Source organism: Castellaniella sp. S9 (genome assembly GCF_027257175.1).
Classification (GTDB): Bacteria; Pseudomonadota; Gammaproteobacteria; order Burkholderiales; family Burkholderiaceae_B; genus Castellaniella.
The window spans coordinates 166110-208768 of the sequence record NZ_JAPFGD010000003.1 but is presented as its reverse complement, the minus strand read 5'-3'; the positions used below and the strand labels follow the sequence as shown (position 1 = coordinate 208768).

Annotated in this window: 41 protein-coding genes (1 of these 41 only partly in view); 14 read left to right on the top strand and 27 right to left on the bottom strand. The window is 66.4% G+C overall.

What is annotated here, in order from left to right; genetic code table 11:
- Together OOZ48_RS06090 and OOZ48_RS06085 are read right to left on the bottom strand one after the other, a co-directional pair.
- Nucleotides 1-4606: GLUG motif-containing protein (locus OOZ48_RS06090; RefSeq protein ID WP_269496590.1), on the bottom strand; the 4606-nt coding region annotated here is incomplete at its 3' end.
- 41 nt (nucleotides 4607-4647) lie between these two features.
- A complete protein-coding gene (locus OOZ48_RS06085) occupies nucleotides 4648-6378 on the bottom strand; it encodes a ShlB/FhaC/HecB family hemolysin secretion/activation protein (protein ID WP_269496588.1) in 1731 nt (576 codons plus the stop codon).
- Between the two features lie 306 nt (nucleotides 6379-6684).
- On the opposite strand from OOZ48_RS06085, the gene OOZ48_RS06080 reads away from it, so the two are divergent.
- A complete protein-coding gene (locus OOZ48_RS06080; RefSeq protein ID WP_269496586.1) occupies nucleotides 6685-7305 on the top strand; it encodes a LuxR C-terminal-related transcriptional regulator in 621 nt (206 codons plus the stop codon).
- Between the two features lie 3 nt (nucleotides 7306-7308).
- Here OOZ48_RS06080 and OOZ48_RS06075 read toward each other — a convergent pair whose 3' ends face one another.
- The 3 genes from OOZ48_RS06075 to dprA all read right to left on the bottom strand — a co-directional run bounded on the left by OOZ48_RS06075 (nucleotide 7309) and on the right by dprA (nucleotide 11273).
- Nucleotides 7309-9075 (bottom strand): hybrid sensor histidine kinase/response regulator, encoded by a 1767-nt coding sequence (locus tag OOZ48_RS06075; protein WP_269496584.1) that lies wholly within the window; start codon nucleotides 9073-9075, stop codon nucleotides 7309-7311.
- 78 nt (nucleotides 9076-9153) lie between these two features.
- Nucleotides 9154-10056 (bottom strand): hydroxymethylglutaryl-CoA lyase, encoded by a 903-nt coding sequence (locus OOZ48_RS06070; protein WP_269496582.1) that lies wholly within the window; start codon nucleotides 10054-10056, stop codon nucleotides 9154-9156.
- Nucleotides 10057-10118: 62 nt separating this feature from the next.
- Complete coding sequence (gene dprA, locus OOZ48_RS06065) at nucleotides 10119-11273, bottom strand: DNA-processing protein DprA (RefSeq protein WP_269496580.1); 1155 nt, start codon at nucleotides 11271-11273, stop codon at nucleotides 10119-10121.
- 465 nt (nucleotides 11274-11738) lie between these two features.
- Here dprA and OOZ48_RS06060 point away from each other — a divergent pair, with 465 nt between their 5' ends.
- From OOZ48_RS06060 to fmt, 5 genes are read left to right on the top strand one after another with little or no spacing between them, the layout of a single operon-like run.
- Complete coding sequence (locus OOZ48_RS06060; RefSeq protein WP_269496578.1) at nucleotides 11739-12353, top strand: LysE family translocator; 615 nt, start codon at nucleotides 11739-11741, stop codon at nucleotides 12351-12353.
- Between the two features lie 60 nt (nucleotides 12354-12413).
- Entirely contained in the window at nucleotides 12414-13613 is a 1200-nt protein-coding gene (locus OOZ48_RS06055) for an MFS transporter (protein WP_442867550.1), read from the top strand.
- Nucleotides 13610-13765 (top strand): hypothetical protein, encoded by a 156-nt coding sequence (locus OOZ48_RS06050; RefSeq protein WP_269496575.1) that lies wholly within the window; start codon nucleotides 13610-13612, stop codon nucleotides 13763-13765. The genes OOZ48_RS06055 and OOZ48_RS06050 overlap by 4 nt, the downstream gene beginning before the upstream one ends.
- 56 nt (nucleotides 13766-13821) lie before the next feature.
- A complete protein-coding gene (gene def / locus OOZ48_RS06045) occupies nucleotides 13822-14346 on the top strand; it encodes a peptide deformylase (protein ID WP_269496574.1) in 525 nt (174 codons plus the stop codon).
- Nucleotides 14347-14353: 7 nt separating this feature from the next.
- Nucleotides 14354-15310, top strand: coding sequence for a methionyl-tRNA formyltransferase (gene fmt, locus OOZ48_RS06040; protein WP_269496573.1), 957 nt, complete (start codon nucleotides 14354-14356; stop codon nucleotides 15308-15310).
- Between the two features lie 15 nt (nucleotides 15311-15325).
- Here fmt and OOZ48_RS06035 read toward each other — a convergent pair whose 3' ends face one another.
- The 4 genes from OOZ48_RS06035 to rsmB are packed head-to-tail and all read right to left on the bottom strand — an operon-like array spanning nucleotide 15326 to nucleotide 20315.
- A complete protein-coding gene (locus tag OOZ48_RS06035) occupies nucleotides 15326-16033 on the bottom strand; it encodes a response regulator (protein ID WP_269496572.1) in 708 nt (235 codons plus the stop codon).
- A gap of 27 nt (nucleotides 16034-16060) precedes the next feature.
- Nucleotides 16061-18367 carry a sensor histidine kinase gene (locus OOZ48_RS06030; protein ID WP_269496814.1) on the bottom strand — a complete coding sequence of 769 codons (2307 nt, stop codon included), beginning with the start codon at nucleotides 18365-18367 and terminating at the stop codon, nucleotides 16061-16063.
- Nucleotides 18367-18996: a DUF4390 domain-containing protein gene (locus OOZ48_RS06025; protein ID WP_269496570.1), complete on the bottom strand. Its 630-nt coding sequence runs from the start codon at nucleotides 18994-18996 to the stop codon at nucleotides 18367-18369. The genes OOZ48_RS06030 and OOZ48_RS06025 overlap by 1 nt, the downstream gene beginning before the upstream one ends.
- Complete coding sequence (gene rsmB / locus OOZ48_RS06020; RefSeq protein ID WP_269496568.1) at nucleotides 18993-20315, bottom strand: 16S rRNA (cytosine(967)-C(5))-methyltransferase RsmB; 1323 nt, start codon at nucleotides 20313-20315, stop codon at nucleotides 18993-18995. Before rsmB ends, OOZ48_RS06025 begins: the two co-directional genes overlap by 4 nt.
- A 99-nt stretch (nucleotides 20316-20414) precedes the next feature.
- Between rsmB and rimO the strand changes: the two genes are divergently transcribed.
- Nucleotides 20415-21737, top strand: a complete 1323-nt coding sequence (rimO, locus tag OOZ48_RS06015) for a 30S ribosomal protein S12 methylthiotransferase RimO (RefSeq protein ID WP_269496567.1) — start codon at nucleotides 20415-20417, stop codon at nucleotides 21735-21737.
- Between the two features lie 25 nt (nucleotides 21738-21762).
- On the opposite strand, the gene OOZ48_RS06010 is transcribed toward rimO, so the two are convergent.
- From OOZ48_RS06010 to OOZ48_RS05990, 5 genes are read right to left on the bottom strand one after another with little or no spacing between them, the layout of a single operon-like run.
- The gene (locus OOZ48_RS06010) at nucleotides 21763-22848 is read right to left on the bottom strand and encodes a TRAP transporter substrate-binding protein (protein ID WP_269496565.1); all 1086 of its coding nucleotides are present in this window, start codon (nucleotides 22846-22848) and stop codon (nucleotides 21763-21765) included.
- 44 nt (nucleotides 22849-22892) lie between these two features.
- The gene (locus tag OOZ48_RS06005; RefSeq protein ID WP_442867543.1) at nucleotides 22893-24584 is read right to left on the bottom strand and encodes a TRAP transporter large permease; all 1692 of its coding nucleotides are present in this window, start codon (nucleotides 24582-24584) and stop codon (nucleotides 22893-22895) included.
- Entirely contained in the window at nucleotides 24581-25216 is a 636-nt protein-coding gene (locus OOZ48_RS06000) for a TRAP transporter small permease subunit (RefSeq protein WP_269496563.1), read from the bottom strand. The genes OOZ48_RS06005 and OOZ48_RS06000 overlap by 4 nt, the downstream gene beginning before the upstream one ends.
- 59 nt (nucleotides 25217-25275) lie before the next feature.
- Nucleotides 25276-26247, bottom strand: a complete 972-nt coding sequence (locus tag OOZ48_RS05995) for a C-terminal binding protein (protein ID WP_269496561.1) — start codon at nucleotides 26245-26247, stop codon at nucleotides 25276-25278.
- Between the two features lie 60 nt (nucleotides 26248-26307).
- On the bottom strand, nucleotides 26308-27498 hold the full coding sequence (locus tag OOZ48_RS05990; protein ID WP_269496558.1) for a mandelate racemase/muconate lactonizing enzyme family protein: 1191 nt from the start codon (nucleotides 27496-27498) through the stop codon (nucleotides 26308-26310).
- Nucleotides 27499-27668: 170 nt separating this feature from the next.
- Between OOZ48_RS05990 and OOZ48_RS05985 the strand changes: the two genes are divergently transcribed.
- Nucleotides 27669-28382 carry a GntR family transcriptional regulator gene (locus OOZ48_RS05985; protein ID WP_269496556.1) on the top strand — a complete coding sequence of 238 codons (714 nt, stop codon included), beginning with the start codon at nucleotides 27669-27671 and terminating at the stop codon, nucleotides 28380-28382.
- A 1-nt stretch (nucleotide 28383) separates the two neighbouring features.
- Here the strand turns inward: OOZ48_RS05985 and OOZ48_RS05980 are convergent, their stop codons facing one another.
- The 3 genes from OOZ48_RS05980 to OOZ48_RS05970 form a co-directional block, all read right to left on the bottom strand.
- Nucleotides 28384-29034, bottom strand: a complete 651-nt coding sequence (locus OOZ48_RS05980) for a TetR/AcrR family transcriptional regulator (protein ID WP_269496554.1) — start codon at nucleotides 29032-29034, stop codon at nucleotides 28384-28386.
- Nucleotides 29035-29102: 68 nt separating this feature from the next.
- Nucleotides 29103-29657 (bottom strand): OsmC family protein, encoded by a 555-nt coding sequence (locus OOZ48_RS05975; protein ID WP_269496552.1) that lies wholly within the window; start codon nucleotides 29655-29657, stop codon nucleotides 29103-29105.
- A 158-nt stretch (nucleotides 29658-29815) separates the two neighbouring features.
- Nucleotides 29816-30772, bottom strand: a complete 957-nt coding sequence (locus tag OOZ48_RS05970) for a methyltransferase domain-containing protein (RefSeq protein ID WP_269496550.1) — start codon at nucleotides 30770-30772, stop codon at nucleotides 29816-29818.
- Nucleotides 30773-30847: 75 nt separating this feature from the next.
- On the opposite strand from OOZ48_RS05970, the gene OOZ48_RS05965 reads away from it, so the two are divergent.
- Nucleotides 30848-31627 (top strand): ComF family protein, encoded by a 780-nt coding sequence (locus OOZ48_RS05965; protein WP_269496549.1) that lies wholly within the window; start codon nucleotides 30848-30850, stop codon nucleotides 31625-31627.
- A 24-nt stretch (nucleotides 31628-31651) separates the two neighbouring features.
- On the top strand, nucleotides 31652-32122 hold the full coding sequence (locus OOZ48_RS05960; protein ID WP_269496547.1) for a tRNA (cytidine(34)-2'-O)-methyltransferase: 471 nt from the start codon (nucleotides 31652-31654) through the stop codon (nucleotides 32120-32122).
- A 23-nt stretch (nucleotides 32123-32145) separates the two neighbouring features.
- Here the strand turns inward: OOZ48_RS05960 and OOZ48_RS05955 are convergent, their stop codons facing one another.
- Genes OOZ48_RS05955 through OOZ48_RS05940 form a run of 4 tightly spaced genes read right to left on the bottom strand, consistent with a single transcriptional unit; the run spans nucleotide 32146 to nucleotide 34418 of the window.
- A complete protein-coding gene (locus OOZ48_RS05955; RefSeq protein ID WP_442867542.1) occupies nucleotides 32146-33174 on the bottom strand; it encodes an NAD(P)H-dependent glycerol-3-phosphate dehydrogenase in 1029 nt (342 codons plus the stop codon).
- 13 nt (nucleotides 33175-33187) lie between these two features.
- On the bottom strand, nucleotides 33188-33706 hold the full coding sequence (secB, locus tag OOZ48_RS05950) for a protein-export chaperone SecB (protein WP_269496545.1): 519 nt from the start codon (nucleotides 33704-33706) through the stop codon (nucleotides 33188-33190).
- Nucleotides 33707-33728: 22 nt separating this feature from the next.
- Nucleotides 33729-33989, bottom strand: coding sequence for a glutaredoxin 3 (gene grxC / locus OOZ48_RS05945; RefSeq protein WP_269496543.1), 261 nt, complete (start codon nucleotides 33987-33989; stop codon nucleotides 33729-33731).
- Nucleotides 33990-34007: 18 nt separating this feature from the next.
- A complete protein-coding gene (locus OOZ48_RS05940) occupies nucleotides 34008-34418 on the bottom strand; it encodes a rhodanese-like domain-containing protein (RefSeq protein WP_269496541.1) in 411 nt (136 codons plus the stop codon).
- Between the two features lie 99 nt (nucleotides 34419-34517).
- Here OOZ48_RS05940 and gpmA point away from each other — a divergent pair, with 99 nt between their 5' ends.
- The 4 genes from gpmA to OOZ48_RS05920 all read left to right on the top strand — a co-directional run bounded on the left by gpmA (nucleotide 34518) and on the right by OOZ48_RS05920 (nucleotide 39186).
- A complete protein-coding gene (gpmA, locus tag OOZ48_RS05935) occupies nucleotides 34518-35270 on the top strand; it encodes a 2,3-diphosphoglycerate-dependent phosphoglycerate mutase (RefSeq protein WP_269496540.1) in 753 nt (250 codons plus the stop codon).
- Between the two features lies 1 nt (nucleotide 35271).
- Nucleotides 35272-36678: a murein hydrolase activator EnvC family protein gene (locus OOZ48_RS05930; RefSeq protein ID WP_269496539.1), complete on the top strand. Its 1407-nt coding sequence runs from the start codon at nucleotides 35272-35274 to the stop codon at nucleotides 36676-36678.
- A gap of 154 nt (nucleotides 36679-36832) precedes the next feature.
- Nucleotides 36833-38386, top strand: coding sequence for a S41 family peptidase (locus OOZ48_RS05925; RefSeq protein WP_269496538.1), 1554 nt, complete (start codon nucleotides 36833-36835; stop codon nucleotides 38384-38386).
- 20 nt (nucleotides 38387-38406) lie between these two features.
- Nucleotides 38407-39186 (top strand): HesA/MoeB/ThiF family protein, encoded by a 780-nt coding sequence (locus OOZ48_RS05920; protein WP_269496537.1) that lies wholly within the window; start codon nucleotides 38407-38409, stop codon nucleotides 39184-39186.
- On the opposite strand, the gene OOZ48_RS05915 is transcribed toward OOZ48_RS05920, so the two are convergent.
- The 6 genes from OOZ48_RS05915 to OOZ48_RS05890 form a co-directional block, all read right to left on the bottom strand.
- A complete protein-coding gene (locus tag OOZ48_RS05915) occupies nucleotides 39116-39868 on the bottom strand; it encodes a pyrimidine 5'-nucleotidase (RefSeq protein WP_269496536.1) in 753 nt (250 codons plus the stop codon). The genes OOZ48_RS05920 and OOZ48_RS05915 overlap by 71 nt on opposite strands.
- Nucleotides 39868-40767, bottom strand: coding sequence for an acetylglutamate kinase (gene argB, locus OOZ48_RS05910; protein ID WP_269496535.1), 900 nt, complete (start codon nucleotides 40765-40767; stop codon nucleotides 39868-39870). The genes OOZ48_RS05915 and argB overlap by 1 nt, the downstream gene beginning before the upstream one ends.
- The gene (locus OOZ48_RS05905) at nucleotides 40764-41261 is read right to left on the bottom strand and encodes a peroxiredoxin family protein (RefSeq protein ID WP_269496534.1); all 498 of its coding nucleotides are present in this window, start codon (nucleotides 41259-41261) and stop codon (nucleotides 40764-40766) included. The genes argB and OOZ48_RS05905 overlap by 4 nt, the downstream gene beginning before the upstream one ends.
- Nucleotides 41258-41965 (bottom strand): BON domain-containing protein, encoded by a 708-nt coding sequence (locus OOZ48_RS05900; RefSeq protein WP_269496533.1) that lies wholly within the window; start codon nucleotides 41963-41965, stop codon nucleotides 41258-41260. The genes OOZ48_RS05905 and OOZ48_RS05900 overlap by 4 nt, the downstream gene beginning before the upstream one ends.
- Nucleotides 41965-42558: a phosphoheptose isomerase gene (locus OOZ48_RS05895; protein ID WP_269496532.1), complete on the bottom strand. Its 594-nt coding sequence runs from the start codon at nucleotides 42556-42558 to the stop codon at nucleotides 41965-41967. The genes OOZ48_RS05900 and OOZ48_RS05895 overlap by 1 nt, the downstream gene beginning before the upstream one ends.
- A gap of 87 nt (nucleotides 42559-42645) precedes the next feature.
- A protein-coding gene (locus OOZ48_RS05890) for a YraN family protein (protein WP_269496531.1) crosses the window boundary here: on the bottom strand, nucleotides 42646-42659 show its 3' end. 463 nt of this gene lie beyond the right edge of the window; 14 of the gene's 477 nt are visible here — the last part of the coding sequence; its start codon lies off the right edge, out of view — the gene reads right to left on this strand; its stop codon occupies nucleotides 42646-42648.

Below are 42659 nucleotides of genomic sequence, written 5' to 3'. Positions count from 1 at the left end.
CGNCGCTGCCGATGGTTTCGCTGTTTTGCAGGCCGGTGACGTCCAGGTCGCTGGCGGCGAAGGCGTAGGTGTCGCCGTAGGTTTTGGTCAGGGTGGATTTGGCGGCGACGTTCAGGGCGGCCGGGGTGATGGTCAGGCTGCCGTCGCTGTAGGTAATGGTGTAGTTGGCGGCATTGAAGGTGCCGCCGCTGGCGTTGCTGACGGCGACGGAGTAGGGGGTGCCGCCGTTGACGGCGGCACTGGCGGCGGCGCCGCTGCTGGCGAAGTCGACGCTGCCGATGGTTTCGCTGTTTTGCAGGCCGGTGACGTCCAGGTCGCTGGCGGCGAAGGCGTAGGTGTCGCCGTAGGTTTTGGTCAGGGTGGATTTGGCGGCGACGTTCAGGGCGGCCGGGGTGATGTCGGCGCTGAGGGTCAGTGCATCCGGCCGGCCGAGTGTGTAGTTGTTCCGGTCCGCTCCACCGAGGGCGAGTCCCTGGACGACGACCGTTTTGCCCGTGCCGGTGTTAACGTCTTCGAAGAGCGCGCTGGTGACTGTGCCACCCAGCCAGACATTGTCGCCGTTGATCACACCCGAAAGCTGAGGCGTGCCGTCCAGCGTCGCCCCGGCCACACCGTCGTACACCTTATTGTTTGCCGTCAGACCTGTATCCAGGACCTTCGGTGTGATGGTGAGACCGGCATCCAGTTGTTCATAGCGGTTGGCGCCGCCGGTGATGGACAACACGTCGGCAGTCGTCCATGCATAGGTGCCTACCGGGGTTGTTCCTGTCATTGCGCTGCCCCAATCGACGCCGGCGCCCCCTACGGCGGTCGTGACGCTGGACAGATCGGGATTGGCTGCGCCGTAGGTGCGAGACAGCGCGCCGACGCGCAGGTAGCTGTCGTGAAAAGTGCCCGACTGTACAGATGACAGCATCATGTGGCCGTTGCTCTCGTTGACGGACGACTTGGCCCACACCGTATTGAAATCCCAGCCGGCGTCGATGAAGGTGAAGGGATCCTGCATCTGGGCGGTTGTCAGGCCGGTGCCGCCTGAGCTCGAGGATTTGCCTGAAGCCTGGACATCCCAGAACGAGTTGGAAATATTACTGGCCGAGTTGTTGTTGCTGCCGATCAGACCGCCGGTGCCGTTCACCTGGCCGGTGGAATAACTGGTGCTGACGTACGCGCCGGACCAATTCAGCCCGACCAGGCCGCCCACCGCGTAACTCCCGCCGACTGTGTTGCCCGTCGCGTAGCTGTCCTGAATGTGGCCATGCTGTAGATTGCTGCCCACCAGGCCGCCCACCCCCCAATTGCCAGTGACGGCGCCTGTGGCATATGAGCGTTCGATGATGCCACTGTTGTAGCCGGCCAGGCCCCCCACATCGTTCCACCAGCCCGGGTCCGACCAGCCATTATGCGCGGTGACCGTGGCGGTGGAGAAGCTTTCCACGACGCGGCCACCCTGGCCGATGGAACCGACCAGTCCGCCCGAAGCGCCGCCGATGTCCAGCGTGCCGCTTGTCCAGGCGCGGGCCACCGTACCTTCCAAGGCCCCCGCGAGTATGCCGGATGCGGATCTGCCCTCGATGGCCGCATTGGCAAGGCCAATATTGCGAATCGTCGCGTCGGCGGCGGCGTAGCCGAACAGGCCGACATAACCTTCCGTTTTGCGCTTGATGGTCAAGTGGTTGATGACGTGGCCCAGGCCATCGAAGGATCCTGAGAACTTGTCTATGTCATTGCCGATGGGGGCAAAGCCATGGTGGCCGCCGCTGCCGTCGCTGTTCCAAGTGGCGGTGGCGCTGGCATCGATGTGATTGCCTAGGGCGTAGCGGCCAGAGAGGTTATGGCCAACAGCCTGCAACTGTGCGACATTCTGAATGATGTCATAGAGTGATGCGGCACTAGGGTCGCTGGTGATGTAAGCCAGGCTGCGCGACGAATCCCGAAGGTAGGGAGTGCTCTGGTTCGTGGCGTTGGCCCAGATTGCCTGATCGAACCCGGCGGGCAGGGCCGCCTGCAATGCGGCCAGGGAATGGATGGCAGCGCCGCCCGAACTGTTTGTTTGTCCGGTGGTTTCCTGCACCCAATAGCTGTTCGTCACTGTAGAAGCATCGTTGTAACCCACCAGTCCGCCGACGCCGACGCCAGAGCCGCCTGTGACGAGACCCGTGGCATAGCTGTTCTCCAGCGACGCGTTGCGCATGATGCCTACCAGGCCGCCTACATAATAGGCACCCCTGACGCTGCCCGTAGCGTAAGTATTCAGGACGGTACTAGCATCGTTGTGTCCCACTAACCCGCCCGCAAGCATGTTGTTGCCTATGACGCTTCCTGTGGCATAGCTGTTGCTGATCGTGGCCACATCTCTGTTTTCCCCCACCAGCCCGCCGACGTTATTGTTGCCTGTGACGCTACCCGTAGCATAGCTGTTGCCGATCGTGGCCTCATCTCTGTTTTCCCCCACCAGCCCGCCGACGTCACTGTTGCCTGTGACGCTGCCTGTGGCATAACTGTTGCTGATCTTGGATGCAATGTTACCTCCCACCAGCCCGCCGACGTTATTGTTGCCTTTGACGCTACCCGTAGCATAGCTGTTCCCTACCGGGCTTTGGTAGTTGTACCCCACTAGCCCGCCGACAAAGTACTGGCTACCGGTGATGTCGCCCGTAGCGTAGCTGTTCTCTACCGAGCCTTGGCTGTTTTCCCCCACCAGCCCGCCGACGACATTGTTGCCTGTGACGCTGTCCGCCGCAAAGCTGTTCGCCACCGTGGAATCTTGGGTGAGGCCCGCCAGCCCCCCGACGTAGTTATTGCCTGTGATGGCTCCGCCGCCCGATAGACCGACGTTGCGCAACGTGGCCAGCAACGTGTGCCCGAATAGGGCGACATAATCAGTGTCGGGCCGCTCGATAGTCAAGCCGCTGATGACATGCCCTAAACCATCAAAGGTGCCGCGGAACCGGTTGCTGCTGCCATTGCCGATCGGCATGAAGCCCGCACCGTCGTTCCATCCGCGGGTGGCGCTGGCATCGATGTCGGCGCCCAGAGCGTAGCGGCCAAAGGGGTTGTTGCGGACGCCCTGGAGTGTGGTGTTGGAACTGTCGCCGGCCACGCCCAGATCATTGGCGCCGAGGACATGGTAGCCATTGCCGTTGATGGTCAGAAAGCCCGTGCCCGAGCGGTCAGGGAAATCGATCCGGCCTGCAAAGCCGTTGGCGGCGTCGGCAGCCAGCCCGACACGCACCTGCCCGCTGGCTGCGGCATCGTCGCCGCCATTGGCCGTACCGGTGTTCATCACCAGCTTGGAGTCGCCCGCGGCGACCATCACCGCGTTGATGTTGATGTGGCGAGCCGCCGTCAGTGTCAACGTGTTCGTGTTCCAGCTGACGTTGTCATTGACGTTGATGTCGCCTTCGCCGGACGTGTTGCTGCCCGAGCTGCTTTGGATTTCGATGTTGCTGCCGGCCAGATTCGCGGAAAGTTGCGCGCCGGTCATGTCGCCGCCGCTGGCGGCGATGGTGTAGTCGCTGGGGTCGATCAGCCAGGTGCCGGTCTGGCCCTGGGGCGCATGGGTGGTGACCCGCGCGGTTTCGCCGATACGCACCGTGGCGGCACTGGTTTCGATGAAACCGCCGTCGCCGCCGTCGGGTGCGCCAGCATCGAGCAGGCCGCTGTGGGCCACGGTGCCATGGTTCATGTCACCCAGCAACAAGATGCGGCCGTTGTGTTCAGCCAACGTGCGCGCCTGCACGATGCCCGAGTTGGCCACCACACTGGCGGCCAGGGAATCTGCGGCCTTGCCGGTCATGATGGCCTGGCCGCCATCGGCGACGATGAGCTGGCGGTTATCGACCAGAGTCTGCACGGTGGCTGGATCGACGGCGACCTGCAGCAGGCCATTGGCGCCGGCATCCAGGGTGACCTGTTCGCCGGCGGCCAGAACGACGTTGCCCATGCGGGCGGTAATGATGCCGTCATTGATGACCGTGGGCGCCAGCAGCGCGACCAGACCGCCGTCGGCGGCGGTGATGGCCCCCTGATTGATGATGCTGCCAGTCGCGCCTTCGCGCGCGAAGACGGCTTTGCCATCGAGGAAGTCCTGGTTGGTGATGTTCAAGGTGGAGGTCACCAGCCCGCCGACGTCCACGCGGCTGCCTTCGCCAAAGATCACGCCGTTCGGGTTGACCAGCCAGACCTGGCCGTTGGCGGTGAGTTGGCCGTGGATCTGGCTGGCGTCGCCGGCGATGACGCGGTTCAGTGCTGCCGAATCGACCGAGGGCTGCTGGAAGTGCACGGCCGCAGCTGAGCCGATGTCGAACTGTTGCCAGTCGATGATGGCGCGGTCGCTGCCTTGCTGGATCCGCATCTGGGCGCCGTCTTGCTGGATGGCGGCGTGTCCGGCCACCACCTGCCCGCCGGTGGGCAGGGCGTCGGGAGCGAGGGTTTGTGCCTGGGCCAGGCCGGTGAGCAGAGCGCTGCAGGCTGCGGCGGCCAGCGCGGCGCGTGCGGCGGTGCGCATGGATTTGCCGCTGTACTTGCCGCGCGTGCGCGAGGTCTCCGGGGCGGGCACGTAGTGTCGGGTGCTTTCGTTATAGACGAGGCGGTAGGCGTGATTCATGGCGGATTCCTTGGATAGCGTCTCGAGGCGCGAGGCGGTGCTCAGAAGGATTTGCTGAGATTGAGCCAGTAGTGGGCGGACGAGGCGCTGCTGCCGTCGTTATTCTCGTTTTTGGGGCTGGCGCCGGGGTTGCCGCCCAGGGGGAAGGCGACGCTGGCAGTCATCAGCCAGCCGGCGACCGCGCCATGCCCTCGCCAATTGACTCCCAGGCCGGCACCCGACAGGCTGTAGGTGTTGGGTTGGCCGCGCCCACCGTCCCATCCCGACCAGGTTTTCTTGTGCTGCCGGATGTGGCCGGCGTCATAGAAAACCAGGGCTTGCCAGCCGGCGCCCAGGTCGCGCCGCAGCTCGAGCTTGAGCAATAATCCCTCGTCGCCCATCGCCTCATTGATCGGATAGGCGCGCACGCCATAGGGCCCGCCCAGGGCCATGCGTTCGGAACTGCTGAGGTTGCCGTCGGCCAATTGTCCGGAGAACGCCGCCATGAGTTGCCATGGGCTGCCGCGGCCCAGGATTTGCAGCCTATTGAGTTGGAAGGCGAGCTTGGCGTAATCGCCCCGGGTGCGCGGGCCGGCGGCGTCGATGGCCTTGTCGGCGGCCACGTCGCTCAGGCCCAGCCGTCCTTGAATGAGCCGCAACTCGCCCCAGGTGACGCCGCCGCCGGCCAGGCGATCACGCCGATCGCCGGCCAGGCGCAGCGACACGGCATCGATGCGGTGCCGGCGCAAGGCGGTATCGAGAATGTCATCATCATAGCGGCGATGCTCGTAGCCCATGCTCACGGTGAGATTGCGATCACTTTGGCGGATGAGGGGATAGGAGACGGCCAGCCCGCCGGTGTAGGCTTGGCCCTCGGCATCGAGCGGATCGTAGCGCCCGCTCAGCCGATAGCCCAGGGTGGATCCGTGCAGGCTCAAGCGCCAGCCATCAGTGCCTAGCGGCAGGCTGTACTGCAGGCGTGCGGAGTACAGGTGCTTGGCCGCCAGGGCGCGGATGGCCAATTGGTCGCCGCGCCCGGTGAGGTTGTTGAAGGCGATACCGCCGGCGAGCTGTGCGGTACCAGTGTATTTGTTGCCGAAGTTATTGCCGCCGATATCACCGGTGACCAGCGGCGTGTCCTCGATGTCGAGGTGGAGCCGGGTCTCGCCGCGCGCCTGGCCAGCAGCCAGCTGGCCGGTGGCGCGGATGCCGGGCAGATCATTGGCGATGAGCAGGCCGCGTTCGAGGTCGGCGGCCGACAGGGGCTGGCCGGTTTGCAGACGGCGAGTGACGATCGCCTGGACGAAGTCGCCGTTTGCGCGGCTGTCTCGGTTCCGGAGGGTAGCGCCGCCGTAGCGGCCCTCCACGACCTGGATGCGGATGGTGCCGTCGGTGACGTCTTGCTGGGGCAGGTAGACACGCACGAACCAGCCTTGTCCGCGGTAGTACTCGGCGATGCGCTGGGCGGTGTGCTCGAGTTCGGCCAGCGTCAGGGACTGGCCGATGCGATCGGCGACGAGGGCTTCGAGTTTGGCGGCGGGGATGAGTGTGGCGCCCTCGATGATGATGTGCCGGACGGTGATCCGCGCGCCTTTGGCATTCTCGTCCATGGGAGGGGGGCTGGGCCGCACCGCCGGGGGTTCGGCTGGCTGCGGTGCCTGCAGGCTGCGCTCTGAGTCGCGCTGCAGGGTACCCGCATCGGGCAGGGCCTGGCTGAATGCGCTCGAGGCGAGCAGGCTGAGGATGATCAGGCAGATCGAGCGTTGGGCGGTGCAGGATGTTGTTGGCGGCATGAGGTCTCTTGTTGATATCGAGTGTCGTGCGGGCCGCGTAGTGTGCCGTTTCAGCACCACATCGACCCGTTGCCTGGAGTCGAAGGTTATGACCATGAACGAAAACTATGGCAACATTTTTATGTCGGAATTTTAAAAAATTATCGATGATTGTCTTCGAGTGTGCATCGTGGGCATGTGTACGTGTACATATGTATGTGTTGATTTGGAGGGGATGGCGCCTGGTGCGCTTGGGAATACTATCGTTTTCGAGCAGTGCGCTTTTTGCTGCCGTGGGCGCTTTAGACTCAAGTCGTGGAGAACGTATTGAAAAAGAAGCAGTCCATTCTGCTGGTCGATGATCATCCGGTTTTCCGGGTAGGCATGCGGCACGTGTTGGCGCGCCATTTTTCAGACGCCTGCTTTGCGGACGTGGGTTCCTTTAAAGAGGTGTTGCCGATGGCGGCCACGTTGCCACGGATCCCCACGCTTTTTGTGACGGACCTCATGCTGCCCGGATTTGTGCCGGAAATCGGCATTGCGGCATTGCGGGCGCATTATCCCCAGGCGGTCATCGTTGTGGTGTCAATGGCCGAGAGCAACGAGGCGATCGAGCGCGTCATGGCAGCAGGTGCCGACGGGTTCATCGGCAAGTCGCTGCCGCCTGGCGAAATCGTGCGCGGAATACTACGTGTCCTTGACGGCGAGATCATCGTGCGCACAGCACCTGACTCATTGGGAGATCGGATGCCCATGCTCTCGCCGCGCCAGCGCGAGGTGCTCGCCTTGCTCGAGCGAGGGCTGAGCAACAAGGAAATTGGCGCGGCGCTGGGAATTTCACCTCTGACGGCGCGCATGCATGTGTCGGCATTGCTGCGGGCGTTGTCAGTCAACAGCCGTACGGCGGCGGTTGCCGTTGCCAGCCGCCTGCAGATGCCTCGGGGATGACGATCAGGTGGGCTGACGTGGCTGGCGCATCAGCCAGGCGCGCAGCGCGGCTGCGGCAACTGGTTTCGGCAGGTATTCAATTGCCGTCGACGCCAGGCGCGTTTGCTGGTCGGGGTCGATGCGGCCCGCAATGATCAATGCTGGTACGTCCCAACCTTCCAGTGTTCGTATATGGGTGATGGCATCGAGGCCATTGCCGGCTGCGCCAAGGTGATAATCACTGATGATGAACCGGACTCCCAGGCGGCGGTTGGGTGCGGCGCTCAGGGCGTGGACTTCACAGCCCCAGCGTTTCATGAGACTGGCAGTCGCGGCCCGCACTGTCGGATCGTCTTCGATCAGGGCGATCGGCAGGCCATTCAAGGGATGGGCCTGATGGGCGATCGCCGGGCGAAGTCGTGTTGGTTGTGGGGGGCAGCATCGCAGGCCCGAAACCAGAAAGGAGGTGCCGCGGCCGGGATCGGATCGCACGTGGACCCTCAAGTCCAGCAGATTGGCCAGGCGGCGAACAATCGACAGCCCAAGACCCAGGCCCTCCACCCGGCGGGCCGCCTCGTTTTCGATTCGTACGAACTCATCAAAGATCATCTCGAGGTGTTGGGCCTCAATGCCTGGCCCTTGATCGGAGACCTGGATGGCCAGGCCATCCCGGCAGCGGCGAACGCCCACCAGGATGTGCCCGTGCCCATATTTGATCGAGTTCGTGAGCAGATTATGCACAATGGCCGTCAGCAGGCCCGGGTCGCTAAACACCCACACCGGGCAACGAGCGATGCGGATCCGTGCCGGCGGCCCGTGGCGCGGTTGAGCAGCGCGGTGATGCAGATGGGATTCCGCTTGGCGGCCGGCCGCGCGCAACAAGGCCTGCAGGTCGATCGCCTGTGGGCGGGGCTGGACGCAGCCGACGTCGAGCCGTGAAATATCGAGCAGAGATTGGAAAAGAGACGAGACCGACGTGATGGAGCCTTCGATCGTTTCGGTAAGTTCTCGCTGTTCCCGGTTCAGCGGCGTGTCCTGCAATGCAGAAGTCAGTAGGCCGATGGCATGGATGGGTTGGCGCAGATCATGACTGGCTTGAGCTAGAAATCGGGATTTCGCCTGATTGGCTGCGATGGCTTCGCGGCGCGCCTTGTTGAGTTCATCCATGGCCAGCGTCAGGGCGTCTACCTTGGCGTCGAGCGATGTCGAAAGCTCGACCTTTCGGGTGACGAACTGGCTCATGCGGCGGGATTGTGTCGTGAGCACGATGGCATACAGCAACACCATCGCTGCGTTGATGCCGCCGTACCACCAGGCTGGATCATGGTTCCAGTGCGCCAGGGCGAGTAGCGGCAGCGATGTCCAGATGCTGGTCAAACAAGAGCGCTGCAGGACATGCTGGGAGGATACGGCACCCAGGGCCGTACCGCCGAGTGCCAGAGAGTAGACCAGCAGCATGCCGAAATCGCGTTCGGAAATGATCAGGGCCCCCAATCCCCACGCGGTGCCGATGAGGCCGGTGAGCAGCGTATGCAGATATCCGCGCCGCCGAGCCTGCGAAGCCGGCCCAGCACCATGCGTCCACGCCAGTGCCAGCATCCCTATCGACAGAGCGAGCATGGTGGCAAGCCATGCCGCCGATGCTCGCGGGTCCGGGGCGCCATGGCGCCAAGCCATGCCAAGCAGCATCACGACGCCGATATGGATCAGCCAACTGTGGCGCGCGAGACTGAACAGGTAGTCCAGGCGCCAGTCCTCAGTGTTCTGGTCTGTTGGCGCTTGGGCGTTCACGGGTCCGGCATGATTCTGGGCAACGTATCTGCCCGTGGATCGGTGTTCTGGCTGTGAGGTGGCATGCGAACCGTGGGATCAGCCGCGCTTGGCGGTCAGCGCGCGTCCCGACCGGCTGGCGGACGGCCTGCCCAGATGGCCGGAGATCCATTGGCCGATCTCGACGACCGCATCGAGGTCCACGCCCGTGTCCATCCCCTGGCCGCGCATCAGGTAGAGCACGTCCTCGGTGGCGACGTTGCCGGTGGCGCCCTTGGCGTACGGGCAGCCCCCCAGGCCGGCCACCGAGCTGTGGAAAATCCGCACCCCCACGTCCATCGCCGCGACGATGTTGGCCAGCGCCTGTCCGTAGGTGTCGTGGAAATGGCCGGCGACCCGCGTGCCCAGGTCGGTCACCTGGCCCACCGCGAGCATCACGCGCTTGACCTGCGCGGCGGTGCCCACCCCGATGGTGTCGGCCACGTCGATCTCGTCGCAGCCCAGGCGCAGGAAGCGCTCGGCCACGTCGACCACCGCGGACACGGGGGTTTCCCCCTGGTACGGGCAGCCCAGCGAGCAGCTGATGCTGCCGCGCAAGCGGATGCCCGCCGCCTTGGCCGCCGCGGCGACGGGTTCGAAGCGGGCGATGGACTCGGCGATCGAGCAATTGATGTTGCGCTGCGAGAATGCCTCGCTGGCGGCGCCGAAGATCACCACCTCGTCGGCGCGTGCCGCCAGGGCGGCCTCGAAGCCGTGCATGTTCGGCGTCAGCGCCGAATAGATCGTGCCGGGGCGCCGCGTGATCGCGGCCATCACCTCGGTGCCGTCGGCCATTTGCGGAACCCATTTGGGCGACACGAACGAGGCCGCCTCGACGTTGGGAAAGCCGGCGGCCGACAGGCGGTCGACCAACTGGACCTTGACGGCGGTATCGACGAATTGCTTTTCGTTCTGCAGACCGTCGCGCGGAGCGACCTCGACGATTTTGACGTATTCGGACATGGTGGTTTCCGGTGGTGGGCAGCCCTGCGGCGGGCGTATCGTGGGCAAACCATCATGATATCTCAGCCGGTCCGCGAGTAGCGGCCGTCGGCCCCGCGCTGGATCGCGCCGGAGACCTCGAGCATGCCCAGTTGGCCGTTCAGGCGGCCGATGTCCCATTGCGTGCGCGCGAGCAGCGTATCCGTATCCACGGGGTCGTGGCCCAGGGCGCGCAGCAGGATGCCGGCGTCGGAGCCCGCGGACGGCGCGGGACCGCGGGTGGGGGCATGGGTGCCCTTTGTCGCCTCGTGCACCGGCGCCGGGGGTAGCCCAAGCCCCGATTGGCGCAGTTCCTCGAGGATGTCCTCGCCTGATTCGACGAGCTTTGCGCCCTGGCGGATCAAGGCATGGCAGCCGCGCGACAGGGGTGAGTGGATGGATCCGGGGATGGCGAAGACCTCGCGTCCCAGTTCGCTGGCCAGACGGGCGGTGATGAGCGAGCCGCTTTGCCGGGCCGCCTCGACCACCAGGACCCCGCGCGACAAGGCGGCGACGATGCGGTTGCGCTTGGGAAAGAAGAACGGCAGGGCGCGGGTGCCGAGCGGGAACTCGGAGGCCAGCAGGCCCTGCGCGGCCGTACGGTGCGCCAGCGCGCGGTTGCGGGCCGGGTAGACGACGTCGATGCCCGTGCCCAGGACGGCGATGGTGCCTCCCGCGTCCGGCCCGGCATCGAGGGCGCCTTCGTGGGCGGCCGCGTCGATGCCGCTGGCCAGGCCGCTGACGACGCACCAGCCGCGCTGCGCCAGGTAGTGCGCGAAGGCGCGGGCGTTGTCCATGCCGCCGGCCGTGGCGCTGCGCGCGCCCACCACGGCAATTGCCGGGCGCCGCAGCAGTTCCACCCGGCCGTTCAAATACAGCATCGGCGGTGGATCGTGCAAGGCCAGCAGGCTGGGCGGATAGTCGGGGTCGGCGAGGGTCAGCAGGCGATGGCTGGGCTCGCGCAGCCAGGCGAGCGCGCCGTCGATGGCGGTCAGCGTATCGGCGTCCGGCGGCTGCCGCAGGCGCGCCGCCAGGTCGGAGTCGAGATGGCGCGCGAGGCTGCCGGTGGAAGCGGCATAGATGTCCTGCGGCATGCCAAACACGGCCAGCAGTTCGCGAATGCGGGCAGCGTCCAGTTCCCGTTCCAGGCCGAGGCGGATCCAGGCGCGCAGTTCGTGTTCGTCGGCGGTGAGAGGCATGGTGCGCGAGGCGGAGGAAGAGGAGGTCGTGGGGCGCCTTGGCCGCCGTGCAGGTGCCCAGGCTCGTGGACAAGCACTAGTGTCGTGTCTCATTAATACGCATCCATGAAATCGTGCCTTCGTGCCCAGTGCGGCGTTGCAAATCCTCGCGATAGCACTGGCTATCGCTGCGGTTTGCGCCTTGCCCTGGGCACGAATCCATCGATTTCATCATGGCTACGTATTAATGAGACACGACACTAGTGTGCCATGGAAGAACGGGGCGCGGCGTGCGAGTGTGCTCTGGCCGTCCTCCCTGTATTCCGGAATGACACAGATCGGGCGAAATCCGGACGGATAAGAGGGCGTGCGAGCCGGCCTGTATGCGGAAATCCGGCCGCCTCTGTGTATTCAATACAGAGGGGCGAACTGACAAGATAAGGCCATGCCGCATCCGCGAAGCAACATTGCCGCACTGTACGAACCATGTATCTGCCTGCCGACCTCCTGCTCGCCTTTTCCCTGTTCGCCCTGGTTTCATCCATCACGCCGGGCCCCAACAACACGATGCTGCTCGCCTCCGGCGTGGCATTCGGGTTCCGCCGTTCGCTGCCGCACATGTTCGGCGTCACGGGCGGCTTTTTCATCATGGTGCTGGCCGTGGGCCTGGGACTGGGCGCGGTATTCCAGACGGTGCCCGGCCTCTATGCCGTCCTGCGCTACGTGGGCGCGGCCTATCTGCTGTATCTCGCCTGGAACATCACGCGGCCGGTCGCCGTGTCCCCGGCGAGCGAAGGCGCGGGCCATGCCAGGCCGCTGGGCTTCCTGGGCGCCGCCGCCTTCCAGTGGGTCAATCCCAAGGCATGGACCATGGCCGTCGCCGCCGTCACCACCTATGCGCCGCGCGAGGACTATGCCGCGAGCGTGATGCTCATCTCGGCGCTGTTCGCGATCATCAACCTGCCCTGCGTGGGCCTGTGGACCGGCTGCGGCAGCCTGTTGCGACAGGTGCTCGACGATCCCGCGCGGCAGCGTCGCGTCAACCTGGCGATGGCCCTGCTGCTGTTGGCCTCGCTATATCCGATGCTGGCCGATGCCTAGGCCGTGCCGGACACCCTCTCCTCCACAGACCAGGATCCGACGATGGAATATCGATATGGCTTGACACCCCGCTCGCGCTGGATGATCGTGATCGCCGGCGGCCTGCTCATGGGCCTGTCCCTGGGCGTGCGTCATACCCAGGGGCTGTTCATGCAGCCTGTGGTCGGCAGCCATGGCTGGACCCTGGAGGCTTTCGGATTCGCCCTGGCCTTGCAGAACCTGGTCTGGGGCGCGGCGCAGCCCTTCACCGGCATGATTGCCGATCGGTACGGTTCGGCCCGCGTGTTGTTCGTCGGGATGGCGGCCTACGCGCTCGGCCTGCTGCTGATGGCCGATGCCGCGACCCCGTTGGGGTTCGCGCTCAGCAACGGGGTGCTCATCGGCATTGCCCTGTCGGGCACGGCCTTCGGCACAGTGTACGGAGCGTTGTCGCGGATTTTCGAGCCCGCCTGGCGCAGCTGGGCGCTGGCCGTTGCGGGGGCGGTGGGCGGCCTCGGGCAGTTCTGCCTGGTGCCCGCTGTGCAGGCCATGCTGGGCCGCATGGATTGGACACTGACGGCCGCGGCCCTGTGCGTCCTCATCCTGGTGTGCGCGCCCCTGGCGGTGTTGCTGCGCGACCGGCGGACGGGCACCGCATGGGCCGGGCCCCGGCAGTCGATTCCGGACGCCTTGCGCGAGGCGTTCCGGCATCGCGGCTTCTGGCTGCTGAACATGGGTTTCTTTGCCTGCGGATTCCAGCTTGCCTTCATTGCCACACACCTGCCCGCCTACCTGATGGATCATGGCCTTTCACTGGCGCAGGCGGGCACCGCGCTGGCACTGATCGCCCTGGCGAATGTCTTTGGCACCTACACCTGCAGCCGCATCGGGGGCGTGTGGCGCATCAAGCGCGTCCTGGCGGTCATCTATGCCGCGCGTGTGGCGGGAATGCTGGTGTTTCTCTGGCTGCCGGTGTCGGCGCCCAGCACCTATGCGTTCGCGGTCTTGATGGGCTTCCTGTGGCTGGGCACCGCGCCCTTGACCAATGAACTCGTCCTGCGGATCTTCGGCGTGCGCTACATCGCCACGCTGTTCGGCCTGGTGTTCTTCGGACACCAGGTGGGCGGCTTCTTCGGCGTCTGGCTGGGCGCGATTGCCTACGATGCCACGCGATCCTACGATCTGCTGTGGCTGGGCTCGATCGCCGTCGGCATCGTCGCCGCCCTGCTGCACTGGCTGATCGACGACGCCCCGCTCGCGGCGCCTTGGGGGGCGCCATGAGCGCGCCGGGCCGCCCAAAGTGCGAATGGGGGTTTTCGTTGCGGCTGCTGGGCTGGGCGGGGGGCTTGTGCGGCCTGGTCCTGGTCTTCCAGGCCTGGCTGTCCGCCGACATGCTGCTGGCCCTGGCAAGCGGTACGTTTCTGTGCGGGTAAGGCGCCAAAACTTGTTTTATCATAGAGGTTTAAGTCTCATACGATTTGGATTCACCATGGCCCTGCTACCCATTCTCAAGTATCCCGATGCGCGCCTGCACAAGGTGGCCGCCCCGGTTGCGCAGGTCGATGATCGTATCCGCCAGCTTGTGCGCGACATGGCCGAGACCATGTACGCGGCACCCGGCGTGGGCTTGGCGGCGACCCAGGTCGACGTGCACGAGCGCGTCGTGGTCATCGATGTGTCCGAGGACGGCAACGAGCTGCATGTCCTCATCAATCCCGAAATCACCTGGAAAAGCGAAGAGCTCCAGGTCTATGAGGAAGGCTGCCTGTCCGTTCCGGGCGTCTACGACGAGGTCCAGCGCGCCGCGCGCATCCACGTGCGCGCCCTGAACGAACAGGGCGAGCCCTACGAGTTCGATGCGGAAGGCCTGCTGGCGGTCTGCGTCCAGCATGAACTCGATCACCTGATGGGCAAGGTCTTCGTCGAGTACCTGTCCGTGCTCAAGCAAAACCGGATCCGCACGCGCCTGCGCAAGCAGCAACGCGAGGCCGAGCGCGAAGCCGCCAGCGCCTGACCCGGCCATGCGACTCGTCTTTGCCGGCACGCCGGAATTCGCGCGCCAGGGGCTGCTTGCCCTCATCGAGGCGGGCCACGAGGTGGTCGGCGTGCTCAGCCAGCCCGACCGCCCGTCGGGGCGCGGCATGCGGCTCGCGCCCAGTCCCGTCAAGCTGGCGGCGCTCGAGGCCGGCATCCCGGTGCTGCAGCCGCGCAGCCTGCGGCTGGACGGCAAGTTTCCCGACGAGGCGCGGGCCGCCCGCGAGGCGCTGCTGGCCATGCGGCCCGATGTCATGGTGGTGGCCGCCTACGGGCTGATCCTGCCGCAATGGGTGCTGGACCTGCCGCCCCTGGGCTGCCTGAACATCCATGCCAGTCTGTTGCCGCGCTGGCGCGGGGCGGCGCCCATCCAGCGCGCGATCGAGGCGGGCGATCCGATGACCGGCGTGACCATCATGCAGATGGATGCCGGTCTGGACACCGGCGACATGCTGCGGGTGGCCGAGGTGCCGATCGGACCCGAGGACACCGCAGCCAGCCTGCACGATGCCTTGGCCGAGGCCGGGGCGCGCGCCATCGTCGCAGTCCTGGCCGACCTTGCGGCGGGCCGCCCCCCGCAGCCCGTGCCGCAGCCCGGGACGGGGGTGTGCTACGCCGAAAAACTGTCGAAGTCCGAGGCGGCGCTGGATTTCCAGCAGGGCGCGCAGCACCTGGCGCGCCGCATCCGTGCGTTCGATCCGTTCCCGGGCGCCACGCTGATGCTGCCCGGGCTGGCCCAGCCCGTCAAGGTCTGGAAGGCGCATGCCGTCGCCGCCGACCCGCGTGCGGCAGGGGCCGCGCCGGGCACGATCCTGGCGGCGGGCGCGCAGGGCATCGACGTGCTCGCCGCCGACGGCATTCTGCGGATCACGGAACTGCAGCGGGCGGGCGGCAAGCGCCAGTCGGCGGCGCAATTCGCACAGGGCTGGAACCCGCCGGCGTGAGGCCGGGGGCGGGGATCAGCTGTTGGTGCTTTTCTTGCGGGAGGTGTCGATGCCGAGCTGCTTGAGCTTGCGGTAGAGGTGCGTGCGCTCGAGACCGGTGCGCTCGGATACGCGCGTCATGCTGTGGTTTTCCCGGACCAGGTGATATTCGAAGTAGATGCGTTCGAATTCGTCGCGCGCCTCGCGCAGGGGCTGATTCAGAGAGATGCTGCCCAGGTGCGAGTCATCGACGGCCGGCGCCGGCGCGGCGGGTGGCGCCGCGGGCGGGGCCGGCACCTTGCCGGCGACTTGCGGCACCTGGGTGAACACCGGATCGGCGGCGGGGCGTTCGGTGCGGCTGCGCATCGAGGCCGGGATGACCGGGCGCGCCAGACCCGCGGCGACCGCCTTCAGCAGTTTTTGCAGCGTGATGGGTTTCTCGAGGAAATCGACCGCGCCGATGCGGGTCGCCTCGACGGCCGTATCCACCGTGGCGTGGCCGCTCATCATGATGACGGGCATGTTCAGCAAGCCCTGGCTGCTCCATTCCTTGAGCAGGGTGACGCCGTCGATATCGGGCATCCAGATGTCCAGGAGGACGAGGTCGGGGCGGCTGCGCAGGCGGGACTCGCGCGCCTGTGCGGCGTTTTCTGCGAGCTCGACCGTGTGGCCCTCGTCGTAGAGAATCTCGGACAGCAGTTCGCGGATGCCAATCTCGTCGTCGACAACCAGAATTCGGGCCATTAAAACCTCGCCTATTTCTTTTCCATATTATCCAGTGCTTGATGCATCGCGTCCAGCCGGCCGCCCCTGCCCCGACATGAGGGTGAACAGGATGGAGATGCGCGCGCCGCCGTCGTCCTGGTTCGAGATGTCCACGCGTCCGTGGTGTTCTTCGATGATTTTCTTGACGATGGCCAAGCCCAGGCCGGTGCCCGTCGCCTTGGTGGTGACGTAGGGCTCGAAGACGCGTGCGATGACTTGCGGCGCAAAGCCCGGACCGTTGTCGATGACGCGCAGCCGCACGCTGCGCGTACCGTCCTCGGCCTGGATCAGACGCGTCTGGACCATGATCCGCGCATCGGCCGTGCCGCGATGCTGACAGGCCGCATCGCGTGCATTGGCCACCAGGTTGTGGATGACCTGGCGCAATTGGGCGGGATCGCCCTGCAGCGTCGGCAATGCCTCGGCAAGCTGCGCCTCGATGTGCGCCGCCGGCGCGCCGCCGACACTATGGACCATGCCGTCGACGGGATCCCAGCCGTACAAGGTCAGCACCTCGGTCACCAGTGCGTTGAGGTCCACGTCCTGCATTTGCGCCGGCGGCGTGCGGGCATACTCGCGGAAATCATCGACCATCTGCTTGAGCGAGGCGACCTGGTTGACGATGGTGTTCGTCGAGCGGATGAGGAAGGCGGCGTCGGCCTCCTCCAGGCGCGGGGCGAGCTTCATCGCCAGGCGTTCGGCCGACAGCTGGATGGGCGTGAGCGGGTTCTTGATTTCGTGCGCCAGCCGGCGGGCAACCTCCCCCCAGGCCACGGTGCGGTTGGCCGAGATCACCTCGCTGATGTCGTCGAAGACGACCAAGTGGCCGTTGCCGTGGCCGTCCATGTGCAGCTGGGTGCCCCTGGCGAGCAGGGTGACGACGTGCTTTTTGCTCTCGTTGTCGGCGGCCTGCTCCAGTTCCAGCTCGAACTGCTGCTGCCAGTATGGACGGGTGGATTCGACCGCCTCGTGCGAGGCGAAGGCCTCGCGCAGCAGCCGCGCCAGGCCAAGCGCGCCGTCGGCGGTCTCCAGCGGGCGGCCCCGTATGGTGCGCAGGTCCAGCCGCAGGATGTCCTGCGCGCCCTGGTTGAACAGCGTCACCCGGAAGGCTTCGTCGAACACCAATACGCCCGAGGACAGGTTGCTGAGGATGGATTCCAGGTATAGGTTGGTCTGTTCGAGCTGGCGGCGGTTGCGGTCGACCATTTGCCGCGCCTCGTCCAGTTGGCGCGTCATGGCATTGAACGAGCGCGTCAGTTGGCCGACCTCGTCGCGTTCGGGGGGTTCGGGCAGCGGGCGGTAATCGCCCACGCCCACCGCCTGGGTGCCCGAGGCCAGCGTCAACAGGGGGCGCACCAGCCGCCGCGACACGGCCAAGGCGGCCACCACCGCCGCAAAGACCGCCAGGATCAGCGCCAGGGTCAGGGTGATGCCATAGAGCTTGCGCAGGCCCAGGCGCGACAGGGCCAGCTCCTGATAGTCGCGAAAGCCCTGCTGCACCAGATTGGCATTGTGCGCGATGCGATCGGGCACGGGCTGGATGACCTGCAGCCAGCGCGAATCGGCGCTCATGCCCAGCGCCGCCCCAAAGCGATCATGGGTGTCGATGGGGATGACCACCCGCAGGTGCAGGCCGTTGGCGGCCAGGCTGTCGCCGGTGGGGCTGTCGGCCTCGGCGGCCGAGTAGCTCTGGGCGACGCGCAACTGGTTCATCACATTGCTGGGCGGCATGTCGGGCAGCAACTGGCCGAATGCCGAGGACGAAAAGGCGACGAGGCGGCCGTTGCCGCTGAAGACCATGGCCTCGGAGACATTGTTGTTCTCGCGCAGGGGTGTGATCAGCAGGGCGATCTCTGCGTCGCTGACGTTGGTGAGGCGCCCGGCCATGCCCTGCGCGCGCGTGTTGAGCTCGGTCAATTGTGAATCCAGCGCCGCGCGACCGAGGTTCAAGCCGGCCTCGAGGGCGCTGTCGACCCGCACGTTGAACCAGGATTCGATCGAACGCGACATGAACTGCACCGACAGCACGTAGATCAGCGCGCCGGGCAGGATGCCGATCAGCGTAAAGAACAGTGCGAAGCGCGCCGTCAGCCGGGCGCCGAACTGGCGCCGGCGAATCTGGCGCAGCAGCCGCACCGTCAGCAGCAGCACCCACGACATCAGGGCCACCGCGAGGATGCCGTTCAACAGCAGCAGCAGATCGTATTGCTGGGCGTAGCGCGAGGCGTTGCCGGTGGACCAGACCAGCAGCGCGAGCAGGGCCAGCGCGCTGATGGCCGCCACCGCCAGCGCCGCCCGCAGGGCCCAGCGGATCAGGGCCGGGGTGCGGCGACGGAGATCGAAAACGTGAAGTTTTTCCATGGCGTCGTCAGGGACCAGGCCTTGCTGTTGAGGGCGTCGACCTGGAAGGGTCGCGCCAGGCGGGCGGTGTCCAGGCGCAGTCGCAGCTGGCCCTCATATTGCGTGTCGGTCTCGAGTTCGTCGGTCGAGGCCACGTCCCAGCCGCGGATATAGCGCACCAGGTCCAGGGCTTCGTCCAGCGTCGAGGCCGGCATCGACAGGTCGCCGGTACCCACGCGCCACTGGCGCGTCAGCGCGTTGTACTGCACCCGCCAGGTCAGCTCGGTCGAGACCACGGTCTTGTCGAACCACCACCAGCGCGACCGGGTGATCTGCAGATCGGCCGTCAGGTACAGCGGCACGCCCTTTTCGGCGAAACCGCGCAGTTCGTCGGTCAGCCGGAACTCGACGTCGGCGTCAATCAGCAGGCGGCCGTCCACGGCCATGGGCTCGACCCGCTCGACTAACGGTTCGGCCAGGCCCTGCCCGAATGGCAGCAGGGCGAACAGGCAAAGCGCAAAGGACAGGATCAGTCGATACATGCGCGGCGACCGTGGACGTGGCGGTTCGTCGGGAAACATGCCGTATTGTTGTCGACTCATTCATGCTTGGCAATCAAGGCGTAGAAAAATCCATCGCCCGTCTCGCCGTTCGCGCCGGGTAGCGGCAGAATCTGGCCGGGCGCGGGCAGGCGCCGCGCATCGGGATGCCGCCCCAGAAATGCCCGCACCTGGTCCTCGCATTCCAGCGGAAAAATCGAGCAGGTGGCATACAGCAGGTGGCCGCCCGTGCGCAGCAGCGGCCAGAGGGCATCGGCGATGCGCGCCTGCAGCGCGGCGGTGCGCGGCAGGTCCTCGGGGCGCCGCAGCCAGCGGATGTCCGGGTGGCGGCGCACCACGCCCGAGGCCGTGCAGGGCACGTCGGCGAGAATGGCGTCGAAGGCCTGTCCGTCCCACCAGGCCGCCGGATCGGCCGCATCGGCGTGCCGCAGCATGGCTTGGGGGCCGGACAGGCCCAGGCGGTCGAGGTTTTGCCCGATGCGGGCCAGCCGCTGCGCGTCGCTGTCGATCGCCGTCAGGCGCAGGGCATGGCGCTCGAGCATGTGGGCGGTCTTGCCGCCCGGTGCGGCGCAGGCGTCCAGCACGCGCATCCCGTCGGCCAGCGGCAGCAGGCGCGCCGCCTGTTGCGCGGACAGGTCCTGCACGGACCACAGGCCCCCGGCATAGCCGGGGATCTCGTGCACCGGCCGCGGCCGCGGCAGCAGCAGGCCGTCCGCGCCCACGAGGCGGCTGTCGATCCCCTCGGCGGCGAGGCGTTCGCACAGCTGTGCCGGCGTGGTGCGTCGGGCATTGGCCCGCAGGACCAGGGGGCCGGGGATGTCGGCCGAGGCCAGCAGCGCCTGCCAGTGCGCCGGCCAGGCCTCGCGCAAGGCATCCACCCACCATGCGGGATGGTTCCAGCGGGCCTCGGGCTCGTCGGCCACCTGCGCGAGCCATTGCGCGCGTTCACGGGCATAGCGGCGCAGGACGGCGTTGATGAGGCCCTTGACGGGCCGGCAGCGTCTGTCGCGTGCGGCGGCGTCGACCGCCTGGTGCACGACCGTGTGCGGTGCATAGGCCGGGACGTGCGCGCCCCGGCCTTCCGCCGGCTCGAGGCTCGCGTCCATCAGGCACAGGCCCAGCAGCAGCAGCGCGTGCGCGAGCGGATCGGCGGGCGCGCGCGCCACCAGGCGCCGCTGCAGGGCGCGCGCCAGGCCAAGACGGCGCATGGCGTGGAAAGACAGGGCCTGGGCGGCGGCGCGCTGCGCCGGCGGCGTGCGTGCGAGGCTGTCCGAGAGCGATTGTCCGGCGAGGACGGCGCGCACGGCCTGGGCGGCCGCAAGCATCTGGTCCGATAGCGAAGGCGTGTGTGAATCTGGCACGAAAGGGGCGGGAGGAGCGTTTTCAGGGGACTTTAGCACCGATTCGCTAAAATACGGGGTTTGGCATCCTGAACGGGCGCAAGGCCCCGAGAGGTTTTCATGAGTGCTTCCCCCCGAGTCGGATTTGTCAGCCTGGGTTGCCCCAAGGCGTTGGTGGATTCCGAGCGGATCCTGACCCAGTTGCGCACCGAGGGCTATGAGATCAGCCCGGACTACGAGGGTGCTGACGTGGTCGTGGTCAATACCTGCGGCTTCATCGACAGCGCCAAGGCCGAATCGCTGGACGCCATCGGCGAGGCCATCGTCGAGAACGGCAAGGTCATCGTCACCGGCTGCCTGGGCGTCGAGGCGGACATGATCCGCGACGTGCACCCGGCGGTGCTGGCCGTCACCGGCCCCCAGCAGTACGAGCAGGTCGTGCGCGCCGTGCACGAGGCCGCGCCGCCCGCCATCGTCCACGACCCCTACGTCGACCTGGTGCCGCCGCAGGGTATCCGCCTGACGCCGCGCCACTACGCCTATCTGAAGATCTCCGAGGGCTGCAACCACAATTGCAGTTTCTGCATCATCCCCTCGATGCGCGGACGCTTGGTCAGCCGGCCCATCGGGGACGTGCTGGGCGAGGCGCGCCGCCTGGTCGACGCGGGCGTGAAGGAATTGCTGGTGATCTCGCAGGACACCAGCGCCTATGGGGTCGACGTCAAGTACCGCACCGGTTTCTGGGACGGCCGCCCGGTCAAGACCCGCCTCACCGCGCTGGCCAGTGCACTGGGGGAGTTCGGGGTCTGGGTGCGCATGCACTACGTCTATCCCTATCCCCACGTCGACGAGCTGATCCCGCTGATGGCCGAGGGCCGCATCCTGCCGTATCTGGACATTCCCTTCCAGCACGCCAGCCCGCGCATCCTGCGCGCCATGAAGCGTCCCGCCTTCGAGGACCGCACCCTGGCGCGCATCCGCCAGTGGCGCGAGTCCTGTCCGGACTTGACCCTGCGCTCGACCTTCATCGTCGGCTTTCCCGGCGAGACCGAGGAGGATTTCCAGTACCTGCTGGATTGGATGGATGAGGCGCAGCTGGACCGCGTCGGCTGTTTCCAGTATTCGCCGGTCGAGGGTGCGCGCGCCAACGACTTGCCGGACGCGGTGCCCGACGAGGTCAAGGCCGAGCGCTGGGAGCGCTTCATGGCGCACCAGCAGTCGATCTCCACGCGCCGCTTGGCGGCCAAGGTCGGCCGCACCCTGACGGTGCTGGTCGACGAGGTCGACGGCGAGGGCGGCGCCACCGCGCGGTCCATGGCCGACGCACCTGAAATCGACGGCACCGTGCTGCTGCGCGATGCCGCCGGCCGTGCCCCCGGCGACCTGGTCCAGGTGCGCATCGAGGACGCCGACGAGTACGACTTGTACGGCGTGCCGGCCTGAGGCGGTTGGGCGCGCGGCCTTTGGCTTACCAGTCCTGCATCTGCATGTAGCTGTCGAAGCTGCCTTCGGCGAACTTGAACCACGAGTTCTGGTCGGCCCGGAATTTCGCGTAGTCGGCGTAGACCTTTTTCCAGTTGGGATTACGGCCGGAAATCTCGTCGAAAAGCTGCATCGATTCCTTGAAGCTGCGATCCATGATCGGCTTGGAGAAGCGGCGCAATTGCGTGCCGCCACCGACCAATTCCTTGAGCGCCTGCGGATTGCGGTTGTCGTAGATGGTTTGCATTGCGAGGTGGCCGACGGTGGATGCCGCCTGGATGATGGCCTGGTTTTCCGCCGACAGGGATTCCCACGCCTTGGTGTTGACGAACAGGTCCACCTGGCCGGACCCTTCCCACCAGCCGGGATAATAGTAGTACGGAGCGACTTTGTTCAGGCCCAGCTTCTGGTCGTCCAGGGGACCGACCCATTCCGCCGCGTCGATGGTGCCCTTCTCGAGCGAGGTGTAGATGTCCGATCCGGGGATCTGCTGCGGCACCGCTCCCATGCGCTGGAATACCTCCCCGGCCATGCCTGGGATGCGGATCTTCAGGCCCTGGAGGTCTTCCACGCCCTGGACCTCCTTGCGGAACCAGCCTCCCATCTGGGCATTGGTGTTGCCCATGGGGAAGTTGATGATGTTGTAGTTGCGATAGAACTCGCGCATGAGATCCAGGCCGTTACCGTCGAACATCCATGCGTTCATCTGCCGCGTGTTCAGGCCGAAGGGGATGCCCGAGCCGATGCCGAAGGTCTCGTCCTTGCCGACGAAATAGTAGGGTGCGGTATGCACGCATTCGACGGTGCCGTTCTGTACGCCGTCGAGCACGCCGAAGGCGGGCATGAGTTCGCCTGCGTGGTGCAGCGTGATCGTGAATTTGCCGCCGGACATCTGTTCGACCAGTTGGGTGAACCGCTGCTCGGAGCCGTAATGGGCGTGGAGCGAGGTGCTGTAGCTGGTCGCCATGCGCCATCTCAGCGCCGGCTGCGCGTGGACGGCTGGTGCGGCGATCGCTGCGGCGGTTGCCGTCAGTCCGAGGCCCGCTTGCTTGATGAATGAACGTCGTTGCATGTACTCCTCCTTTTGAGTATCGATTGGGTCGAGTGGAACCCTGCCTACCATTGAGATGGTCCGTATCCGCGGCCGTCTGTCGACGAGCCCTGGCCAGTGGTGTCGAGCTGCAGCTTGACTGAGTCGACGTCGATCGCGACGCCGCGGTCCAGGCCGCTGGTCACGAGGTTCGGGAAGACCATGAGGGTAGCGATCATCACGACCTGGAGCATGACGAACGCCAACGATCCCTTGTAGATCTGGCCGGTGGTGACCTTGCCGATGCGCCGTCCCGTCGTCCCGTCGGTGTAGTCGTTGCGCGGCGCAACGCTGCGCAGGTAGAAGAGCGCATATCCGAACGGTGGCGTCAGGAACGAGGTCTGGAGGGTCATGGCGACCAGCACACCGAACCAGACCATGTCGATGCCCATCTGTTGTACGACGGGGACCAGGATCGGAACGATGATGAAGGCGATCTCGAAATAGTCGATGAACATGCCCAGCACGAATACCATCAGACATACGAACAGCAGGAAGCCGATCTCGCCGCCGGGGAGGCGGTCGAACAGGTGCGCGACCCAGCGATGTCCGTCCACAGCGTTGAAGGCGAAACTGAAGACCGTCGCGCCGATCACGATGAACATGACAAAGCAGGTGAGCAGCGTCGTCTGGTCCAGGGCCTGCCGGAACAGCTTCCAGCTCAGGCGCCGCCGGGCGAGGGCCATGATGAGTGCGCCGGTCGCCCCCATGGCGCCGCCTTCCGTCGGTGTGGCCAGGCCTAGAAAGATCGTCCCGAGCACGAGGAAGATCAGCACCAGCGGCGGGATCAGGGCGAACACCACCTGTTCGGTCAAGTGGGACAGGGCCCCGATCTTCGCGACGCGGTTGGCGCTGGCCATGAGGATCGCGGCGAAGGAGCCCGCGATAATGGCGAAGATCACCTTTTCGTCGGCGGCCCCGGCATAGGCGTGGCCTTGCATCCAGGACATGAACGGATCATGCATCTGGCTCCAGAGCACACCGATCGCAGTCGACGCCAATAGCACTACCAGCAGCGAACGGTGGCCGCTGGAGCCATCGGCTTCCTTGTAGATCAACGCTTCAGGCGGCAGCGCGGGGATCCACGCGGGACGCATGATGGCGATGATGGTGATGTAGAGCAGGTAGATGCCGATCAGGCACAGCGCCGGCAGCAACGCGCCCGCATACAAGTCGCCGACCGGCTGACCGAGCTGGTCGGCCATCACGATCAGTACGAGCGAGGGCGGAGCGATCTGGGCCAGGGTTCCCGACGCGCTGATGACGCCGGTGGCGATGCTGCGGTTGTATCCGTGGCGCAGCATGACGGGCAGGGAGATCAGCCCCATCGAAATCACTGCCGCAGAGATCACGCCGGTCGTCGCGGCGAGCAGGGCGCCGACGAGCACGACCGCCACCGCGATGCCGCCGCGCACCTTGCCGAAGACCTGTCCGATCGTTTCGAGCAGGTCCTCGGCCATGCCGCTGCGCTCCAGGATGATGCCCATGAGCGTGAAGAAAGGAATGGCAAGCAGCGTGTCGTTCTGCATGATGCCGAAGAGGCGCAGAGGCAGTGCCTGGAAGAGCGCGAGGGGAAAGAGTCCCAACTCATTGCCCAGCCAGCCGAAGGACAGGCCGGTGGCCGCCAGGCCGAAAGCGACGGGGAAGCCGGTCGCCAGGAAGGCCAGCAGGCCAATGAAGATGAACACGACGTAGTTGTCGATCAGCAGTTCCATCATTTGGCCTCCCGATCGGCGCCTGTGGTTGGCGCGGCGTGCTGGCCGGTCACCTCCGCGACGAGCGCCTCGCCCTCGGCGATGAGCTCGTCGATGCTTTCCTGTTCACTCTTTTCGAACAGCGGGTCGGGGCCGTAGCCGCCCAGAAAGGCGATGCGCTTGATGATTTCCGAGCCGCTTTGCGCCAGCAGCAGGACCATTCCCAGCGGCACTGTCATCAGCACTGGCCAGCGCAGCAACCCGCCCGCGTCGGGCGACATCTCGCCGGTTTGGTACGCGCTCAGGAATAACGGCATCGACATCTCGATCAGCAGGGCACAAAGCGGCACGATGACCAGCAGGATGCCGCCGATGTCGATGAGATTGCGGGTACGCGGCGAGAACCGGCTGGACAGGAAGTCGATGCGCACATGCGCGTTCCTCAGCAGGGCGTATCCAGCGCCCAGCAGGAAGACCGCCGAGAACAGATACCACTGGATCTCCAGCATGGCGTTCGAGCTCAATGAGAAGAGCTTGCGCGCCACCGCATTGCCCGTGCTGATGAACACCGCCGCCGCGATCATCAGCATGGCCAATGTGCCGACGTGCATTGTGATCCTGTCGATGAAGCGTGACAGCCTGAGTAGAAACTGCATGTCGTCTCCTTCCGTGGGCCGTCCCCGCCGATTTCGTCCTGGAGCGGGTGAACGGTTCGTTATCGGTTGACTTGGTAGCGGGGTTTTTCGCCGCGCAGCACCCGGGCGATCTCAGTGGCGGATTTTTCGCGCAGTTCCAGGGTTGCTTCTTCCGAGTTGAAAGCCGCATGCGGCGTCAGCAGCAGGTTGGGCACGGCGGCGGCTTTCTTGACATCCGCCGGCGGTTCCTGCTCCAGCACGTCCAGTGCGGCGCCCGCGAGGCGTCCCTGCTCCAGGGCCTTGCGCACGGCGGCGAAATCCACCAGCCCCCCTCGGGACGTATTGACCAGGAAGGCGTCTGGCTTCATGAGTCCAAGGGTCCGGTCGGCGATCAGGTGTTGCGTTTTCTGATTGAGGGGAACGTGCAGGCTCACGATGTCCGCTTGCGAGAGCAGTGTGTCCAGCTCGCACCCCTGGGCGCCCCAGTCGTCCAGTGTTTTCCGGTCGACGTATGGGTCGTGCACGAGCAGATCCAGCTTGAATGCCTGGGCACGGCGTGCCACGGCCTGTGCGATATTGCCGAAGCCCACCAAGCCGAGCCGCAGCCCTGCGAGGCGACGCACCTTGCCGACGGTCCGGTAGTCCCACGTGCCGGCGCGCACGGATTGTGCCAGTCCGTCGATGCGCCGCACGAGTGAGAGCATCAGCGCCATGGCGTGGTCCGCCACTTCGTCGATGCAGTAATCGGGCACGTTGGTGACGATGATTCCCTTTTCCGTGGCGATCTGCATGGGAATGGTGTCCACCCCGATGCCCGAGCGCGCCATGATCCTGCACTTGGTCATCGAGCGCACCATGTCATCGGTGAACTTCGTGTAGCAGCCCAGGACTGCGTCCGCGTCGCGCAGTTCGGCGTGCAACGCGTCCGCGTCTCCGAAGGGCACGACGACGACCTCGGCCAAGGGTTCCAGTATTCTGCGCTCGACGTCCTGGTCGGGCGCGACGGAGTCGGCGATGACTACTTTGGGTCTTGCATCTTTGGAGTGCGTCATGTCGATTGATGGTGTTGTTGACGAGGTTGTTCGGGGAGTGCATTCGTGATGGGACCAGAATTAGAGCCCCAGATAGCCCTTTCTTTCCTTGGCCGGATGGGCTTTCAGGGCTTCTTCGTTGGGCTCGATACCCCAGCCCGGCCGATCGGGGACGTCGATGGCGCCGTTGCGGATGACCGGGGGATAATCGAATATTTCATCGTCCCACGCAAGCCGGTCGACGTCGTTTTCCATGATGCGCAGGTTGGGCGCCGCGGCCGCGAAGTGCACGTTCATCATCGTCGCCAGGTGGCTGTAGAAGTTATGGGGCGCGATATTCACGTCGAAGGCATCGGCGGTATTGGCGATTTTCATCGATTGCCATGCGCCGTTCCAGACGGCGTCCACGATGGCGACGTCGATGGCCTGCTGCTGGAAGTACGGCAGGAACTGGCGCACCCCGAACAAGGTTTCCAGGGATGCGATGGGGCTGCGGCTTTGCTGCCTGATATAGGCAAGGGCCTCGGGGTTGTATAGGTCGAGTTCGACCCACAGGAAATCGAAGTCCTGCAGAGCACGCACCAGTTGGACATAGCCCTCGGTGCGCGCATTGAAGTTCAGGTCGATCATGAGCTGGATGTCAGGGCCGATGCCGTCGCGCAGCGCCTCCAGATGGCTGCGGACGCTGCGGATGAGTTTTGGCTCGATGTTCAGCGCTGGCTGATAGGGGACGCCGAAGCCGGCCATCCATTGGCGCACCGGGCCGTCGCCGTGGATGAATAGGTTCGTCTTGACGGCCGAGTGCCCTGCGGCGCGGGCGTCCTCACCCGCCTTCTTGACATCGTCCAGATCCTTGATGGCCGGCTTGTACAGTGTCGGGTGGTTGATGCGCCAAGTGGCGCAGTGGGACCAATAGATCGGTACCGTATCGCGGTGCTTGCCCCCCAGCAATTGGTAGCAGGGCACGCCCAGCGCCTTCGCTTTGGCGTCGAGCATGGCGTTTTCCAGAGCGCCCAGGACTTCCGTGGTCATGCCGTAGGGCGCGGGCCGCATGGTGGACGCCAGGCGGCCGTAGATCGCCTCGTGGTCGAGAACCGACTGGCCGATGACCTGGGGGATGTACTGCCGGATCACGGTGGACAGCCCGGGCGGTCCGTAAGCCTCGTCGAATTCGCTCCAGCCGACGATGCCGGTGTCCGTTGTGAGCTTCAGGAAGTTGTAGTTTCGCCATCCAGCGTCGCAAGACAGGACATCCACGGCCTCGATTTTCATGTACTTCGCTCCTTGTGTTGTATAATTGTTAACAAATAACAGTTAACTAATTCTGGCAGTTACGTATCGATACCCTCAATTGGTGATTACCCGTAGAGAACAGGTCGAGAGCGAATCGCTGGTAGACTAAATAATCAGCTTGGAGGCACGATTTGGCGCGCCTGAAACACATGATCATTGACAAAAGGAGCCTTGACCGGCAGGCGGCGGATTGGGTCAGGGAGGCGGTCATCGAGGGGCGGTTGACGCCGGGCACGCGCATCACGGAAGTCGGCCTGGCTGCGGAAATCGGCTTGTCCCGCTCGACCGTGCGCACCGCCTTCCAGCGGCTGGCCGCCGACGGCCTGGTCGTGCAGCGTCCGTACAGCGGGTGGGAAATTGCCGAGCTCTCCGACGAGGACGCGATCGAGCTCTACAGCCTGCGGTATTACCTTGAGGGCCTGGCGGCGCGGCTGGCGGCCGAACGCATCGGCCCGGCAGGACGTGCCGCGCTCCAAAGCGCCATGCAGGCCCTGCACGACGCCTTGCGCGAGGGCAACCGCAGGGATGTCGCAGAGGCGGACCTGGGGATACACAGGACGATCACGGTGCTCTCCGGGCACAAGCGCCTGCTGGCATTTTTCGAGCTGCTGAGCCAGTCAATCCTGATTTATTACGTGATGTCGACCAATCGCGCCATGGCCAGCACCGATGCGCTGATCGCCGGGCACGAGGAACTGGTGAATACTATCCTTGCCGGCGACGCCGACAAGGCGGAATCCCTGGCGCGTGCCCATATCCATAATGCGCAGCAGTCGGTCATCGAGAACCTGGCCAGGCGGCAGGCCAAGGGCGGGCAGGCTGCGGCCGACAGCGCGTCGGGCGTCGTGTCCTCGGAAGCCTGAATTACGCGAGCGCCGACGCGGCCCGCAAGTTCCGCAGTATCGTGGCGCCCACCTGATTCAGCGTATCGGTGTCGCCCAGCCCTCGGCCGACGATCATGGCGCCTTCGAGCGTGGACAGCAGCAGCATGGCCATGTCGGCTGCTGGACCTTCATACGCGAGCGTTCCGGTTTGGCGGCCGTCGGTCAGAAGTACGGTCAGCCATGCGAGGTTGGCACGAAAGAACCGATGAGCGGCCTGGGCCACGGGCGGCGGCAGGGCGTCCATTTCGGCACCGAGGATGCCGCAGGGGCAGATTCGGCGCGACGGGCCGTAGGTGTCGAAGAACAGTTGCAGGTACCCGCCCAGTCGCCGCGCCGCATCGTCGCCGCTGGCGTCGATGTCCGCGAGGCGGGCCTCGACGCGATCGGCGTAGCGCTGGGCGACTGATGCACCGAGGTCCTCTTTGCGGGGAAAATAATGGTGGATGCTTGGTTTCTTCAGGCCGACCATGCGCGACACGTCGTCGTAGGAAAACCCGTTGTATCCTTTTTGCTGGATGAGCGCCTGGGCGGCATCCAGCAGTTTCTCGATCATCCCGCCGCCGATGGGTGCCAGGCGCACGGGCGCCTGGGTGCCGGATGTCGTGCCGGAGTCGGCGGGTTGCGGGGCCATGATCTTTCCTGTTGAACGAGACGGCGCCATTTTAGTCTCTGCGAGTCACAGCGCCGGGCTCCGGTCAGTCAGACAAGCTGGGCGGATACGTTCACCGGGTTGGCCAGGGTGTCGTGGAGGGGTGAATGGCTCGGCAGGTCGTTTACCAGAGCTTCCAACTGTTCGCGGCTGGCGGATGCGCTGTCCAGCTTGACGTCGACGCGGATGGCTTGCGCGCCTTTGCGTACTGTATCGTCGAGCCCCAGGAAGCCATTGAGGTCGATGTCGAAGTTCAGGTCGAGTTCCAGGCCGTCGAGCTCGATGCCTTGGCTGGCGGCCATTGACGCCAGGGTGACGGCGTAGCAGCCGGCGAGGGCCTTCAGGGCATATTCTGCAGGGCTGGCACCGGTGTCGGTGCCCAGTAGCGCGACCGGCTCGTCGCTGACCAGAGAAAATTTCCCGGATCGGCTGCCGTCGGCCTGGCCGTTCTGGGTCAGTGGGCCGGTGCGGGTGGTCACCGCCAGGCCGCCCGAGGATCGGCTTTTCATGTTGAAGGTCACTTTGCCCAGTTCGGGTTGCTGGCGCACGGCATCGATCGTGTCCCGGATGGCCTGGATGTCCGCGTATGGTTTGGCGTTTGTCATGGATCTTCCTTTCAAGGGGGTTGCGATTCACCTGCATCATTTGCAGATCAACATATAATCCGACTAGTTGGTAGATTCGACCAACTAGTCGGATTATACAGGTCAGACCATGAAAAGCGAGTCTATTTTTTTCAGACCCCCCGAAAGACGTGCAGGCCCTAATCCTTTTGGTCGGGTTTGCGCGGCACCACGCGCGGGGGCGGCTTGCCGGACTCCAAGGCTTGTGATCGCTTGAAGGTGGTCACCGGCAGGTCGCCGAACGGGCCGCGGCGCGCGGCGGCGCGCCAGGCGTGGCCGTAGGCGACCTCGAGGCTCAGATGGATGGTGCCGTCCGCGTGGCGCCGGCGCTCCAGCGCCTGGATCAAGCGCGCCCGCCATTGCCGGCCGGCGGCGCCGACGCGCCGTTCGGGATGCGGATTGCCGCCCAGGTTGCGGACGTCCTCCAGCAGTTTGTCCGCGCTGCGGTAGGTCAGGGTGATGATTTCCTGGTCCATCACCGGATCGGCGAATCCGACCTGAATCATGAGATCGCCGAAGTCGTGCATGTCGACGAATTCCATGGTGTGCGTCCCCAGGCCGGCCTCGTCGACGGCCTCGCGCAATTCCTTGAAGGTGCCGGGGCCGAGGCTGGAATACATGGCCAGGCCGTCGATCCTGAGGATGCGGCGCCATTCCTGCAGCACCAGGTGCGGTTCGGGATGCCAATGCAGGGCCAGGTTCGACCAGACCAGGTCGAGGCTTTCGTCGAGCAGGCCGGTGTCCGCGAGGTCGGCCTGGACGAAGCCCGGCGTCGGCGTGGGCTTGTTGCGCAGCTTGTGCCAGAACCCCGGTTTGGCCGCGTAGCGCGCGCGCGCGGTATCCAGCAATGTCCCGCAGGCGTCCAGCCCGGTGTATCGCTGGTCCGGATAGCGGGCGCGCAGGGGATCGAGCGCATGCGCGGCGCCGCAGCCCGCATCCAGGATGTCCTTGGGCTGGATGCGGATGTAGCTGAGGCGCTGCAGCATGCGCTGGGCGATTTCCCCATACAGGAATTGGGCGGCGTCCAGGGGGCTGCGCCGGGCGAACTGCCGGCTGACGGCGGCGGGATCGATGGGCAGGCGGGGAAGCTGTGACATGTCGGATCAAGAGGGGTGTCCGCGTCCCGGCGTGCTGTGTTCAGATGTCCGGATCGATCGCGGGGAGGTGACATTATGCTGGATACGGCCCGATGGCGCGAACGCCTGGGATGTCTGGGCGGCATCGGTGCGCGCGCGCTGCTGGCCCGGGTGCCCACCGATTGTCCGCGTTGCGGCGTCCGTGCCCGGGGCGGACGGCCCTGTGCCGCATGCCGGCCGGTGCCGATCCGGGCGGGGGCGCGGCGCTGTCCGCTGTGTGCGCAACGGCTGGCGGATGCCGTCTGCCTGGACTGCAGCCTGCGGCCGCCGGCCTTCGACCGGGTGGTGGCGGCCTTCGACTACGAGGCCGAGGGCCGCGACTTGATCCTGCTGTACAAGGCGCGCCGGCGGTTCGACCTGTCCGGCGTCCTGGCGGGCCTGCTGGCCGAGGCCGTGGCGGATGCGGATGCACCCCTGCCGAGGTCTACAATCCTGGTGCCGGTGCCCGCGCGGCGCGAGGCGATCCTGCGCCGGGGCTTCAGTCCCGCAGCCGAGGTGGCCCGGGCCTTGGCCCCGCGCCTGGGGCTGCGCTGCCGGCCGGGCATGCTCTGGCGCACGGGGGAGGGCGCCAAACAGGCCCTGCTGGATCGCGCGGCGCGCCGCGCCGCCCAACGCGGGGCCTACCGTTGCGGGGCCGTGCCCGAGGGCTGCCATGTCGCCGTGGTCGATGACGTGCTGACGACGGGCAGCACCCTGGACGGGATCGCGCGCGCGCTCAAGGCCGCCGGTGCGGCCAGCGTCACCGGCCTGGTGTTGGCGCGCGCCGTGGCGGCTGCGGCGCGGCCGGCCGCGGCCGCCCGGGATCGCATGGATTGAAATCGTAAAAAAGGTGTGCCCTTCATGTTCCATATCGTTCTGGTCGAGCCGGAAATCCCGCCCAACACGGGCAATGTCATCCGCCTTGCGGCCAACACCGGGGCAACCCTGCACCTGGTGCGGCCCTTGGGGTTCGTGCTGGATGACGCGCGGCTGCGGCGCGCCGGGCTGGACTATCACGAGTGGGCGCGGATGCGGGTGCACGATGACCTGGCCGGCGCCCTGGATGCCATCGGCGCGGACCCGGCGCGCCGCTTTGCCATGACGACGCACGGCGCGGCGCTGATCGGCGATCAGCCGCTGCGCGTGGGCGACGTGTTTGTGTTCGGCCGGGAAACCGCGGGCTTGTCGCAGGCGCAACTGGCCTTCTTTCCCGAGGCGCAGCGCATGCGCCTGCCGATGATGCCGCGGCAGCGCAGCCTGAACCTGTCGAACGCGGTGGCGGTGACGGTATTCGAGGCGTGGCGCCAGGCGGGATACGCCGGCGGGGTTTAGTGTGAACAGGCCCTAGGCCGCGGTCATTCGGGCCGCGGCTCGCGCGTGAGCAGCGCCGCCACCGCCTCGCGCGGCGCCAGGCCGTCGAACAGCACGCGGCAGACGATCTCGGTGATCGGCAGATCCAGGGCGTGGCGGCTGCCCAGTTCGAGCGCCGCGCGTGCGCAGCGCACGCCCTCGGCGGTCATGCCGCCCGCCAGGATGTCCTCGAGGCGGCGGCCCTCGCCCACGGCGACGCCCACCTGCCGGTTGCGCGACAGGCCCCCGGTGGCCGTCAGGACCAGGTCGCCCAGCCCCGCCAGCCCGGAAAAGGTATCCGCCTGGCCACCCAGGGCGATGCCCAGGCGCTGGATCTCGGCCAGGCCCCGGGTGATCAGGGCGGCGCGCGCGTTGGTGCCCAGCCGTAGGCCATCCGAGATTCCGCAGGCGATGGCCATGACGTTCTTCAGTGCACCGCCGACCTCGACCCCGACGATGTCCGGCGTGGTATAGATGCGCGCCTGGACGCCATGGTAGGCCGCCTGGCAGACCGTGCCGGTGCCTGGATCCCCGGCGGCCAGGGTGAGGGCGACCGGCAGGCCCTGGGCAACCTCGCGCGCGAACGAGGGGCCCGACAGCACGCCTGCGTGCAGCCAGGGCCGCCGCGGCAGGTGCCCGGCGATGATTTGATGGGGCAGTTGCAGCGTGTCGGGATCGATGCCCTTGCAGGTCCACAGCAGGTGCAAAGGCCTGTCGCGCTGTGCGGGCAGGGCGGATGCCAGTTGCGCGCAGATGTCCGCCAGCCCGGCCATGGGCACCCCCAGGACGATCAGGCCCGGGCCGGGTGCGTCGAGCACGTGGTCCAGCGCGGCGTCCAGGTCGGCGGTGGCGCGCAGGGCCGAGGGGAGTTCGATGTCCGACAGATGACGTGGATTGCGCCGCGCCCGGCCGATGGCGTCCGCGACCTCGGGGGCGCGCGCCCACAACAGCACATCGGCCCGGGCGCTGGCCAGCGCGGCCAGGGCGGTGCCCCAGGCGCCGGCCCCCAGCACGCTGACGTGGACCCGGGCCATGGCGATGCCCGTCCTAGTTGCGTGCGCCCGGGGGCAGGATCAGGCCCGAGTCCGGTTTCTCGGAAGCCTGTTCGCCGGCGGCCTGCGCCAGGCGCTGCTCGTACAAAGCCTGGAAATTCATCTCGGCCAGGTGCAGCGGCGGCATCGAGGTGCGCGTGATCGCGTCGGCGATATTGGCGCGCAGGTACGGGTACAGCATGGTGGGGCAGACGATGCCCAGCAGGGGATCGAGCTGTTCCTCCGGGATGTTGGCGGCCTCGAAGATCCCGCCCTGGCTGAGTTCCACCAGGTACAGGACCTTGTCCCCGATGCGGGTGGTGACGGTGGCCGTGACCACCGATTCGAAGACGGTCTCGGCCAGGCGCTGGCCGCCGACCTGGATCGAGACCTCGACGGTCGGGCCTTCCTGCTCGAGGAAAATGGCCGGCGCGTTGGGCATCTCGAGCGACAGATCCTTGACGTAGGTGCGTTGCAGGCCGAAGCTGGGGGCCTGGCCGTCCTGGTTACCCTGGTTTCCCTGGTTTTCAGACATGTGGTTTCCTGTAAGGGGTGAGTCAAGCGGGCTGCAATAGAGGCAGCAGGCCGCCGGCGCGGTCCAGTGCGGCCAGATCGTCGTAGCCGCCGACGTGGCGGTCGTCGATGTAGATCTGGGGTACGGTGCGCCGGCCGGTGCGTTCCATCATCACGGCGCGCTGCGCCGGATCACGATCGATGTGGATCTTGTGGATGTCCGCGACGCCGCGCTGCCGCAGCAGCGCCTCGGCGCGGATGCAATACGGACATACTGCGGTGCAGTACATGGTGACCTGGGGCATGGGGGATCCTCGGCGACGTCAGGACTTCTTGAGCGGCATGCCGGCCTGGACCCAGCCGTTCACGCCGCCTTCCAGCGAGGATACCCGATCGAAGCCGTGCTTGCGCAGGCTGGCCAGGGCGCGCTGGGCGTCGCGGCCCTGGCCGTCCACGAGGATCAGGGGCTTGTCCTTGGGCAGGCTGGCGACCTGCGACTCGAGGTCGGCCATGGGGACGTTGCGCGATTGGGGGATGCTGCCCGCCTTGAATTGTTCGGCCGGCCGCAAGTCGATGAACAGGCCATGTTCGCGGTTGACTTGCTGGACGGCGTCGTTGAGCGCGATGCGCCCGCCCGGCCGCCCGCGCGAGAGGCTGGGCCAGAGCAGCAAGCCGCCGGACGCCAGGGCGATGAGCAATATCCAGAGGTTGTTCTGGCTGAGTAGAAAATCCACGGTCGATCCTGTAACAAGGGTCAAAACAAATTGTATGCCGGGGGATTATAAAATGGACGGCAGTTTTCAACTTCGGGGCCCGTTCGGGGCTGTTCGGACATGCACAAACTCGTACTCATGCGCCATGGCGAAAGCCAGTGGAATCTTGAAAATCGCTTCACCGGCTGGACCGACGTGGACCTGACCCAGACCGGCCGCGAGCAGGCGCGCCAGGCGGGCGAACTGCTGCGTGCCAGCGGCTACGAATTCGATCTGGCCTTTTCCTCGGTCCTCAAGCGCGCGATCCGCACGCTCTGGATCGCGCTGGATGCGATGGACGCCATGCACACGCCCATCGGGCTCAGCTGGCGCCTGAACGAGCGCCACTACGGCGCCTTGCAGGGGCTGAACAAGGCCGAAACGGCGGCCCGCTATGGCGAGGAGCAGGTGCTGCTGTGGCGGCGCGCCTACGCCATCGCCCCCGACCCTCTGGCGCTGGACGACCCGCGCCATCCCCGTTTCGATGCGCGCTACCAGCGCATTCCCGCCGACCAACTGCCCGCCACCGAGTGCCTGCGCGATACCGTGGAGCGCGTGGTGCCGTTCTGGAACGATTCCATCGCGCCGGCGATCCGCTCGGGCCGCCGGGTGCTGATCTCGGCGCACGGCAACAGCCTGCGGGCGCTGATCAAGCACCTGGAAGGGGTCTCGGACGAGGACATCGTCGGCCTGAACATTCCCACCGGCCAACCGCTGGTCTACGAACTGGATGACGAGCTGCGCCCCGTGCGTCGCGACTATCTGGGCGACGCCGCCCAGATCGAGGCGGCCATGCAGGCGGTCGCCAACCAGGGCAAGGCCGCCAAGGCCTGACATGCGCCTCGCGTGCCTCGGGGCGGCCCTGTGCCTGGCTGCGGCAGCCGCGCAGGCCCAGACCTCGCTGGCCGACCGCCAGGCGGCGGCGCACAAGGAACGCGCTGCCTTGCGCGCGCAGATCGATGACCTGCGCGAACGGATCGAGGACACCGCCTCGTCCCAGCGCGATGCCAGCCAGGCCCTGAAGGCCTCCGAGCAGGCCATCTCGGACATCAGCCGCAGGCTGGACGAATTCGACCGGCGTCGCGAGTCGCTGGCGGCCAGCCTGCGTGATCTCGAGACCGCCATCAGCGGCCAGACCGTCGAGCTCGATCGTCAGCGCGAGGCGCTGGCGCGGCAGCTGCGGGCGCAGTATTCCAGCGGCCTGTCGCCCTGGACGGCCCTGCTGTCGGGCGAGGATCCGCAGCGGATCGGCCGCGAACTGGCCTATCTGACGTACATCTCCAAGGCGCGCACGCAAGCCTTGGAGGCGCTGCAGCGCAGCCTGGACAAGCTGGCCGACCTCCAGGCACAAACCGACGCCCGCCACGCCGAACTCGAAACCCTGCTGGCCGAGACCGCCGAACAAAAAAAGGCGCTCGAGGAACAGCAGGACGAGCGGCGCCGGACGTTGCAGCGCATCCAGGCCGAATTGCAGGCGCAGCGCGGCCAGGCCCGTGAACTGAAGGCTCGCGACACCCGCCTGGGCGATTTGATCGAAGGGCTGGATGCTGAAATTGCCAAGGCCGAGGCGCGGCGCCAGGCCGCGTTGCGCGCCGAGGCCGAACGCAAGGCCCGCGAGGCCCGTGAGGCGCGCGAAGCCGCCGAGAGAGCGCGCCAGGTGCGCGAACAGGCCGAGCAGCATATGCGCGAGGCCAAGGCGCGCGAGGATCGCGAGGCGCAGGCGCGGGCCCAGGCCGAGCACGACCGGGCGCAGGCGGCCGAACGCGCCGAGGCGGAGCGCGCACAGGCCGAGCAGACGCGACAGGCCGCCGAGGCACGGCGCGAATCCGCCGAAAGCGTGCCGGCCGACGGATTCCCGGGCCTGAGCAAGGGCTTGCCGTACCCCGTGGACGGTGAGGCCCAGGGGCGCTTCGGGGCCGAGCGGCCCGACGGCGGCGTGTGGCGCGGCATCGTGCTGCGCGCCGCGCAGGGCACCGACGTGCGCGCCGTGGCGGCGGGGCGTGTGGTCTACGCCCATTGGCTCAGCGGCTTCGGCAACCTGCTGATCATCGACCATGGCCGCAAATACCTCAGCGTCTATGCCTACAATCAAAGCCTGCTGCGCCAGGTGGGGGATGTCGTTGCGCGCGGGGACGTGGTGGCCCGGGTCGGCGCCACCGGCGGACAGGTCGAGCCGGGGCTGTATTTCGAACTGCGCCACGAAGGCGCGCCCATTAATCCGCAGCTGTGGCTGGCCCGTTGAAGGCCCGGCGGCCGGGCCTTCATGACGCCGGCCCTGTAATTTCGTTACTATCTAGTGTCGTGCCTCATCAGGGTTGCGCACTCACGGGACACGACATCAATCTTTGCCGGGAACGCATGGTGCCCGGCGGTTCTGAACCATATCGGGAACGTGCATGAGCACTCGCAAAGTCAGGTCGCTGAGCTGGATCCTCGTCGGATTCCTCGGGGGCATCCTCGTGAGCCTCGGAATCAGCGCTGTCGCCCAGCGCGGTGAACCCCTGCCGCTCAAGGGGCTGCAGCAGTTCGCCAATGTGTTCGGGGCCATCAAGTCCAGCTACGTCGAGCCGGTCTCCGACCAGCAGCTCATCGACGACGCGATCCGGGGCCTGTTCGCCGACCTGGACCCGCATTCGACCTACCTCGACGAGGAAGCCTACAAGCAGATGCAGGACATCACGCGCGGCGGCTTCGGCGGCCTGGGCATCGAGATCGGCACCGAGGACGGCATGCCCAAGGTCATTGCGCCCATCGAGGACACGCCCGCCGCGCGCGCCGGGATCCTGACCGGCGACCTGATCACGCGGATCGACGATGAGCCCACCAAGGGCATGACGCTCACCGACGCGGTCAAGAAAATGCGCGGCGAACCGGGCACGCCGATCGACCTGACGATCCAGCGCGCCGGCAGTCCCAAGCCCCTCCAGTTCCATATCGTGCGCGAGATGATCAAGACGCGCAGCGTACGCGGCAAAATGCTGGCCGACGACATCGCCTACGTCCGCGTCACCCAATTCCAGGACCGCACCACCAGCGATCTGGTGCGCATGCTCTCCAGCCTGTCGCCCAAGAAGGCGCCCAAGGGCCTGATCCTGGATCTGCGCAATGATCCGGGCGGCTTGCTGGACGGCGCCATCGGCGTGTCCTCGCTGTTCCTCGAGCCCGGCAGCCTGGTGGTTTCCACCAAGGGCCGTATTCCGTCCTCCAACGAGGAGTTCTACGCGCGCAGCCTCAGCGGCGTGCACGGCTTCGGCCTGGGCGACGCCGGCCAACCGCCGGCCTGGACGCGCACGGTGCCCCTCGTGGTGCTGGTCAACGTCGGCTCGGCCTCGGCCTCCGAGATCGTTGCCGGTGCGCTGCAGGACCACAAGCGCGCCCGAATCCTCGGCAACCGGACGTTCGGCAAGGGTTCCGTGCAATCGGTGCTGCAGCTCAGCGACGATACCGGCATCAAGCTCACCACCGCGCGCTACTACACGCCCAGCGGGCGCTCGATCCAGCTGACCGGCGTGGTGCCGGACCAATTGGTCGACGACAGCGCGGCAGGCAACCTGTTCCAGCTGCAGCGCGAGGTCGACCTGCAGCACCACCTCGAGAACCAGGCCGATGCCAAGCGCACCGCCGGCGACGACAAGGCCGTCGAGGACGACTTCGTGCAGGGCGAGATCAAGATGTTCGAGTTCGGCGGCGAGGACGACTGGCAATTGCGCCAGGCGATCAATGCGCTGCAGGGCCGTCCCGTCCTCAAGTCCGACCCGGTGCAGGTCCGCGAGGCCAGGGCCAGGGCCGAGGCCGAGGATGGCCGCACCGCCGTCGACTCCCAGGAAAAGGCCACACCGGCCGCCGCCGAGCCGACTGCGCCGCCGGCTGAAAAAAAAACGCTGATTGATCCCGGCGCCGCCGTCGAGCGCTACCGGATCACGCCGCAGGGGCTGATCAAGGTGCAGTGATGGGGAGGGACACGCGCCCCATGGGCGATGCGCAGCTGATGCGCTACGCCCGCCACATCCTGCTGGACGAACTGGGCATCGAAGGCCAGGAGCGGCTGTTGGCCGCGCGCGTTCTGATCGTGGGTGCGGGCGGCCTGGGCTCGCCGGCGGCGGCCTACCTGGCCGCCGCCGGGGTGGGGCACCTGGTGCTGGCCGACGACGACGTGGTCGAGCTCAGCAACCTGCAGCGCCAGATCCTGCACACCACGGCGCGGATCGGACGGCCCAAGGCCGATTCGGGCCGTGAGTCGCTATTGGCGATCAATCCCGAAATCCACGTCGAGACGCTGGTCGAGCGTCTGGACGACGCGCGGCTGCTCGAGCTCGTCGGAGGCTGCGACCTCGTGCTGGATTGTTGCGACAATTTTGCCACGCGCCATGCGATCAACCGGGCGTGCGTCGCCCGCCGCGTGCCGCTGGTGTCGGGCGCGGCCATCCGCTATTCCGGCCAGGTCAGCGTCTATGACTTGCGTCGGGACGATGCGCCCTGCTATCACTGCCTGTTTCCCGAAGCCGACGATGCGCAGGAACTGCGCTGCGCAACGACGGGGGTGCTGGGTCCCCTGGTGGGCATGGTGGGCAGCGTGCAGGCGGCCGAGGCCATCAAGCTGCTGGCCGGCATGGGCGAGCCCCTGGTCGGGCGGCTGTTGTCGATCGACGCCTTGGCCATGCAATGGCACACGATCCGATTCAGGCGCGACCCGGGCTGCCCGGTATGCGGCCATCGCGCGCCCATGTCAGCAGCGGCCCCAGGGCATTGACGCGCCGGCCGACGTAGAGGTCGCGCCCGCGGCGCTGGGTCGAGAACGGCGTGCCGGGGTGATAGACGTAGACGGTGCGCATGCCCGCCTGATGGGCGCTTTTCAGGTTGGCCAGGGTGTCCTCGATCAGGATCACGCGGTGCGCCGGCACCCGCAGGCGCGCCAGGATCTGGTGCATCAGGGCCCGCGAGGGCTTGGGTCTGTGACGGCCCTGCAGGTTCATCTCCTCGATGCCCCACAGGCCGTCGAATTCGTGCAGGATGCCCAGGGTGGACAGGACCTGGCGCGCGTAGTGCGCGGGCGCATTGGTCAGCAGGATCTTGCGACCCGGCAGACGGCGCAGGCGTCGCGCCAGCCCCGTTTCGCCATGCACCAGCGGCGCCACCTCGAAATCGTGGCTGAGGGCGAGAAAACGATGGATGTCCACGCCGTGGTGGCGGGCCATGCCGATGGCGGTTGCGCCGTAGCGCGTCCAGTATCGGCGGCGCAGCGCATCGGCCTGTGCGCGGTCCACGCCCAGGGTCGTCGCCACCGCCTGGCTCATGCGCTGGTCGATGAGACGGAAGATCGAGCGCGAGGCGTCGTGCAGCGTATTGTCGAGATCGAACAGCCAGACCGGGCCGTCGTGCGGACCGGCCGCCCGCGAGCGCCGCAGGGCGCTGGGGGCGCGCGCGGGCCGCATCAGTGGGAACGGATCATCGTGCCGACGCCGCGGTCGGTGAGGATCTCGAGCAGCAGGCAGTGCGGCACCCGGCCATCGATGATATGCACCGAGTTGACGCCGCAGCGCGCGGCATCCAGTGCGGAGGAGATCTTGGGCAGCATGCCGCCCGAGAGCGTGCCGTCCTTGAAGAGTTCGTCGATGGTCTGCGCCGACAGGCTGCGCAGCAACTGGCCGTTCTTGTCGAGCACGCCCGGGGTGTTGGTCAGCATGACGAGCTTTTCCGCCCCCAGCACCTCGGCCATCTTGCCGGCCACCACGTCGGCGTTGATGTTGTAGGCCTGGCCCTCGTCGCCATAGCCGATGGACGAGATCACCGGAATGAACTGGTCGTCCTGCAAGGCCTTGACCACCGCGGGTTCGATGCGCTGGATGTCGCCCACGAAGCCGATGTCCAGCCACTGGCCGGGGTGCTCGGGGTCGGGCATGAGTTTCTTGCGGGCCTCGATCAGGCAGCCGTCCTTGCCGGTCAGCCCCACGGCCTTGCCGCCGGCCTCGTTGATCATCATGACGATGTCCTGCTGGACTTGCCCGCCCAGCACCCACTCGACGACCTCCATGGTCTCGGCGTCGGTGACGCGCATGCCCTGGATGAAGGTGCCTTCCTTGCCGATGCGCTTGAGCGCGCTGTTGATCTGCGGCCCGCCGCCGTGCACCACGACCGGGTTGAGGCCGACCAGCTTGAGCAGCACCACGTCGTGGGCGAAGCTGCGCTGCAGGGGTTCCTCGGTCATGGCGTTGCCGCCGTATTTGATGACCACGGTCTTGCCGTGGAAGCGGCGGATGTAGGGCAGGGCTTCGGACAGCACCTCGGCCTTCACTGCTGCGGAATGGAGGCCGGAATCCTGCGGGTCGCTCATGATGCGAGTGCCTTTTCGACGGTGGCCAGGAAGGCCTGTTCGTTGTAGTTGCCCAGGTAGCGCTTGATGATGTGGCCCTGCTTGTCGATCAGGATCGCGGTCGGGGTGAGCTTGATGTCGCCGAAGGCCCGGGCGATCTCGCCCTGGGCGTCGATCACCACCGGGAAGGGCAGCTTGCGCGTTTCGGCGAAGTTGACGACGTAGTTGGGCGGATCGTACTGCATGGCCACCGCGATGGTGTCGAAGCCGCGCGCCGAGAGTGCCTCGTAGTGGCGGATGGTATCCGGCATCTGGGCGACGCAGGTGGTGCAGCTGGTGGCCCAGAACTTGACCAGGACGACCTTGCCGCGCAGGTCCTCGGTCGTCACGGACTTTCCGTGCAGGTCGGTGAAGGTGACTTGCGGCGCCGGCTGGCCGCCGAAGCCCTGGACTTGCCACAGGGTGACGCCGGCCAGTGCGACGACGGCGACTAGACTGATGAGGATCTTTTTCATTTCACGGGCATGGCTTGCACGCCCTCGTCGGCTGTGGGCTGGTCGGGGGCGGGCGTGGTCGAGGCGTCAGTGGCGGCCGGCTGGCCGGATTCGGCGGCGATGCTGGCCGGGGTGACGATCTGGAACAATTTTACGACTTTGTTGACGCCTTCGACACCCGAGGCCACCGTGGCGGCGCGCTGGCCTTCCGCATCGGTGACCTTGCCCATCAGGTAGACCACGCCGCGCTCGGTGGTGATCTTGATGGTGCGCGACGGGATCTGTTCGGTGCGCACGAGCTGGGCCTTGACCTTGGACGTCAGCCAGGTGTCGTTGGTGCGTACGGACAGCGGCGTGATGTCGCCCACGCGGATGTAATTGTCGACGTGGGTGACCTTGGCAATGCCCTGTGCCAGGGATTCCGCCCGCGCGCGATCCGCCTCGGCCGGGACGTCGCCGACCAGCAGCAGGCGGCCTGCGTAGGCGGTGCCCAGGACGCGTGCCTTGTCGCCGAAGGCATTGTTCATTTCGCTGGCGACGCGCAGTTCGATCGTCTGGTCGTCGACCTGCTCGCCCGCCGTGCGGCGATCGGTGGCGACCACCGCGGTGGTCGCCGCGGTGCCGCCGACCACCAGGAGCCCGCAGCCCGACAGGGCGGCCAGGACGGCGATCGACAGGCCCCAGCGGGCGATCCGGCGGGTGGGAATGAAGAGGGCGGGATTCATCAGAGGGTGTCTCCTAGGAGCAGGGCGTCGATGCCGTCGCACAAGGCATGCAGGAGCATGATATGGACCTCCTGGATGCGCATGGTCCGATCATGGGGCACGCACAGATGGATGTCGGTTTCATAGAGCAACTGGTTGACCTGCCCACCGCCTTTGCCCGTCAGGGCGATGATCTGCATTTCACGCTCGTGCGCCGCCTCGATGGCGCGCACGACGTTGGGCGAATTGCCGCTGGTGGTGATGGCCACGAGCACGTCGCCGGGCTGGCCCAGGGCATTGACCTGGCGCTCGAAGATCGCGTTGAAGCCGTAGTCGTTGCCCACCGCCGTCATGATCGAGGTGTCGGTGTTGAGCGCGATGCCCGCCAAGGGCAGGCGGTCGCGCTCGAAGCGGCCCACGAGCTCGGCGATGAAATGCTGGGCGTCGGCGGCGGAGCCGCCGTTGCCGCAGGCCAGGACGCGGCCGTTGTTGGTCAGGGCGCCGAACAACAGATCGACGCCGACCGCCAGGGCGGGCGCGAGTTCACGGGCGCTGGCCCTGAACGTATCGATTGCGTCCTCGAAATGGGACGACATCCGGGAGGTCATGTCCATGGCAGCGATTATCGCATGAGTCCGCCGGCCGGATCTGGGGGGCGGTAACAGTTTCCGGCGTGGCGCGAGGGCGGGCGGAGGATTCGTTCATTCCGTGAACG

Coding starts and splice junctions, on each gene's coding strand:
- secB (WP_269496545.1), bottom strand. CDS start 33,706: ATGTCTGAAAACCAGGGAAACCAGGGTAACCAGGACGGCCAGGCCCCC.
- OOZ48_RS06035 (WP_269496572.1), bottom strand. CDS start 16,033: ATGGCCCGAATTCTGGTTGTCGACGACGAGATTGGCATCCGCGAACTG.
- OOZ48_RS06025 (WP_269496570.1), bottom strand. CDS start 18,996: ATGAGTCGACAACAATACGGCATGTTTCCCGACGAACCGCCACGTCCA.
- OOZ48_RS05925 (WP_269496538.1), top strand. CDS start 36,833: ATGAGCACTCGCAAAGTCAGGTCGCTGAGCTGGATCCTCGTCGGATTC.
- OOZ48_RS05965 (WP_269496549.1), top strand. CDS start 30,848: ATGCTGGATACGGCCCGATGGCGCGAACGCCTGGGATGTCTGGGCGGC.
- OOZ48_RS05900 (WP_269496533.1), bottom strand. CDS start 41,965: ATGAATCCCGCCCTCTTCATTCCCACCCGCCGGATCGCCCGCTGGGGC.
- OOZ48_RS05995 (WP_269496561.1), bottom strand. CDS start 26,247: ATGACGCACTCCAAAGATGCAAGACCCAAAGTAGTCATCGCCGACTCC.
- OOZ48_RS05930 (WP_269496539.1), top strand. CDS start 35,272: ATGCGCCTCGCGTGCCTCGGGGCGGCCCTGTGCCTGGCTGCGGCAGCC.
- OOZ48_RS05915 (WP_269496536.1), bottom strand. CDS start 39,868: ATGCGGCCCGCGCGCGCCCCCAGCGCCCTGCGGCGCTCGCGGGCGGCC.
- OOZ48_RS05975 (WP_269496552.1), bottom strand. CDS start 29,657: ATGACAAACGCCAAACCATACGCGGACATCCAGGCCATCCGGGACACG.
- OOZ48_RS05970 (WP_269496550.1), bottom strand. CDS start 30,772: ATGTCACAGCTTCCCCGCCTGCCCATCGATCCCGCCGCCGTCAGCCGG.
- OOZ48_RS06070 (WP_269496582.1), bottom strand. CDS start 10,056: ATGTCCGAATACGTCAAAATCGTCGAGGTCGCTCCGCGCGACGGTCTG.
- OOZ48_RS06010 (WP_269496565.1), bottom strand. CDS start 22,848: ATGCAACGACGTTCATTCATCAAGCAAGCGGGCCTCGGACTGACGGCA.
- OOZ48_RS05980 (WP_269496554.1), bottom strand. CDS start 29,034: ATGGCCCCGCAACCCGCCGACTCCGGCACGACATCCGGCACCCAGGCG.
- fmt (WP_269496573.1), top strand. CDS start 14,354: ATGCGACTCGTCTTTGCCGGCACGCCGGAATTCGCGCGCCAGGGGCTG.
- OOZ48_RS05920 (WP_269496537.1), top strand. CDS start 38,407: ATGGGCGATGCGCAGCTGATGCGCTACGCCCGCCACATCCTGCTGGAC.
- argB (WP_269496535.1), bottom strand. CDS start 40,767: ATGAGCGACCCGCAGGATTCCGGCCTCCATTCCGCAGCAGTGAAGGCC.
- grxC (WP_269496543.1), bottom strand. CDS start 33,989: ATGCCCCAGGTCACCATGTACTGCACCGCAGTATGTCCGTATTGCATC.
- OOZ48_RS06000 (WP_269496563.1), bottom strand. CDS start 25,216: ATGCAGTTTCTACTCAGGCTGTCACGCTTCATCGACAGGATCACAATG.
- OOZ48_RS06005 (WP_442867543.1), bottom strand. CDS start 24,584: ATGATGGAACTGCTGATCGACAACTACGTCGTGTTCATCTTCATTGGC.
- OOZ48_RS06060 (WP_269496578.1), top strand. CDS start 11,739: ATGTATCTGCCTGCCGACCTCCTGCTCGCCTTTTCCCTGTTCGCCCTG.
- def (WP_269496574.1), top strand. CDS start 13,822: ATGGCCCTGCTACCCATTCTCAAGTATCCCGATGCGCGCCTGCACAAG.
- OOZ48_RS06085 (WP_269496588.1), bottom strand. CDS start 6,378: ATGCCGCCAACAACATCCTGCACCGCCCAACGCTCGATCTGCCTGATC.
- gpmA (WP_269496540.1), top strand. CDS start 34,518: ATGCACAAACTCGTACTCATGCGCCATGGCGAAAGCCAGTGGAATCTT.
- OOZ48_RS05960 (WP_269496547.1), top strand. CDS start 31,652: ATGTTCCATATCGTTCTGGTCGAGCCGGAAATCCCGCCCAACACGGGC.
- OOZ48_RS06050 (WP_269496575.1), top strand. CDS start 13,610: ATGAGCGCGCCGGGCCGCCCAAAGTGCGAATGGGGGTTTTCGTTGCGG.
- OOZ48_RS05955 (WP_442867542.1), bottom strand. CDS start 33,174: ATGGCCCGGGTCCACGTCAGCGTGCTGGGGGCCGGCGCCTGGGGCACC.
- OOZ48_RS05990 (WP_269496558.1), bottom strand. CDS start 27,498: ATGAAAATCGAGGCCGTGGATGTCCTGTCTTGCGACGCTGGATGGCGA.
- OOZ48_RS05985 (WP_269496556.1), top strand. CDS start 27,669: ATGATCATTGACAAAAGGAGCCTTGACCGGCAGGCGGCGGATTGGGTC.
- dprA (WP_269496580.1), bottom strand. CDS start 11,273: ATGCCTCTCACCGCCGACGAACACGAACTGCGCGCCTGGATCCGCCTC.
- rimO (WP_269496567.1), top strand. CDS start 20,415: ATGAGTGCTTCCCCCCGAGTCGGATTTGTCAGCCTGGGTTGCCCCAAG.
- OOZ48_RS05905 (WP_269496534.1), bottom strand. CDS start 41,261: ATGAAAAAGATCCTCATCAGTCTAGTCGCCGTCGTCGCACTGGCCGGC.
- OOZ48_RS05895 (WP_269496532.1), bottom strand. CDS start 42,558: ATGGACATGACCTCCCGGATGTCGTCCCATTTCGAGGACGCAATCGAT.